The organism is Roseateles albus (assembly GCF_028595345.1).
Taxonomy (GTDB): domain Bacteria; phylum Pseudomonadota; class Gammaproteobacteria; order Burkholderiales; family Burkholderiaceae_C; genus Paucibacter_A; species Paucibacter_A albus.
Window position 1 is genome coordinate 115344 of record NZ_JAQQXT010000003.1, and the last position, 56568, is coordinate 171911.

49 protein-coding genes, 1 tRNA gene and 1 riboswitch (2 of these 51 running past the window's edge) are annotated in these 56568 nt (G+C 62.1%); of the genes, 38 read left to right on the forward strand and 12 right to left on the reverse strand.

From position 1 onward, the window contains the following. The 12 genes from ispH to PRZ03_RS05885 form a co-directional block, all read left to right on the forward strand. A protein-coding gene (ispH, locus tag PRZ03_RS05830) for a 4-hydroxy-3-methylbut-2-enyl diphosphate reductase (RefSeq protein ID WP_273599432.1) crosses the window boundary here: on the forward strand, nt 1-566 show its 3' portion. It extends 421 nt beyond the left edge of the window; only the last 566 of its 987 coding nucleotides appear in the window; the start codon falls outside the window, past its left edge; its stop codon occupies nt 564-566. Nucleotides 567-651: 85 nt separating this feature from the next. Beyond that, nucleotides 652-1947 carry a serine--tRNA ligase gene (serS, locus tag PRZ03_RS05835; RefSeq protein WP_273599433.1) on the forward strand — a complete coding sequence of 432 codons (1296 nt, stop codon included), beginning with the start codon at nt 652-654 and terminating at the stop codon, nt 1945-1947. Nucleotides 1948-2037: 90 nt separating this feature from the next. Then, nucleotides 2038-2127, forward strand: a tRNA-Ser gene (locus tag PRZ03_RS05840). A gap of 216 nt (nt 2128-2343) precedes the next feature. Beyond that, complete coding sequence (locus PRZ03_RS05845; RefSeq protein WP_273599434.1) at nt 2344-4659, forward strand: bifunctional salicylyl-CoA 5-hydroxylase/oxidoreductase; 2316 nt, start codon at nt 2344-2346, stop codon at nt 4657-4659. Further along, a complete protein-coding gene (locus PRZ03_RS05850; protein WP_273599435.1) occupies nt 4656-5438 on the forward strand; it encodes an SDR family NAD(P)-dependent oxidoreductase in 783 nt (260 codons plus the stop codon). The genes PRZ03_RS05845 and PRZ03_RS05850 overlap by 4 nt, the downstream gene beginning before the upstream one ends. Further along, nucleotides 5438-5947 (forward strand): MarR family winged helix-turn-helix transcriptional regulator, encoded by a 510-nt coding sequence (locus PRZ03_RS05855; RefSeq protein WP_273599436.1) that lies wholly within the window; start codon nt 5438-5440, stop codon nt 5945-5947. The genes PRZ03_RS05850 and PRZ03_RS05855 overlap by 1 nt, the downstream gene beginning before the upstream one ends. Then, nucleotides 5944-6798 carry an enoyl-CoA hydratase family protein gene (locus PRZ03_RS05860; RefSeq protein WP_273599437.1) on the forward strand — a complete coding sequence of 285 codons (855 nt, stop codon included), beginning with the start codon at nt 5944-5946 and terminating at the stop codon, nt 6796-6798. Before PRZ03_RS05855 ends, PRZ03_RS05860 begins: the two co-directional genes overlap by 4 nt. A 111-nt stretch (nt 6799-6909) precedes the next feature. Beyond that, the gene (locus tag PRZ03_RS05865; RefSeq protein WP_276595201.1) at nt 6910-8061 is read left to right on the forward strand and encodes an acyl-CoA dehydrogenase family protein; all 1152 of its coding nucleotides are present in this window, start codon (nt 6910-6912) and stop codon (nt 8059-8061) included. Then, the gene (locus PRZ03_RS05870) at nt 8058-9680 is read left to right on the forward strand and encodes an AMP-binding protein (protein ID WP_273599438.1); all 1623 of its coding nucleotides are present in this window, start codon (nt 8058-8060) and stop codon (nt 9678-9680) included. Before PRZ03_RS05865 ends, PRZ03_RS05870 begins: the two co-directional genes overlap by 4 nt. 16 nt (nt 9681-9696) lie before the next feature. After that, nucleotides 9697-10143 (forward strand): acyl-CoA thioesterase, encoded by a 447-nt coding sequence (locus PRZ03_RS05875; RefSeq protein WP_273599439.1) that lies wholly within the window; start codon nt 9697-9699, stop codon nt 10141-10143. Beyond that, nucleotides 10140-10559: a RidA family protein gene (locus PRZ03_RS05880; RefSeq protein WP_263533285.1), complete on the forward strand. Its 420-nt coding sequence runs from the start codon at nt 10140-10142 to the stop codon at nt 10557-10559. Before PRZ03_RS05875 ends, PRZ03_RS05880 begins: the two co-directional genes overlap by 4 nt. A gap of 16 nt (nt 10560-10575) precedes the next feature. Further along, nucleotides 10576-11751: an acyl-CoA dehydrogenase gene (locus PRZ03_RS05885; protein WP_273599440.1), complete on the forward strand. Its 1176-nt coding sequence runs from the start codon at nt 10576-10578 to the stop codon at nt 11749-11751. 47 nt (nt 11752-11798) lie between these two features. Here the strand turns inward: PRZ03_RS05885 and PRZ03_RS05890 are convergent, their stop codons facing one another. Then, nucleotides 11799-12131, reverse strand: coding sequence for a DUF6172 family protein (locus tag PRZ03_RS05890; protein WP_273599441.1), 333 nt, complete (start codon nt 12129-12131; stop codon nt 11799-11801). Nucleotides 12132-12447: 316 nt separating this feature from the next. Here PRZ03_RS05890 and PRZ03_RS05895 point away from each other — a divergent pair, with 316 nt between their 5' ends. Both PRZ03_RS05895 and PRZ03_RS05900 read left to right on the forward strand, forming a co-directional pair. Next, nucleotides 12448-14514: a GGDEF domain-containing protein gene (locus PRZ03_RS05895; RefSeq protein WP_273599442.1), complete on the forward strand. Its 2067-nt coding sequence runs from the start codon at nt 12448-12450 to the stop codon at nt 14512-14514. Beyond that, a complete protein-coding gene (locus tag PRZ03_RS05900; protein WP_273599443.1) occupies nt 14511-16568 on the forward strand; it encodes a GGDEF domain-containing protein in 2058 nt (685 codons plus the stop codon). Before PRZ03_RS05895 ends, PRZ03_RS05900 begins: the two co-directional genes overlap by 4 nt. A 6-nt stretch (nt 16569-16574) precedes the next feature. Here PRZ03_RS05900 and PRZ03_RS05905 read toward each other — a convergent pair whose 3' ends face one another. The 3 genes from PRZ03_RS05905 to hppD all read right to left on the reverse strand — a co-directional run bounded on the left by PRZ03_RS05905 (nt 16575) and on the right by hppD (nt 19196). Beyond that, complete coding sequence (locus PRZ03_RS05905; RefSeq protein ID WP_273599444.1) at nt 16575-16997, reverse strand: hypothetical protein; 423 nt, start codon at nt 16995-16997, stop codon at nt 16575-16577. A gap of 573 nt (nt 16998-17570) precedes the next feature. Beyond that, on the reverse strand, nt 17571-18116 hold the full coding sequence (locus PRZ03_RS05910) for a VOC family protein (protein WP_273599445.1): 546 nt from the start codon (nt 18114-18116) through the stop codon (nt 17571-17573). A gap of 42 nt (nt 18117-18158) precedes the next feature. Next, a complete protein-coding gene (gene hppD, locus PRZ03_RS05915) occupies nt 18159-19196 on the reverse strand; it encodes a 4-hydroxyphenylpyruvate dioxygenase (protein WP_273599446.1) in 1038 nt (345 codons plus the stop codon). Nucleotides 19197-19316: 120 nt separating this feature from the next. Here hppD and PRZ03_RS05920 point away from each other — a divergent pair, with 120 nt between their 5' ends. Then, nucleotides 19317-20207, forward strand: a complete 891-nt coding sequence (locus PRZ03_RS05920; protein ID WP_273599447.1) for a LysR family transcriptional regulator — start codon at nt 19317-19319, stop codon at nt 20205-20207. Nucleotides 20208-20248: 41 nt separating this feature from the next. Continuing rightward, nucleotides 20249-20641, forward strand: coding sequence for a VOC family protein (locus PRZ03_RS05925; RefSeq protein WP_273599448.1), 393 nt, complete (start codon nt 20249-20251; stop codon nt 20639-20641). 3 nt (nt 20642-20644) lie between these two features. Here PRZ03_RS05925 and PRZ03_RS05930 read toward each other — a convergent pair whose 3' ends face one another. Further along, nucleotides 20645-21085: a GyrI-like domain-containing protein gene (locus PRZ03_RS05930; RefSeq protein ID WP_273599449.1), complete on the reverse strand. Its 441-nt coding sequence runs from the start codon at nt 21083-21085 to the stop codon at nt 20645-20647. A gap of 340 nt (nt 21086-21425) precedes the next feature. On the opposite strand from PRZ03_RS05930, the gene PRZ03_RS05935 reads away from it, so the two are divergent. Then, nucleotides 21426-21698 (forward strand): hypothetical protein, encoded by a 273-nt coding sequence (locus PRZ03_RS05935; protein ID WP_273599450.1) that lies wholly within the window; start codon nt 21426-21428, stop codon nt 21696-21698. 12 nt (nt 21699-21710) lie between these two features. Here PRZ03_RS05935 and PRZ03_RS05940 read toward each other — a convergent pair whose 3' ends face one another. After that, a complete protein-coding gene (locus tag PRZ03_RS05940; protein ID WP_273599451.1) occupies nt 21711-23288 on the reverse strand; it encodes a methyl-accepting chemotaxis protein in 1578 nt (525 codons plus the stop codon). 269 nt (nt 23289-23557) lie between these two features. On the opposite strand from PRZ03_RS05940, the gene PRZ03_RS05945 reads away from it, so the two are divergent. The 3 genes from PRZ03_RS05945 (at nt 23558) to PRZ03_RS05955 (ending at nt 28258) form a co-directional block, all read left to right on the forward strand. After that, a complete protein-coding gene (locus PRZ03_RS05945; protein WP_273599452.1) occupies nt 23558-24613 on the forward strand; it encodes an alkene reductase in 1056 nt (351 codons plus the stop codon). A 122-nt stretch (nt 24614-24735) separates the two neighbouring features. Then, entirely contained in the window at nt 24736-26793 is a 2058-nt protein-coding gene (locus tag PRZ03_RS05950) for a M13 family metallopeptidase (RefSeq protein ID WP_273599453.1), read from the forward strand. A gap of 16 nt (nt 26794-26809) precedes the next feature. Further along, nucleotides 26810-28258 carry a PDZ domain-containing protein gene (locus PRZ03_RS05955; RefSeq protein ID WP_273599454.1) on the forward strand — a complete coding sequence of 483 codons (1449 nt, stop codon included), beginning with the start codon at nt 26810-26812 and terminating at the stop codon, nt 28256-28258. A gap of 18 nt (nt 28259-28276) precedes the next feature. Here PRZ03_RS05955 and PRZ03_RS05960 read toward each other — a convergent pair whose 3' ends face one another. Both PRZ03_RS05960 and PRZ03_RS05965 read right to left on the reverse strand, forming a co-directional pair. After that, nucleotides 28277-28936, reverse strand: coding sequence for a glutathione S-transferase family protein (locus PRZ03_RS05960; RefSeq protein ID WP_273599455.1), 660 nt, complete (start codon nt 28934-28936; stop codon nt 28277-28279). Between the two features lie 460 nt (nt 28937-29396). Beyond that, on the reverse strand, nt 29397-29696 hold the full coding sequence (locus PRZ03_RS05965) for an STAS domain-containing protein (protein ID WP_273599456.1): 300 nt from the start codon (nt 29694-29696) through the stop codon (nt 29397-29399). A gap of 705 nt (nt 29697-30401) precedes the next feature. Here PRZ03_RS05965 and PRZ03_RS05970 point away from each other — a divergent pair. Next, on the forward strand, nt 30402-31046 hold the full coding sequence (locus PRZ03_RS05970) for a PEP-CTERM sorting domain-containing protein (RefSeq protein ID WP_273599457.1): 645 nt from the start codon (nt 30402-30404) through the stop codon (nt 31044-31046). A 241-nt stretch (nt 31047-31287) separates the two neighbouring features. Here the strand turns inward: PRZ03_RS05970 and PRZ03_RS05975 are convergent, their stop codons facing one another. Beyond that, nucleotides 31288-32046: a substrate-binding periplasmic protein gene (locus PRZ03_RS05975; RefSeq protein ID WP_263533262.1), complete on the reverse strand. Its 759-nt coding sequence runs from the start codon at nt 32044-32046 to the stop codon at nt 31288-31290. A gap of 329 nt (nt 32047-32375) precedes the next feature. Continuing rightward, nucleotides 32376-32480, forward strand: a riboswitch (cyclic di-GMP riboswitch). A 252-nt stretch (nt 32481-32732) separates the two neighbouring features. Between PRZ03_RS05975 and PRZ03_RS05980 the strand changes: the two genes are divergently transcribed. Further along, entirely contained in the window at nt 32733-34712 is a 1980-nt protein-coding gene (locus PRZ03_RS05980; protein ID WP_273599458.1) for a methyl-accepting chemotaxis protein, read from the forward strand. Between the two features lie 106 nt (nt 34713-34818). On the opposite strand, the gene PRZ03_RS05985 is transcribed toward PRZ03_RS05980, so the two are convergent. Beyond that, the gene (locus tag PRZ03_RS05985; RefSeq protein WP_273599459.1) at nt 34819-36669 is read right to left on the reverse strand and encodes a M4 family metallopeptidase; all 1851 of its coding nucleotides are present in this window, start codon (nt 36667-36669) and stop codon (nt 34819-34821) included. Nucleotides 36670-37046: 377 nt separating this feature from the next. Here PRZ03_RS05985 and PRZ03_RS05990 point away from each other — a divergent pair, with 377 nt between their 5' ends. Both PRZ03_RS05990 and PRZ03_RS05995 read left to right on the forward strand, forming a co-directional pair. Beyond that, a complete protein-coding gene (locus PRZ03_RS05990) occupies nt 37047-38660 on the forward strand; it encodes a M20/M25/M40 family metallo-hydrolase (RefSeq protein ID WP_273599460.1) in 1614 nt (537 codons plus the stop codon). Between the two features lie 111 nt (nt 38661-38771). Further along, nucleotides 38772-40160, forward strand: coding sequence for an esterase-like activity of phytase family protein (locus PRZ03_RS05995; protein WP_273599461.1), 1389 nt, complete (start codon nt 38772-38774; stop codon nt 40158-40160). Nucleotides 40161-40244: 84 nt separating this feature from the next. On the opposite strand, the gene PRZ03_RS06000 is transcribed toward PRZ03_RS05995, so the two are convergent. Continuing rightward, nucleotides 40245-40811, reverse strand: coding sequence for a GGDEF domain-containing protein (locus tag PRZ03_RS06000; RefSeq protein WP_263533259.1), 567 nt, complete (start codon nt 40809-40811; stop codon nt 40245-40247). Nucleotides 40812-40913: 102 nt separating this feature from the next. Next, nucleotides 40914-41792, reverse strand: coding sequence for a LysR substrate-binding domain-containing protein (locus PRZ03_RS06005; RefSeq protein ID WP_273599462.1), 879 nt, complete (start codon nt 41790-41792; stop codon nt 40914-40916). Nucleotides 41793-42030: 238 nt separating this feature from the next. Between PRZ03_RS06005 and PRZ03_RS06010 the strand changes: the two genes are divergently transcribed. From PRZ03_RS06010 to PRZ03_RS06075, 14 genes are all read left to right on the forward strand, one after another. Next, entirely contained in the window at nt 42031-43014 is a 984-nt protein-coding gene (locus PRZ03_RS06010) for a putative 2-aminoethylphosphonate ABC transporter substrate-binding protein (RefSeq protein ID WP_273599704.1), read from the forward strand. 12 nt (nt 43015-43026) lie between these two features. Then, the gene (locus PRZ03_RS06015) at nt 43027-44124 is read left to right on the forward strand and encodes an ABC transporter ATP-binding protein (RefSeq protein WP_273599463.1); all 1098 of its coding nucleotides are present in this window, start codon (nt 43027-43029) and stop codon (nt 44122-44124) included. Further along, nucleotides 44121-45791, forward strand: coding sequence for a putative 2-aminoethylphosphonate ABC transporter permease subunit (locus PRZ03_RS06020; protein ID WP_273599464.1), 1671 nt, complete (start codon nt 44121-44123; stop codon nt 45789-45791). The genes PRZ03_RS06015 and PRZ03_RS06020 overlap by 4 nt, the downstream gene beginning before the upstream one ends. Before the next feature lie 31 nt (nt 45792-45822). Then, complete coding sequence (locus PRZ03_RS06025; RefSeq protein WP_273599465.1) at nt 45823-46935, forward strand: TIGR03364 family FAD-dependent oxidoreductase; 1113 nt, start codon at nt 45823-45825, stop codon at nt 46933-46935. A gap of 6 nt (nt 46936-46941) precedes the next feature. Further along, nucleotides 46942-47766 carry a phosphonoacetaldehyde hydrolase gene (phnX, locus tag PRZ03_RS06030; protein WP_273599466.1) on the forward strand — a complete coding sequence of 275 codons (825 nt, stop codon included), beginning with the start codon at nt 46942-46944 and terminating at the stop codon, nt 47764-47766. 36 nt (nt 47767-47802) lie between these two features. Further along, nucleotides 47803-48318, forward strand: coding sequence for a YbaK/EbsC family protein (locus tag PRZ03_RS06035; RefSeq protein ID WP_263533253.1), 516 nt, complete (start codon nt 47803-47805; stop codon nt 48316-48318). After that, nucleotides 48315-48551 carry a DUF1289 domain-containing protein gene (locus tag PRZ03_RS06040; RefSeq protein WP_273599467.1) on the forward strand — a complete coding sequence of 79 codons (237 nt, stop codon included), beginning with the start codon at nt 48315-48317 and terminating at the stop codon, nt 48549-48551. The genes PRZ03_RS06035 and PRZ03_RS06040 overlap by 4 nt, the downstream gene beginning before the upstream one ends. A 16-nt stretch (nt 48552-48567) precedes the next feature. Next, the gene (locus PRZ03_RS06045; RefSeq protein ID WP_273599468.1) at nt 48568-49224 is read left to right on the forward strand and encodes a 2-hydroxychromene-2-carboxylate isomerase; all 657 of its coding nucleotides are present in this window, start codon (nt 48568-48570) and stop codon (nt 49222-49224) included. Nucleotides 49225-49405: 181 nt separating this feature from the next. After that, nucleotides 49406-51094 carry an MFS transporter gene (locus PRZ03_RS06050; RefSeq protein WP_263533250.1) on the forward strand — a complete coding sequence of 563 codons (1689 nt, stop codon included), beginning with the start codon at nt 49406-49408 and terminating at the stop codon, nt 51092-51094. A gap of 160 nt (nt 51095-51254) precedes the next feature. Next, nucleotides 51255-51443, forward strand: coding sequence for a hypothetical protein (locus tag PRZ03_RS06055; RefSeq protein ID WP_273599469.1), 189 nt, complete (start codon nt 51255-51257; stop codon nt 51441-51443). An 80-nt stretch (nt 51444-51523) separates the two neighbouring features. Then, the gene (locus PRZ03_RS06060; RefSeq protein ID WP_273599470.1) at nt 51524-53464 is read left to right on the forward strand and encodes a type IV pili methyl-accepting chemotaxis transducer N-terminal domain-containing protein; all 1941 of its coding nucleotides are present in this window, start codon (nt 51524-51526) and stop codon (nt 53462-53464) included. An 18-nt stretch (nt 53465-53482) separates the two neighbouring features. Beyond that, complete coding sequence (locus PRZ03_RS06065) at nt 53483-54142, forward strand: response regulator (protein ID WP_273599471.1); 660 nt, start codon at nt 53483-53485, stop codon at nt 54140-54142. A 200-nt stretch (nt 54143-54342) separates the two neighbouring features. Further along, the gene (locus PRZ03_RS06070; RefSeq protein ID WP_273599472.1) at nt 54343-55656 is read left to right on the forward strand and encodes an MFS transporter; all 1314 of its coding nucleotides are present in this window, start codon (nt 54343-54345) and stop codon (nt 55654-55656) included. 29 nt (nt 55657-55685) lie between these two features. After that, nucleotides 55686-56568, forward strand: partial view of an MFS transporter gene (locus PRZ03_RS06075; protein ID WP_273599473.1) — the 5' portion only. The gene runs 770 nt beyond the window's last position; the window shows 883 of its 1653 coding nt (coding positions 1-883); the start codon lies at nt 55686-55688; its stop codon lies off the right edge, out of view.

A 56568-nucleotide genomic window follows, 5' to 3' on the forward strand; every position in this document is an offset into this window, starting at 1 on the left:
GCCAGCTCAGCGAAGGCATCTATTTGGTGGAAGAAGTGGGCGATGTGGCCCATGTGCGTGTCAAGGATCCGGCCAAACTGGCCGTGGTCACGCAAACCACGCTCAGCGTGGACGATGCGGCCGAGATATTGCTGGCGGTGAAAAAGCATTTCCCGCAAGTGCGCGAGCCCAAGAAGCAAGACATCTGCTACGCCACGCAAAACCGCCAAGACGCGGTCAAGGTCTTGGCGCCGCAGGTGGATGTGGTGATCGTGGTTGGCAGTCCGACCAGCTCCAACAGCAATCGCCTGGCCGAACTGGCTCAGCGCCTGGGCACACCCGGTCACATGGTGGATGCGGCCGATGACCTCAAGCCTGAATGGCTGGAAGGTCGCGCCCGCGTCGGCCTAACGGCCGGCGCCTCGGCGCCCGATGTGCTGGTGCAGGCGGTGATCCAACGCCTGCGCGAGCTGGGCGCCACCACGGTGCGCAGCCTGCCCGGTGTGGAGGAACATGTGCGCTTCCCGCTGCCCAAGGGCCTGGGTGACAAGTCCATGGCCGAGCTCGGCAGCGCTTCTCGATCCTGATCCCAGAGCCAAGAATGCTGCCACGGCGCCAGCGACAGGCGCCGCTCTGCCTTTTTACCGAATCCTGCAAGTACAAGGAAGCACCATGTTAGACATTACCCTGCTGCGCAAGGACCTCGACGCCGTCGTCGCGCGTCTGAGCACCCGCAAGACCCCACAAACATTCCTGGACATTGAGCGTTATGTGGCTCTGGAAAACGAGCGCAAGGGTGTGCAGATGCGCACCGAAGAGCTGCAGAGCCGGCGCAACACCTTGTCCAAGCAAATCGGCACGCTCAAGGGTAAGGGCGAAGATGCCTCGGCCGTGATGGCCGAAGTGGGCGGTATCGGCGATGACTTGAAGGCCGCGGCCGACCGACTCGACGTCATCCAGCAAGAGCTGGGCAGCATGCTGATGAGCGTGCCCAATCTGCCGCACGAGAGCGTGCCGGTGGGCTCCGACGAGAGCGGTAATGTGGAAGTTAGGCGTTGGGGCACTGCTCGGACCTTCGACTTCGAAGTGCGTGATCATGTTGATCTTGGCGCCGCGCTGGGCCTCGACTTCGACACCGGCGCCAAGCTCAGCGGCTCGCGCTTCAGCTTCATGCGCGGCAAAATAGCCCGCCTGCACCGCGCGCTGGCCCAGTTCATGCTGGACACCCAGACCGAAGAACATGGCTACACCGAGTGCTACACGCCCTATATCGTCAACCGCGAGGTGCTCGAAGGCACGGGCCAGCTGCCCAAGTTCAAGGAAGACATGTTCTGGGTTTTGCGCGGCGGCGACGACGAGGCCGCAGAGCAATACCTGATCTCCACCGCCGAGATTTCTCTGACCAATTCGGTACGCGAGCAAATCCTTGACGTGGCTAACTTGCCGATCAAGCTGACCGCGCACAGCCCCTGCTTCCGTTCCGAAGCGGGTAGTGCGGGGCGTGACACACGTGGCCTGATTCGCCAGCACCAATTCGACAAGGTCGAGATGGTGCAGATCGTGCACCCGGATAAGAGCTATGAAGCGCTGGAAGAAATGGTCGGCCATGCCGAGGCCATCCTGCAGAAGTTGGAGCTGCCGTACCGCGTGCTGACGCTGTGTACCGGCGACATGGGCTTTGGTTCTACCAAGACCTATGACCTGGAAGTCTGGGTGCCGGCGCAGGGCGTTTTCCGCGAAATCAGCTCATGCTCCAACTGCGAAGCCTTCCAGTCGCGCCGCATGCAAACTCGCTTCAAAAATGCGCAGGGCAAGAACGAGTTGGTGCACACCTTGAATGGCTCCGGCTTGGCGGTGGGTCGTACCTTGGTGGCTGTGCTGGAGAACTACCAAAACGCCGATGGCAGCATCACCGTACCGACGGCTTTGCGCCCCTATATGGGTGGCCTGGAAATCTTGCGTGCCTGATAAAAAAGCCGACAAGTATTGTGTGAGCTAAAAATTCAGCTATACTAGTCGGCTTACTCGCAAACTAACCACTGCGAGCACCAGAATACCGGAGAGGTGGCAGAGTGGTTGAATGTACCTGACTCGAAATCAGGCGGGCGGTCAAACGCCTCGGGGGTTCGAATCCCCCCCTCTCCTCCAAGTAGTACGTAAAAACGGGCCCTAGCGGCCCGTTTTGCGTTTCTACTCATCATCCCGCCCATCATCAGGAAAGGCGGTTGAGATCTCTGTCGTTAGCGGCGATTTCTTGGGGTCGAGGTATCACACCCCAGTTGCTTCAAGCTTTTGATTGTTTGACATCTAAACTATTAACACCTAAAGTTGCTCGCATTCCAGCAGATCTTCGAGGTCAGAGCAATGCGCATCAGCTGTATCGGTGGGGGCCCAGCCGGCCTGTATTTCGCGCTGCTGATGAAGCAGCAGAACCCGGCGCATGAGATTACGGTGTTCGAGCGCAACAAGCCCGGCGATACCTTTGGCTGGGGCGTGGTGTTCTCGGACCAGACGCTGACTGCGATGCGCGAGGCCGACGCCAAGACCGCCGGGCAGATCCTCGATGCTTTCAACCATTGGGACGATATCGAGGTCCATATCAATGGCCGCACCATGCGCTCGGGGGGGCACGGCTTTTGCGGCATTGGCCGCATGAAGCTCTTGAATATCTTGCAGGCCCGCTGCGTTGAGCTGGGTGTGGACCTGCGCTATGAGAGCGATGTGCAGGACGATGAGGGCTTGGACGCCGACCTGATCATCGCCGCCGATGGACTCAACAGCCGTGTGCGCCAGAAGTACGCGGCCACCTATCAACCCGATATCGATCTGCGCCAATGTCGCTTTGTCTGGCTTGGTACGGCCAAGCTGTTCGAGGCCTTTACCTTCGACTTTCAGCAGACCGAGTGGGGCTGGTTCCAGGCCCATGCCTATCGCTTCGATGACACGACCTCGACCTTTATCGTCGAGGCGCCGCAGGCGGTCTGGGAAGCGGCCGGCATCGAGGCCATGAGCAAGGAAGAGGGCATCGCTTTTTGTGAGCGCCTGTTCGCCAAGGTGCTGGAGGGTCACAAGCTGATCTCCAACGCCTCGCACTTGCGCGGCTCGGCGCAATGGATTCGTTTCCCCCGCGTGGTTTGCAAAAACTGGGTGCATCACAATGGACGAGCGCCAGTGGTTTTGATGGGCGACGCCGCCCACACCGCGCATTTCTCGATCGGCTCCGGCACCAAGCTCGCACTTGAGGATGCGATTGCGCTGGCCCGGGATATCGGCGACGCCCAGGATGATTTGGACGTCGCTTTGCCGCGTTATGTGGCCAGCCGCTCCATCGAGGTATTGCGGATCCAGAACGCGGCGCGCAACTCAACCGAATGGTTCGAGAACGTTGCCCGCCACGCCCAGCTCGCGCCCGAGCAGTTTGCCTACTCCTTGCTCACCCGTTCGCAGCGCATCTCGCATGAGAATCTGCGCCTGCGAGATGCCGCTTATGTGGCGCGCTTCGAGGCTTGGCTGGCGGGTGGCCAGGCTGTTCCGCCTATGTTCACACCCTTCAGCTTGCGCGGCCTGACCCTGAAAAACCGCGTGGTGGTGTCGCCGATGGCGCAGTATTCCTGTGTGGACGGCCTGCCCGGCGACTATCACCTGATGCATCTGGGCGCGCGCGCAGCCGGCGGCGCGGGCCTGGTGTTTGCCGAGATGACCTGTCCCTCGGCCGACGCTCGCATCACACCCGGCTGCCCGGGCCTGTACAGCGACGAGCAGGGCGCCGCCTGGACCCGCATCGTTGACTTTGTGCATAAAAACAGCAGCGCCAAGATTGCCATTCAGCTCGGCCATGCCGGCGCCAAGGGCTCGACGCGACGCGGCTGGGAGGGCATCGATCAGCCTTTGGGCGCGGGGCTGGATTGGCCCCTGATCTCCGCCTCGCCGCAGCAGTATCTGGCCGGCGTCAGCCAGACCTCGCGCGCCATGACGCGCGCCGATATGGACCGCGTGCGGGCCGACTTCTGCGCCGCTACTGAGCGCGCAGCGCAGGCCGGCTTTGACTGGCTGGAGTTGCATTGCGCGCATGGCTATTTGCTGTCCAGCTTTGTCTCGCCGCTGACGAATCAGCGCAGCGATGAATACGGCGGCACGCTTGAGAACCGCCTGCGCTATCCACTCGAGGTGTTCAAGGCGATGAGGGCGCTGTGGCCGGCCGACAAGCCCATGTCGGTGCGTATTTCTGCCCATGACTGGGTGATTGGCGGCACCACGCCTGAGGATGCGGTGCTGATCGCGGCCGCCTTCAAGGCCGCCGGTGCGGACTTGATCGATGTGTCTTCGGGTCAGGTCAGCAAGCTGGAGAAGCCGACCTACGGGCGCATGTGGCAGACCCCGTTTTCCGAAAATATTCGCAACCGGGTCGGTATTGCGACGATCGCGGTCGGCGCCATTTCCGAGGCCGATCATGTCAACAGCATCATCGCCGCCGGCCGCGCCGATCTTTGCGCCGTGGCCCGCCCGCATCTGGCCAACCCCGCCTGGACGCTGAGCGAGGCCGCACGTATTGGCTACCAAGGCCCGGCGGGCCTGGACTGGCCGCTGCAATACCTGTCAGCCAAGCCGCAGCTGGAAAAGGAGTTCGAGCGCCAGCGAGCGCTGGCCCAGCCGGCAAAAAAAGAGGAGGGGGTCGTATGAGCGCAGTTACGTCGGCACTGGCTTTGAGTGGCTTGCATGCGGCCATAACCGGCGGCGGCAGCGGCATAGGCGCTGCGGTTGCGCAGCGCCTCGTGGCGGCGGGGGCCAGGGTCAGCTTGTTGGGGCGCAGTCTCGACAAGCTGCAGGGCCAAGCTGCGGCGCTTGCCCCATTTGGCCAAGTCGATGTGTGCGTGCTGGATGTGGCGGACGAGGCCAGCGTCAAGGTGGCTTTCGAGCAAATCGGCGCCGTCGACATCTTGGTCAACAACGCAGGGCAGGTCGAAACCGCGCCCCTGGCCAAAACCTCGCTGGCGCTGTGGCAGGCGATGCTCAATGTCAACCTTACCGGCACTTTTTTGTGTTCGCGCGAGGTGGTGGCCGGCATGAGCGATCGCGGTTTCGGCCGCATCATCAATGTGGCCAGCACCGCGGCACTAACCGGTTACGCCTATGTGGCCGCCTATTGCGCGGCCAAACATGGCGTGCTGGGCCTGACCCGGACGATGGCCCTGGAGTTCGCCAAAAAAGGGGTGACCGTCAATGCGGTCTGCCCGGGCTATACCGAGACGGACATCGTTGCTCGCGCGCTGGACAATATCGCGAGTAAGACCGGTCGCAGCACAGATGAGGCACGCGCCGAACTGGTGGCCGCCAACCCGCAGGGCCGGCTGGTGCAGCCGCAAGAAGTGGCCGACACGGTCTTGTGGCTGGCGCAGCGCGGCAGCGGCGCGGTGACGGGCCAGGCCATTGCCGTTTGCGGCGGCGAGTTGATGTTGTGATGGAAGAACTCGATTTGGAGTCGCGTGCCAGCGCGGATGACCACCAGGCTCTGCGCCTGTGGCTGCGTCTGTTGACTTGCACCAACCGCATCGAGGGGGTGATCCGCAACCGCTTGCGCCAAGAATTTGCCACCACCTTGCCGCGCTTTGATTTGCTGGCGCAGTTGGAGCGCAACCCGGACGGCCTCGCCATGCGCGAGCTGTCCAAGCGCTTGATGGTGACCGGCGGCAATATCACCGGCATCACCGATCAGCTGGAGCTTGAGGGCCTGGTCGTGCGCGAGGCGCGCCCCAGCGACCGGCGCTCCTTCACGGTCAAGTTGACGCTCGCCGGCAAGCAGCAATTCAAGCGCATGGCCAGCACTCACGAGCAATGGGTGATTGAGCTGCTGGCCGGCTGGTCAGCAGAAGAAAAGAGTCAGGTCCATGGCCTGCTGGCGGGCTTGAAGTCTCATTTGACAAATTTGGCTGCGGTGGATGCGGCCGCGCCCAAGGAGAAATCGCAATGAATCAACGCAAGATGGACGGCCATTTGCTGGCCGGCAACCGGCAAAGCCTGGCGGACTTCGCACCCGAGCATTTCAGCTGGGCCCAGCATGGCGCGGTCGGCGTGATCACGCTGAACCGCCCCGAGCGCAAGAATCCCTTGACCTTTGACTCCTACGCCGAGCTTCGCGATCTGTTCCGCCGGCTTGTGCTTGTGGACGAGGTGCGTGCCATCGTCGTGCAAGGCGCGGGCGGCAACTTTTGCTCGGGCGGCGATGTGCATGAAATCATTGGGCCTCTGACGCAGATGAGCATGCCTGACTTGCTGACCTTCACGCGCATGACGGGGGACTTGGTCAAGGCGATGCGGGCCTGCCCGCAGCCGGTGCTGTCGGCCATCGACGGGGTCTGCGCGGGTGCTGGGGCGATCGTGGCCATGGCCTCGGATTTGCGCGTCGGCACGGCCCGCTCCAAGACCGCGTTCTTGTTCAGCCGGGTCGGCTTGGCCGGCTGTGATATGGGCGCTTGCGCGATTTTGCCGCGCATTATTGGCCAGGGCCGAGCCTCGGACCTGCTCTACAGCGGGCGCAGCCTGGGCGGCGAAGAGGGCCTCAATTGGGGTTTTCTGAACCGACTGGTGGAACCGGAGGCTTTGTTACAAGAGACCCTTGATTGGGCGCAGCAAATCGCCAGCGGCCCCAGCTTTGGCCATGCAATGACCAAGAAAATGTTGCATCAGGAATGGGCCATGGGCGTGGACGAGGCGATCGAATCCGAGGCGCAGGCGCAGGCGATTTGCATGATGACCCAGGACTTTCACCGCGCCTATGAGGCTTTTGTGGCCAAAGAGCGGCCCGAGTTCAAGGGGGACTGAGATGTTGACCCCCACGTTCACTTTCGTTCACTGCCCCAAAGGCTCGGCACGTGCCTTTTCATCGGCCCGGGGGCGCAGCTCCCCTTGGGACGGCCCGTCGGGAAGCTAATCATGCATCTCAAACATCTGGAATGGCCTTTCTTCGAACCCAGACATCGCCAGCTGGCAACAGAGCTGGATGCCTGGTGTGCGGAGCATCTGCAGGCGGCACATGGCCATGACCTTGATGCGGAGTGCATTGGTCTGGTCAAGGCTCTTGGGGCAGGCGGGTGGTTGAGCCATGCTGTCGCTGGAAAAGCGCTGGGCGGCTCGGCCGAGGTGATTGACACCCGCGCCATCTGCATCTTGCGCGAGACGCTGGCCCGCTACAACGGCCTGGCCGATTTTGCTTTTGCAATGCAGGGCCTGGGCTCGGGTGCGATTTCGTTGGCGGGCACGGACGCTCAACGTCAGCGCTACTTGCCGGCGGTTGCCGAGGGCAGGGCGCTGGCCGCTTTCGCGCTGTCCGAGCCTGACGCCGGCTCCGATGTGGCGGCCATGCAGTGCGCGGCGGTCGAGGATAGCGACAGCTATGTCTTGAACGGTGAAAAAACCTGGATCTCCAATGGCGGCATTGCCGACTTCTATGTGGTTTTTGCCAGAACGGGCGAAGCTCCCGGCTCGCGCGGCATTTCAGCCTTCATTGTTGATGCCGGCCTGCCCGGCTTCGAGATTGCCGAGCGCATCCAAGTGATCGCGCCACACCCTTTGGCCAGGTTGCGCTTCAACCATTGCCGTGTCGCCAAGAGCCAGATGATTGGCGCGCCCGGCGAGGGCTTCAAGGTGGCGATGCGCACGCTCGATGTGTTCCGCACCTCGGTGGCTGCTGCTGCTTTGGGCTTTGCGCGCCGTGCGCTGCAAGAAGGCCTGCAGCAGGCAAAAAGCCGCAAGATGTTCGGGGCGACCCTGGCCGAGCTGCCGCTGACGCAGGCGAAATTGGCCGAGATGGCCTGCACGGTGGACAGCTCGGCCTTGTTGGTCTACCGGGCCGCCTGGCAACGCGATCAGGGCCAGAACGTGACCCGCGAGGCGGCCATGGCCAAGCTGATGGCGACCGAGGGCGCCCAGCGCGTCATCGATGCGGCCGTGCAGCTTTTTGGCGGGCGCGGTGTGCAGAGCGGCGAAATGGTGGAGTCGCTCTACCGCGAAATCCGTGCCTTGCGCATCTATGAAGGTGCCAGCGAGGTGCAGCAACTGATCATTGGACGGGATCTCCTTAAATGATTACTTCAGCGCATCTTGATACTTTCACGCGTGACAACCTGCCGCCTACTGAGCTGTGGCCCGAGCTGATCTTTGAGCTGCCGGAGCTGCAGTTCCCAGACCGCCTCAATTGCGCAACCGAGCTCTTGGACAAGTGGATCGCCAGCGGGCAAGGCGATCGCCTGTGCCTGCAAGGCTCGGACGGCTCGCGCTGGACCTACGCCGATCTGCAAGCCCGCGCCAACCAGATCGCCCATGTGCTGCACTCCGAGATGGGCGTCGTGCCCGGTAACCGGGTCTTGCTACGAGGCGCCAACACGCCGGAGATGGTGGCTTGCTGGTTTGCGGTGCAAAAGGCCGGCGCGGTGGCGGTGGCGACCATGCCCTTGTTGCGCGCCAAAGAGTTGACTCAGGTGATACAGAAGGCCGAGGTCAGCCATGCGCTGTGTGATGTCCGTCTGGCACAAGAGTTAGCGGCGGCCTTGCCTGCCTGCCCGCAACTGCGCAGCGTGGTGCACTTTCATAGCGAGGCAAGCGATGGGCTGGAGGCCCGTGCTGCCGGTCACAGCAGCGAGTTCAGCAATGTCGACACCGCCGCCGATGACTGCTGCCTGATTGCCTTTACCTCCGGCACGACCGGTGCGCCCAAGGGCACCATGCATTTCCACCGTGATGTGCTGGCAATTTGCCGCTGCTGGCCCAGCCATGTGCTCAAGCCTCAAGCCGACGACATCTTCATCGGCAGCCCGCCGCTGGCGTTCACCTTTGGCCTGGGCGGCTTGGTGTTGTTCCCGATGAGCGTGGGCGCCTCGGCCGTGCTGCTTGAAAAAGCCTCGCCGGAGACCTTGCTGCCCGCGATCACCCAGTACCGTGCCACGATTTTGTTCACGGCGCCGACTTCCTACCGGGCGATGGCGCCGTCGGTGGCTCAGCACGACCTCAGCAGCCTGCGCAAATGCATCAGCGCCGGCGAGGCGCTGCCGGCGGCGACGCGCAAGCTCTGGAAAGATTGCAGCGGTATCGAGTTGATCGACGGCATCGGCGCCACCGAGTTGCTGCATATTTTTATCTCGCATGACGAGCAGCATGCCAAGCCCGGCGCGACGGGTCTGCCGGTGCCGGGCTACCGGGCCTGTATCTTGGGCGACGAGGGTCAGGTCTTGCCTGCGGGCCAGGTGGGCCGCTTAGGCGTAAAGGGGCCGACCGGCTGCCGTTATCTGGCCGATGCGCGCCAGGCCGGCTACGTTTTGAACGGCTGGAACCTGACCGGCGACGCCTATCTTCAAGACGCCGAGGGCTATTTCATCTACCAAGCGCGCACCGACGACATGATCATCTCGGGCGGCTACAACATCGCCGGCCCCGAGGTGGAATCGGCCTTGCTGGCTCATGCGGCGGTGGCGGAATGTGCGGTGATCGGCGTGGCCGACGAGGAGCGTGGCCAGATCGTCAAGGCGGCGGTGGTTTTGCGGCAGGGCATTGAGCCCAGCCCGGAGATGGCCAAAGAGCTGCAAGACTTCGTCAAAGCGAGCATTGCGCCCTACAAATACCCGCGGGCGATCGAATTCAGGGCCAGCCTGCCGCGCACCGAAACCGGCAAGCTGCAGCGCTTTCGCCTGCGCCTGCCCGACGATAAGTGAAAAAAAGGCCTGAGCCATGATGATCAGTAAGCCATGGATTTTTGAGCGCCAGGAGTTGGTGCGCTTCGGCCACTGCGACCCCGCCGGCATCGTGTTCTATCCGCGTTATTTCGAGATGCTCAATGCGCTGGTGGAGGACTGGTTCACCCAGGGCTTGGGCGTCGACTATGCGCAATTGCTGGGGCCGCGCCGCGTCGGCATGCCCTCGGTACGCTTGAGCGCAGATTTCAAGCGGGTCAGCCGCATGGGTGACTTGCTGACGCAGCGCATCGCCATCAACAAGCTTGGCCGCAGCTCACTGGGGCTGACGCTGCAGTTCGACGGCGCCAACAACGATGAAGATGGCTGCCGGGTCGCTTTCGAGCAGGTCTTGGTCTGTACCTCGCTGGACACACACAAGGCGCAGCCCTTTCCCCCCGATTTACGTGCCGCATTGGAGCGAGCCACAGGAGCAGCAGTATGAGTGCAACAAACAAACAAGTTTTGCAGCCCGTTGGCTGGGCGCAGCCGCGCGGCTACGCCAACGGTGTGGCGGCGAGCGGCCGCACGGTCTTCGTTGCCGGCCAGATCGGCTGGAACAGCGCCTGCCAGTTCGATAGCGATGATTTCATTGACCAGGTGCGCCAGACGCTGCTGAATATCAAGGCCATCCTGCAAGAGGCCGGTGCCACGCCCGCTCATATGACGCGCATGACCTGGTATTTGCTGGACAAGAAAGAGTACCAGGCGCGCGGCCGCGAGGTCGGTCAGGTCTACCGCGAGGTGATGGGGGCCGAGTACGGTGTCGCCATGGCGGCGGTGGTGGTGGCCGGTCTGATGGAAGATAGGGCCAAGGTCGAGATCGAAGTGACGGCCGTTTTACCGGTTTTACCGGCTTGAGAGACAGGAATAAATCATGAGCAAAGCCACATTTCATTGGGACGACCCGCTGCTATTGAACGAGCAACTCAGCGACGAGGAACGGATGATCCGCGACGCGGCCGCGTCTTATAGCCAGGACCGCCTGACACCGCGCGTGCTCGAGGCCTTTCGGCACGAGCGCACCGACCTTGAGATCTTCCGCGAGATGGGCGCCATCGGCCTGCTGGGCCCCACGATTGCGCCCGAGTACGGCGGGCCGGGTCTGAGCTATGTGGCCTACGGCTTGATTGCCCGTGAAGTGGAGCGGGTCGATTCCGGCTACCGCTCGATGATGAGTGTGCAAAGTTCCTTGGTGATGGTGCCCATCAACGACTTCGGCAACGAGGCGACCAAGCAGAAATACCTGCCCAAACTGGCCACGGGCGAGCGGATAGGCTGCTTCGGCTTGACCGAGCCCAACCATGGTTCCGACCCCGGTTCCATGATCACGCGGGCCAAGGCGGTCCCTGGTGGCTATTCGCTGACGGGCTCCAAGATGTGGATCACCAACAGCCCGGTGGCCGATGTGTTTGTGGTTTGGGCCAAGGATGATGGCGGTCAGATCCGCGGCTTTGTCTTGGAAAAGGGCTGGAAAGGCCTGACGGCGCCTGCCATCCACGGCAAGGTCGGCCTGCGTGCGTCCATCACCGGCGAGATCGTGATGGACGAGGTCTTCTGCCCGGAGGAAAACGCCTTCCCCGAGGTGCGCGGCCTCAAGGGCCCGTTCACCTGTCTGAACAGCGCCCGCTACGGCATCGCCTGGGGCGCCTTGGGTGCGGCCGAGGACTGCTGGCACAAGGCGCGCCAATATGTGCTGGACCGCAAACAGTTCGGCAAGCCTTTGGCCGCCAATCAGTTGGTGCAGAAGAAGCTGGCCGATATGCAGACCGAGATCACGCTGGGCCTGCAGGGCTGCTTGCGCCTGGGTCGCATGAAGGACGAAGGCACGGCGGCGGTGGAGATCACCTCGATCATGAAGCGCAATAGCTGCGGCAAATCACTGGAGATTGCCCGCACGGCCCGCGACATGCTGGGCGGCAACGGCATCTCGGACGAGTTCGGCATTGCCCGCCATCTGGTCAACCTGGAGGTGGTCAACACCTACGAGGGCACGCATGACATCCATGCGCTGATCCTGGGCCGGGCGATGACGGGGATCGCGGCTTTCTAAGCTCCGACCCCAACTGATTGAGCGGCTTTGGAGCCGGTTAAGCGGCTCTACGCGTCCGATGTGTCGTCGGTTTCAGCGATGGGCGCGGGAGCCGGCGGGCGGGGCTTCTTCACGCCCGGCTTGGCCAGCAGTTCCAGGTAGAAGGCATCTGCCTTGTCGGCCGCGTAGGCATTGATGCGCGCGGTGATGTCGGCGAATTCAATCACCGCGGCGGTGGCTTCGCTGCTGCCGAAGCGGCAATCAAAGTCCCAGAAGTCCACGCCCACGGGGCGGGCCTTGTTCTGCTCGCGCTTGATGTACTTGCGGATTTCATGCTTGATGGCTTCCAGCAGACGGTCCGGATGCTTGCCTTCAACTTGTAATTGGAATGTTTTTTTCATGTTTTGCCTTGGGTGAGCGCAAGCGCTGTGGCGTGGATTATCCGGCGTTTGTGAAACTGTGATGATCAAAGCTGCGCGGGGCTCAAATATCCGGCGATACTGAGCCGTCGTGATCACTATGTGCTGGGTGAAAATGCAATTCAGCTGCCAAGCTCGCAGGGAACTCGCGCATCAAGGAACCCGCCACTGTGTTTGACCCCGGTGTCGACTGCTTCAGCCATCAAGACAGCACATGATCGCGCCTTTGCCTCAAGCAACGAGAAAGTCGCATCAGCCACCGAAGCTGCGGCCCAAGCTCAAGGCGGCTGGGCTTGTCATGCTGCTTTGCCTCATCGCTTTTTCAAGCGCACAGGCGAATGACAGTCCGAGCGGCGCCAGCGCCAAGCCGGGCCTGCATACGAGTGCTTCTGCACCCGATTCGCTGGTCGCCAAGACGGCGTTACTAGCGGCGCTGGAGCGCATCGAGCGCAGTGGCAGCAGCCGCGCGCCGGAAAATGATTTGGCCTTGCTGGCATTGTTGGCGCAGGTGGCGCCGGGCAGTGCCGAGCATGTCGAAGTGCTCGCGCTGCGAGGCAGCTTGAATGCAGATCAAGCCGATAAAAAGCCCTTGCTGGAGCGCTTGATCAAGGAGCTGGAGGCCTGGCCCAACCCTGCCCAGCGTGGGGCCGCACGATTGGCAGCGGCCCATTTGCGGGCCAAATTGCTCTTGCGCCAAGGTCAGCCGGCGCTGGCCATTAAGAGCTTGGAGATGGTGGACAGCGTTGCAGACAACGAAGCAAGCTTGACGCTGCGGCTGCGCAGCCTGGGTTTGCTGGCCTCTTTGCTGTCCGATGCGGGGGAGGTCGATGCGGGCATCAATACCAGCGTGATGGCTTTGCGGCTGGCCGAGCAGAGTGGGGCGGTGTGGCGCCGCGCGAATGCACTGGTGAGCCTGTCCTTCAGCTATATGCGCGCGCAGCAACTAGAGCGTGCCAAGCAGCTGATCGCTGAGGCGCAGCAACTGGCCTTGCTCGACCCCGACCCGATGTCGCTGTCCCGGGTCTACAACGTGCGCGGCATGGTGTATTCGGAGCTTGGCGACGCGGGTACCGCAGGCCAGGCGATGCAGTTGGCGCTGGACTATGCGCGCCAGACCGGCAATCCCGTCACCTTGGCGCTGGCGCTGGGCAATGCGGCCGACTCGCAGCTGCGCAAGAGCGATTTTCTACGGGCGCGGCAGTTGTCGGAGGAGGCCTTGGTACTGGCCTTGGCGACGCACGATCTCAATAGCGAGACCCTGGCCCGACAGAACATCGGCATGGCCAAGATCGGCCTGCGGCAGATTGCGGAGGGCAAGCGCGAGGTCATCGCGGCCATAGGCGTGGACGAAGCTCAGGGTCAATTCGCCCAGGCGTCCGATGGTTGGCTGGAGTTGGCCAAACAGCTTGAGCGTTTTGGCGACCAGCTCGGCGCCGTTCAGGCCTATCACCATTACCGCAAGCTCAATGATCAAGTCTTGCGTGAAGACAGCCGCCGGGCGGTGCTGGAGGCGCAGGCTCGCTTTGACAATGAGCGCCAGGCCAAAGAGATCGAAGCGCTCAACCAAGGTAACCAACTCAAGGCCGAGCAGGTGCGTGCAGGGGACTTGCGGCTGCGACTGTGGGCGGCCCTGGGTGGCTGCGTGCTCTTGTCCGGGCTGCTGATGTGGCTGGCCTATCAACGCATAGGCAAGACCAACCAAGCGCTGGCGCTTAGCAATGAGTCCTTGAAACGCCAGGGCGAGCGTGACCCGCTGACGGGGCTGGCCAACCGCCGGCATTTTCAGGCGGCCATCAAGCGCTTGGCCGATAAGGGGCGCTTCAGCGGCACGGTGTTCTTGATTGACATCGACCATTTCAAACGTGTCAATGACAGCCGCGGCCATGCTGCTGGCGACGCCGTCTTGGTGGAAGTGGCCCGGCGGCTGCGCCTGATCTTGCGCGACGAAGACATGGTGGTGCGCTGGGGCGGCGAGGAGTTTTTGATCGTCGTCGATGGCCGTGATGCAGACGCGGCGCGGGTGTTGGCGCAGCGCTTGCTGGACAATATTGCCCAGCCGCCGGTGCCCTGCGCGGGCGGTGACATTGCGGTGACGGCTTCGCTGGGTTTTGCCAGCTTCCCGCTCGCGCCGCATGATGTTGCACTGAGCTGGGAGAGGGCCATCGATTTGGTCGACACCGTGATGTATATGGCCAAAGCACATGGCCGCAACCGCGCTTACGGCATCAAGGCGATGCAGGCCAGCGACGCAGCGGGCGTGGCCGAGCTGTCGGCCCGGATCGAGGCTGCCTGGCATGAAGGTACTGTTGAACTGTTGGCCCTGCTTGGCGCCAGCGCGCTTGTGCGTGAGGAGGAAGAGGCATGACGCTGCGACTGTCTTGGGTGTTGAGCAGCATCTTGCTGGTGCTGAGTTCGACCGGCATTGCGGTGCGCGCACAAGGCAGCAAGCCGCCTGGCTTGGCGCAGCCGCAGGATGCAGCACTGGCCCAGCAGCTGAGTCAGCTCCTGCGCAGAGGTTTCGATCATCCGCAGCAAGCCCTGCAAGAGCTGCAAAAGCTCTCGGCCGCACCCACCAGCGCGGATGCTGAGGCCCAGCGGGCCTTGCGTTTGACCGAAGGGCGGCTGCAGGTGTTTGCCAGCGATATCGACGCCGCGCAGCGGATTGCCGACGCCCTGGCCGTCGAGCCCGAAGCGGCTCAAATAGTGTTGGTGCTGCGCGCCGAGATTGCCGACCGCCAGGGTCAGTCTGAGCTGGCCGCTAGCTTTGCGAGCCAAACGCTGGAAGCGGCAGCGCAAGACTGCCCGCGTGAAGATCTGCTCAAAGCGATGCCGGCCCCAAACTGCGATTACCGAAATGCCTGGAGTGCTTTGCGTGTGCTGGCCCGCACGCAGTACAAAGAGGGCGCCCTGCCGCAGGCTCTTTCTTCGGCCCGGTACGCCTTGGCCTTGGCCGAGTTCGGCCGTGACCCGGCACTGGTAGTGCAAAGCTTGGGTCAGCTCGCACTGCTGGTGCAGGCGCAGGGGCAGTCCGAGCAGGCCGACAGTTACCTCGCACAGGCGCTCAAGGCGGCCCGAACCGACGAACTCAGCCAAGCCAATTTGAAAAACTATGTCGGCTCGGTGACCGGGATGCGCGGCGAAGCAGCCACGCAACTCAAGGCGTTGGAGGAGGGGCTGCGGCTTGCAAAGCTTGCCGATGCGCCGCGCCTGGCTGCTCATTTACAGGCCAATATGGCCGACGCTTATTTGCGCATGAAGCAGCCGGCGCTGGCGCTGGCGGCAGCCAATCAAGCCTTGCCCGTGGTGCTGAGTTTCAAGGACTTGCGCCTAGAGCGCACCTTGAGGCAGAACATTGCTGTGGCCTTGATTCAACTCGGGCAATTCGACCAAGCCCGGCAGGAGTTACAGCGCGGCCAGGACTTGCGCGGGGCATCGGCCGACCAGGGGCAGCGCGCCGAGGAGTTGCGCGAGTTGGGCGAAGCTTGGGCCCAAGCCGGCCAAGCCAAGGAGGCAATTGCGTTGTTTCATGCCGAGCGCAAACTCAGCGCCGAGCTGACTGCGAGCAACCGGGAAGCCTCGCTGCGCGAGCTGAAGATCAGATACGACAGTGATCGCAAACAAGCTGATTTGGCCTTGCTGCAGCGCGAGAGCAGCTTGGTCGAGCAGCAACTGGCCAACCGGGGCTTGGCGCAGCAGGCCAGCGCGGCGGTGGCGGTGTTGCTGGTGCTGACCTTGGTGTTCGTGGTGATGATGGTGCGCAAGGTGCGTGCCGCCCGTCAACGCTTGCAGGCCAATGAATTGCTGTTGCGTGCGCAAAGTGAGCGTGATCCGCTGACCGATTTGGCCAATCGGCGTCATCTGCTGGCGGTGATGGCGATGCAGCCCAAGGCCCAGTTCACCGGCGCGCTGCTGATGATCGATATCGACCACTTCAAGCATGTCAATGATCACCATGGCCATGGTGTTGGGGATCAGGTGATCTGCGAGGTAGCGCGGCGCATCAGTCACGCGGTGCGGGCCGAGGACCTGGTGGTGCGCTGGGGTGGCGAGGAGTTTTTGGTGTTTGCGCCCGATGTCGATCAGGAGACGCTGCGCCGCTTGGCCAAACGCATCTTGATGGAGGTGGGCGCCTTGCCCGTGCAGGCCCAGGATGGGCCGCTGCGCATCACCGTGTCGATTGGTTTTGCGCATTTTCCGCTGCCCCCGGCCATGCTGGATCTGCATTGGGAGCAGGCGGTCAATTGGGCCGATATGGCGCTCTACACCGCCAAATCGCGGGGCCGCAACCAGGCCATGGGCATTGCCACCGTGGCCGCCGGCGATGCTGAGGCCTTGATGCAGATCGAGGCTGATTTCGACGCTGCCTGCTCTTCCGAGCGGGTCAGCCTGCACCAAGTCTTAGGGCCGGCGGCGATTTAGCTTTTATCAGTCGCTCTTTTTAGGGCGGCCAGTCTTGATCGGTGTCAGCGCCGTCAAAATCGCAGCCAACTGCTTGTCGGTCAAGGCCATCAAGGCTTGCAGACCGGCACGCAGCAGCTCGCTCTTCTTGGTCGAGCGCTTGAAGCCGATGGCGCGGTCCTTCAGGCGTGTGATCAGTTCGAAATCGGCGCGCGGCATGGTGAAGCTGTCGCGCACAAGCTTGAGCTTGGGCTTGGCTTCGATTTGCACCGCAGGCTTGGCCGTGGCGGCTTTGAGTTCAGTTTTGGCCGCTGCTTTGGTAGCAGTCTTGGGTGCTGCTGCTGCTTTGCTGGCGACTGGCTTCGCAGCGACAGGCTTAGCGGCAGCCGTGGCCTTGGCCGCTGGCTTGGCGGCGACCTTTGATGCAAGCTTTGGTGCTGCTGCAGCCACGACGGCTTTCGCGGGTGCTTTAGGGGCAGCCTTCGCTGGGGCTTTGACGGGTGCCTTCACCGCTGACTTTGCGGCTGTAGTGGCGGCTGTAGTGGCAGCTGCAGTTGCAGCTGTTTTTGCAGGCTTTGGCGCTGCTGTTTTGACTGCGGCTGCCTTCACGAAGGGCGTGGCGGCTGGCTTGGCGACGGCTTTTGCTGCGGGCTTAACAGCAGGCTTGGCTGCATCGGCAAGGCGTGGAACTGGCCATGCGGCGGGCTTAGCAGTCGCCTTGGTGGCGCGCTTGACTGCCGGCAGGGCAGGGCTTGCTTCGGCGGGCTTGGCCACGGCGGCGACAGCGGCTGGGGCGGCCGGGGCCGCTGCAGCCACGACGGGCGCTGCTGGAACTGCGCTAGTGGCCTGATCAACAGCTTCGTGAGCAGTTTCAGTGACGTCTGCGGACAGCTTGTTTTGCATGGTACTCCTCTTGGTAAATCGTATAAACAATTTACATCTTAATCGCAGTGGGCAGCTTGGGCAAGCCGCGCCGCTGCGGTGAGTTGGCTTGAGGAGTTTGGGCGCGCCGCGCCGCCGCGTCTATTCGCTGGTCTGAGCGAACTCTTTCTCATGCAGCCAAGCCGCATGTTTGACCGCCCGGTGGGTGCGGCCCCATTCCTCGATCATGGCGGGAGCCAGCTCGCGCAGACGTTCCAGCTGACCGGGCTTGACGGTGTTGGCTGCCAGCTCGATGCGGTGGCCGTTCGGGTCATGCAGATAGATGGACTGGAAGATCTCGTGATTGGTCGGGCCCAATACATCAACCCCCATGGCCAGCAGTTTGGCTTTGCAACGCTCCAAGGTCGCTACATCTTCGACCTGGAAGGCGAGATGTTGGACCCAGGCGGGGGTGTTCTCATCGCGGCCTTGTGCCGGTGAGTCCGGCAGCTCGAAGAAGGCCAGCACATTGCCCCGGCCCGCATCCAGAAAGATGTGCATATAGGGGTTGGGCTCTTTGGTCGAGGGCACATGGTCCTCGGAGATGGCCAGCATCAGGTCCATATCGAGCGCGTCTTTGTAAAAGCGAATAGTTTCTTGCACGTCGCGGCAGCGGTAGGCGACGTGGTGAATGCCTTGAACCAACATGGTGTTGCTCTCCTGCTAGCTAGATGTGTATTTGAGCGGCAATCAGATCACGCCGCGGCGTTCCTGGTCCTTCTCCAGTGAGCGGAACAGCGCACCGAAATTGCCCTCGCCAAAGCCCAGGTTGTTGCAGCGCTGGATGATCTCGATGAAGATCGGGCCGATGATGTTTTTGGTGAAGATCTGCAGCAGATAACCCTGTTCATCGCCGTCGATCAGCACTTGGTGCGCTTGCAGGCGCTTGTGATCTTCGCGCACGCCGGCCACCCGCTCGAACACCTCGGCGTAGTAGTCATCATCAATTTCCAGGGTTTCAATACCGCTGCCTTCCAACTGGTCCAGCGAGCTCAGGATGTCATGGGTGCTGAAGGCCAGATGCTGCACGCCCGGGCCCTTGTACTCGCGCAGGTACTCGGCGATCTGGTCCTTATCGTCCTTGGGCTGGTTGATCGGGATGCAGAACGAGCCGTCGGGCGAGCGCAGCGCGAAGCTGGTCAGGCCGGTCTTGGCGCCTTGGATGTCGAAGTAGCGTACTTCCGTGAAGCCGAAGATGCTTTTGTAAAAATTCGCCCATTTGTCCTGTTCACCGGGCGGCACATTGTTGGTCAGGTGATCGACGGCCAAAAAGCCCTTGTCTGGCTGAATCAAGGGCGCGTCCAGTGCCACAAAGTCGCGCTCGTAAATCGACTGCCCGTTGGCGGCGGGCTCGACAAAATAGATGATGCTTTCGCCAATACCCCAGACAGCGGGGTAGGCGTGATCTTTCATCGCCTCGGGTACGGCGACGGCGCCGCGCGCCACGGCGGCCTGCAGCGCAGCCTGCGCGTTCTTCACGCGCCAACCCATAGCGCTGATGGCCGGCCCATGCTGGCGGGCGAACTGGGCGGAGTGGCCATCGCGTTCGCCGTTGAGCAAAAAGTGAATATCGTTCTGGCGGTAGTAGGTGATGGCCTTGGCCGGATGGCGGCGCAGTTTGGAGAAACCGAAAGCCCAAAACAGGCCATCCAGATGTTCCAGCGACGGGCCACAAAACTCGGTGAATTCAATGCCGGTCAGGCCGACTGGGTTGCTCTCGTTGCTCATGTTGTCTCCGTCTGGGTTGCTTGTATGCCCCGCATGCCGCAGGATTGAGTGCAATTTTTATGGGCTTTGGACAACAAGAAAAGCGAAAATATTTGCGAGACTTGATCAATAATTTCGAACATGAAATTGGATCTTGAAGCGCTCGCTGCACTCGACGCGGTCGTCAGCCACGGCAGCTTTGCGCGTGCCGCTGAAAGCTTGCACAAGGTCACTTCGGCCGTCAGCTATCAGGTGAAAAAGTTGGAAGAGCAACTGAGCTTGACCCTGCTTGACCGCAGCGCCTATCGGGTCAAGCTGACCCCGGCCGGTGAGGCGGTGCTGGCCGAGGGCCGGCGCTTGCTGCGCCAGGCCTATCAGCTTGAGGCCTTGGCGCAGCAGTTGGCCAGCGGCTGGGAGGCGCGGCTCCTGGTGGTGGTGGACGGCATTCTGCCGCTGGCTGACACCTTGCAGGCGCTCAAAACGCTGGCCGACGAAGGCGTGCCGACGCGGGTGCAACTGAAGATCGAGTTCTTGCGCGGTGTTCAGTACCGCTTCGAGAAAGAGCAGGCCGATTTGATGTTGGTCAAGGCCTACGAGCCTTCCAATCAAATGCAGGCCGAGCCTTTGAAGGAAATCGAGTGTGTCTTGTGCGTGGCGCCGACCCATGCTTTGGCGCTGCTCAGTGGCCCGGTCAGCCTGGATGATTTGCAGGCCCATGTCGAGCTGAGCGTACAAGACAGCAGCGAGCGGGGCGGCCATGATGGCGCGGGCGATAGCCGCCGCTTTGGCGGCGAGCGGGTGTTTTATTTGTCCGGCTTTGTCGCCAAACGCCAGGCCTTGCTGATGGGCATGGGTTTTGGCTGGATGCCGCGCTACCTGGTGGGTGAAGCCTTGGCTGCCGGGCAGTTGCTGGAGTTGGCCTACGCTGGCGGCTCACGCTTTCGCTTCACGCCCTGGCTGGTGCAAAGTCTGGATCGACCCGCCGGGCGGGCAAGGCAGCGCTTGATGCAGTTGTTGGCGGGCTCAAGCTGAGATTCTTCTACTTCTTTCTACAAGTGCAGGACGGGACGCAAGTGATTTCACATATCTATCTGGGCGTGGCTGACTTTGAACGCAGCCTGGCTTTTTACATGCCGCTGATGGCCGAACTGGGGCTGCTGCAAAAGTTCAGCGACCCGGTTAAAGCTTGGGCCGCTTGGGTGGCGCCGGACGCTCCCAGGCCCCTGTTCCTGATCGGCAAGCCCTATGACGGCGGGCCGGCAGCGCCGGGCAATGGTCAGATGGTGGCGCTGCTGGCCGCCTCGCGGGCGAGCGTGGACCGCGCCTACGCCATGGCCATGGCGCAGGGTGGGCAATGCGAGGGGGCTCCTGGCTTGCGCCCGCATTACCACCCCGACTATTACGGGGCCTACTTCCGCGATCTAGACCGCAACAAGATTTGCATCTGCTGCCACCAGCCGGCTTAGGCTTCAGGCCTTCAAGCCAATGCAGATTTGCGCGTGGTCCAGGCCCAGATAACGCTCGAAATCATGGCCATAAGCGCGCGCCGGTGCGTCGGGCTGGGCAAAATGGGCCCAGACCTGCCCCCAGCCCGCGATCAAGGCGCCCGGCATCGGGCCTTTGCAATCGAACACCAGGTATTCACCGGCAGGAATGTTGACGCTTCGCTCAGCTGCGCTTGGCGCTTCGGCCCGTTTGACGCCGGCCATCACCGAGTATTCGCCCAAATGGCGGTCTGCGTAGTCGAAATAGACGCCAAAGACCTGGCTCAAGTCGGTGCCCAAGCCACTGGCCGCAAATTCTTGCCAAAGCGGGCCAATGCGGCCGGTCAGCGGATTGAATTCGGCGGCGTTGCTGGTACGGCAACTCGGGCCTTGGACCTGGAAGCTGGCTATCTTTTCGCGTTGCATGAGGTGCGTCCTTGTTCAGTGAAAGAGGTCAAAGCTCTCGCCTTGATGTGGCAGCAGTGAGTGTAGATGGGCCGTCAGCAGTGGCGAGCTTGCAGGGTGAGCAGGGTGCGCAGGGTGTGCCGCTGCCTCAATTCATGAAGTTTTCACGCGCTGCCCGGTTAACTTAGGCGCGCCAGGGTTGACCCCCTTGCCTGCCGGCCGATGAATCCTCTACAAGCCTGATGTTGCCCAAACAAGGCAGCCCACAACAATAAGGCATCAGAAGATTTACAGGGAGTCAAAGAAGAAGCACCAGGCGGCTCTAGTCTGGCTGCGACAGCTTGATCGAGGAGAGACCCAATTGCGATTGGATCTTGATGAGGAAACAGGCCGCGAAGCGGTGGCGCGCGCGGCCTTGCGTACGCTCTTCTTCGCCCCAAAACTGGAACGCGCCGTGGTGCTGGCCGAGCCTGATGGTACGGTTCTTGTGCGGGGCGAGAGCCGGCAGCTGGAGTTCTCGATTGGCGTGCAACTGCATCCCCGGCAGATGCCCGCCCTGTGCGAGCGCCTGCGCCAACTCGGAGTCGCCGTGTTTGCGCCCGAATCGGACTACGCCAAATCCTTGGCGGCCTAGCTTTTTTGCAAGCTAATTGCCCAACTGACCGAGCTTGAAGATGCCGACCACGGCGGCAAGGTGGGCGGCCTGATGCTTCAGGCTTTCGGCGGCGGCCGCACTTTGTTCGACCAGCGCGGCGTTTTGCTGCGTTGAGAGGTCGAGCTGCGTCACGGCCGCGCTGACTTGGCCGATGCCGCTGGTCTGCTCCAGCGTCGACGCGCTGATCTCGCCTATCAGCACCGACACGCGCTGCACCTGCGACACGATGTCTTCCATGGATGCGCCGGCTTCTCCGACCAGTCTGGAGCCTACTTCCACCTTGTCCACGCTGCTGCCAATCAAGGCCTTGATCTCTTTGGCTGCTTCGGCGCTGCGCTGTGCCAAGCTGCGCACCTCGCTCGCCACGACCGCGAAGCCCCGGCCTTGCTCGCCGGCGCGCGCGGCCTCTACCGCCGCGTTCAGCGCCAAGATATTGGTCTGAAAGGCAATCCCGTCGATGACGCCGATGATGTCGCCGATCTTTTTAGAGCTGGTGGTGATGTCGTCCATGGTCGCGACCACACGGCCAACCACCAGCCCGCCTCGCTCGGCTGCGGCGCTGGCCGAGCTGGCGAGCAGCGTGGCCTGGCGAGCGGTTTCGGCATTCGCCTTCACGGCCGCATTCATCTCCTCCATCGAGGCTGCCGTCTGCTGCACATTGTTGGCCTGTTCTTCGGTGCGCTGCGACAGATCCAGATTGCCGCTGGCGATCTGGACAGAGCCGGTGGCGATCGAGTCCGAGGCGCTGCGGACCTGCCCCACCACGCGCGCCAAGCTGGCCTGCATGGCCGCCAAAGAAGCCAGCACACTGCCCGCCGGCGCTACCGCTGCGCCTTCCACCATGCTCAGATCCCCTTCGGAGACGCGCTTTGCGGCGTCGCCCAAGGTGGTGGGTTCCGCGCCGAGCTGCCTGACGATGCTGCGTGAGATCAGCAGGGCCAAGCCGATGCCGCCCGCCAGCGCCAAGGCCAGCGCGGTCAACATCACCGCACGGAAGCTGTTGGCCTGCGCAGAGGCCAGCTTGCTCTTTTCCTGAATACGGGTTTCTTCGAAATCAATCAGCTTGTTGATGGCGGCCAACCACTGGACATATTGCGGCTTGGCTTGCGACCATGCCAGCGTTTGCGCGCCGGCAGCGTCGCCCTTGTCCAGCGAAAGGATGACGGCCTGTGTGGTGGCCACCGATTGGCGCTCGATGTCCTTGATGGCACCGTATAGCCGGCCCAATTGATCGGCATCGCCGGCGCTGCCGATCAGCTTTTCCAGCGGGCCAGCGGAGTCGGCGTAGAACTTGGCGAGCGAGTCAATCGTCGCCACTTCTTTTTGGCGGTCGGCCGGGGTTTCGGCCAGCACGAGGTCGCGCGTGGCGATGGCACGGTCATGGGCGGAGCCGCGGAAGTTGATCGCGTAACGCTGTATCGCGCCATGTTCTTCGCTATTGGCGTGCAAGGCCGTTTGTATGGCCTGCACCTTGAACATCGCCAGCACCGTGACAATCGCCATCACGATCAGAATCAGGCCAAAACCCGCATTCAAGCGTTTGCCAACGGTCATGCGGGAAAAATCCATGGAATTCCTTGTTTGCTGCTTAAATTGCTCGGCACTCATTGAACCTCGGCCTGATGTTTCGGTCTGTGTGCTGGCGCACATAGGGCGGACTTGGCCTGTCCACCAGTGCGGCTGGCGCCCATTTGAGACCTTACGTCCTTCATGTCGCATCCCGTGAAGCAGCGCGGCATGGCGGGGGAGGGCAGGGCCTTGCCGCGCAAAGCCCTCCGCCATGCGCCCGCGCCGGCTTGGTGTTATCTTGGTTGCACATAACTTCTTCGTCCAACACCATGCTGTTCTCCCCCTTGCAAGCCGGCGCGCTGAGCCTTCCCAATCGCATCCTGATGGCACCGCTGACCCGCGCGCGTGCCAGTCAGGGGCACCTGCCGAACGATTTGATGGCCGAGTATTACGCGCAGCGCGCCAGTGCCGGACTGATCGTGACCGAATGCACCATGATTGCCGCCGGCACCTCGGCCTTCGCCAGCGAGCCGGGCATCTACAACACCGAGCAGATCGAGGCCTGGAAGAAAGTCACCGCCGCCGTTCATGCCAAGGGTGGCCGCATCGTGCTGCAAATCTGGCATGCCGGCCGGGCCGCTCACCCGGCTCACAACCATGGGGCCCCTACGGTCTCTTCGAGCAGCGTGGCCCTCATTGGCGAGGTGCATACGGCCGAAGGCAAGGTCGCCCAAGTCGCCCCGCGCGAGTTGCGAAGCGATGAAATTCCGGCTTTGGTGCAAGCCTTCGCCGATGCTGCCAGGAATGCGCTTGCGGCCGGCTTCGACGGCGTTGAGGTGCATGGCGCCAACGGTTATCTGATCGACCAATTTTTGCGTGACAGTGCCAATCAGCGCAGTGACGCGTATGGCGGCAGCATGGAAAACCGCGCACGCTTTCTGTTTGAAGTGCTGACTGCCGTCTGCGCGGCCATTGGCTCGGAGCGTGTGGGTCTGCGCCTGTCGCCGCTCAACAGCTACAACGATATGAAGGACAGCGACCCGCTGGCCCTGATCGCCTTTTTGGCCGAACGCCTGAGCGCCTTCAACTTGGCCTATCTGCACCTGATGCGGGCCGACTTCTTCCAAGCGCAAACAGGTGATGTGATGACGCCGGCGCGGGCGCATTACAAGGGCGTGCTGATCGGCAATATGGGATACAGCGGCGCCGAAGCCGAGCAGGCGATCAGCGCCGGCAAGCTCGACGCCGTGGCTTTCGGCACCGCCTTCCTGGCCAACCCTGATTTGCCTGCCCGGCTCAAGACGGGTGCGAGCCTGAATGCGCCCGACTCCAGCACGTTTTACACCCCCGGCCCCAAGGGCTATACCGACTATCCGGGCCTGTAGGCACGGCGCCGGCAAGGCGCAGCTTCGCCTTGCCGTGCGAGTTCGGGAATGTCCCATGATGAAAACTTTCGGCTCAAGCGCAGCTGGGCGTTAGCCTTGAGCTTTCTTTATTCATGCGCCCTATGAAATCCTTAGCCAAACTTCGACTCTTGCCTTGTTTGCTGATGCAGGCTGCTTTGTTGACGTCGACGGCCTACGCGGGCACGTCGGCGCCTATGAGCGCCGGACTGGATACCAGTGCCTTTGATGCCAGCGTGCGCCCGCAAGATGATTTGTTTCGCGCCGTCAATGGTCACTGGCTGGCGACCTACGAGCTGCCCGCTGATAAGGCGCGCGTCGGCAGCTTTATCCAGTTGCGGGATTTGTCGGACGAGCGTGTGCGCGTGATCGTCGAGGAACTGGTGGCCAAGCCTCTGGCGCGCAAGCCGGTGATAGGCAGCCTGGAGCAAAAGATTGCCGACACGTACGCGAGCTATCTCGACACGGACGCGATCGACCGCGTCGGCCTCAAGGCGATCGCGCCGCAGCTGGCGCGCCTGGACGGCATCAAGGACCTGAACGAGCTGGCCCAGTGGCAGGGCGCGGTGCAAGGTCAGCTGTCTTTGCCGATCAACTTGAACGTGTCGGCCGATTACAAAGAGCCCACCATCAACCGGGTGTCGGCGTTCCAAGGCGGGCTGGGGCTGCCCGATCGCGACTACTACCTCAATGAAAAGAACGATGCCCGTCTAAGCAAGGCGTTTGCGGCCTATGCGCAATACCTGACGACGCTGGCCCGGCTCGCTGGCGAGGCCGAGCCCCAGGCTGCGGCACAGCGCGTCTTGGGCCTCGAGCAGGCCTTGGCGCAAGCGCACTGGGACCGCGTACAAAACCGCAACCCAGCCAAGCGCTACAACCCGATGAGCGTGGCCGAGCTGCAGGCCTTGGCGCCCGGCTTTGATTGGCTAGGCTTCATGCAGGCGGCCGGTTTGGGCGGTCAGACGCGCCTGTCGGTCGCCCAGCCCAGCACGGCCACGGCAACAGCCAAGCTCTATACCGAGCTGCCCTTGGCCGATTGGAAGCTCTACTTCAAGCTGCGCAGCCTGGACGCCGCCGCCGCCGTGCTGCCCAAGGAATTCCGTGAGGCTCGTTTTGCCTTCAGGGACCAGGCCTTGAGCGGCACTTCGGCCGAGATGCCGCGCTGGCAGCGCAGCATTGCCGAGCTGAACGGGGCTTTGGGCGAGGGTGTGGGCCAGCTCTATGTGGCGCGGCATTTTTCGCCCGAGCACAAGGCGCGCATGCAGGCCTTGGTGGCCAATCTCATGCAGGCTTACCGCGAGTCCATCGACGGCCTGGCCTGGATGAGCCCGGCCACCAAGGCCAGCGCTCAACAAAAGCTCGCCAAGTTCATCAACAAGATCGGCTACCCCGAACAGTGGCGTGATTACAGCGGTTTGAAGGTGATTGCCGGCGATGCGCTTGGCAATGCCGAGCGCGCGGCGGCGTTCCGCTGGCAGCGCCAAGTCGCCAAGGCTGGTAAGCCGGTGGACCGCAATGAGTGGGGTATGACGCCGCAGACGGTCAATGCGTCCTACAGCCCGAGCTTCAATGCGATAACCTTTCCGGCGGCGATTCTGCAGCCGCCATTCTTCGACATCAATGCCGATGATGCGGTCAATTACGGCGCCATCGGCGCGGTGATCGGGCACGAGATCAGTCACGGCTTTGATGACAGCGGCAGCCAGTTTGACGGCGACGGCGCGCTGCGCAACTGGTGGGGCGAGGCCGACCGCAAGGCTTTTGAGGCGATCGCCGCCAAGCTAGCGGCTCAGTTCGACGGCTACTCACCGATCCCGGGCAAGCAGGTCAACGGCAAGCTCACCTTGGGTGAAAACATCGCCGATTTGTCCGGCTTGCAGATTGCTTACAAGGCCTACAAACATTCGCTGCAGGGCCAGCCGGCTGCAGTGATAGAAGGGCGCAGTGGCGAACAACGTTTCTTCTATGGCTTCGCCCAGGTCTGGCGCGGCAAGACGCGGGATGAGCAAACGCTGCAGCAGTTGCTGTCCGACCCGCATTCCCCGGCTGAGTTCCGCGCCAATGGCACGCCGGTCAACCACGACGGCTTCCACGAAGCCTTTGTCACCAAGCCGGGCGACAAGATGTTCAAGCCCGAGGCCGAGCGGATTCGGATTTGGTAGAAGGTTCTTGCGAGCGATGATGAAAAGAAAAACCGCAATCGCGAGTTTGACCGCCGTGCTGGTGGCGACTTGCTTGGCCACAGCCATGCCGGCGCGCAGCGCCGAGTTTGAGCAAACCGGCGCTGCAGGCGAGCTGTCCCGCAAGGGCGTGCTGGGCGTCGGCGCCAAGGCCTTGGATAATCTAACGGCCAAAACACTGGGTGTGAACGTCGGTGATGGCTTGATGATTACCTTGGTGCTTGCCGGCTCCAGCGCCGATCAAATGGGGCTCAAGGCGGGGGACTTGCTGCTATCGCTGAACGGGCACAAGTTTGCTCGTTTCGAGGATCTGGCCGCCTTCACCCGCAACTTGAGAGAAGGCATGCCGCTGGAGGCGCTAACGCTGTCTGCCAGCGGCGAGCGCCAGATGCGGCAAGGGCTGGCCCAGGGCCGGCCGCTGGAAACCTCGGAATATGCGCGGGTCCGCTACGGCGCGGCGCCGGTGTCGCTCGGAACGCTGCGCACCATCAGCCACATCCCCAAGTCCGGCGCCAACAAGTCGGGCAAGCTGCCGACCATCTTTTGGCTGCAGGGCTATAGCTGCGACTCGCAGGAGTACCCGCCCAATTCGACGCATGCCGGCAAGCGCTTGATCGATGACTGGACGCGGGCTGGCTATGCGGTGTTTCGCGTCGAGCGCCCGAATATCGGCGACAGCCGCGCCAGCAAGGACTGCCGCGACATCGACTACGAGGAGGAGTTGGCGCTGCATCAGCAGGTCTATCGCCAGCTATTGAAGCAAGACTTTGTCGACCCCGCGCAGATATTCTTCTTCGGCCATTCGATGGGCAGCGTGACGGCGCCGCTGTTGGCGCAAGTGCATCAGCCCAAGGGCATCATGGTCTACGGCGTGGTGATGCGCTCTTGGTTGGAGTACTTCATCGACCATGCCCGCATTCAGTCAACCTATACAGGCAGCAGCCATGTCGAAGCCGAGGCCAAGCTGCGGGCAATGCTGCCGGTTTACTACGGTTGGTTGGAGCAGGGGCAGAGCCCGCAACAGTTGAAGGCGCAGAACCCGGGCTGGCGACAACTGCTTGAAGCAGGTGGCAAGGACATCAGCGATGGCGACCATATGTATGGCCGTAACTACAAGTTCTGGCAGCAGATGAATCAGCGGTCAATGGCGGCGGCCTGGAGCCAGGTCAGCGGCAAGGTCTTGGCGATGTATGGCGAGTTCGATCTGCAAGCCCTTCATGACCGCGACGCCAAAAGCATCGCCGCCGTGGTCAACGAGAGTCATCCGGGGCAGGGCAGTTACCTCCTGGTTCCTGGCACCGAGCATGCGTTCATCAGGGTTGGCTCTTACCAAGAGGCGGCAGCCTTGGCCGAGCCGGGCAAGGTGCTGCCAGCGCTGCAAGAACGCTACAACCCGGAGTTGGGTCGTTTGACGGTGGAGTGGTTGGCGGCGGCCGGCAAACCCTGAAAAACTTCCACACCAACTTCAATAGGCCAGACGGCTGAACAGCGCATCAAAGGGCAGGGCGACGTTCTTTCTGAACGCCTCGCGCTGTTGCAGGCGCGCCCACCACGCCAGCACATGGGCCGGCCGCTCGACTTCCAACCCCATATTGAAATAGCGATGCAGGCAGGTGCCGGCGGCAATATCGGCCAGCGTGAAGCTTTCGCCGGCCAGGTAGGGCTGTTGCTCGAGCTGGGCGTCCAGCGCCCTGAAATGCTTGCTGCACTCCTTGCGATGGGTGTCGAGCAAGGCCTCCACGCGTTGTTCGGCAGGGGTGCGGTAGTAGCCCCAGAACAGGCGCAAAAAGCTCGGCTGCAAGCCACTGGCCGACCAGTCGATCCAGCGGTCTGCCAAGGAGCGACGGGCAGGGTTTTCGTCCCATAAAGTGCCGACGCCATAACGGGCGGCCAAATAGCGCAGGATGGTGTTGGACTCCCAAACAATGTGCTCGCCGTCTTTGAGCACTGGCACCAAGCCATGCGGATTCATGGCGCGAAACGCCGGTTCGTCCAGACCGCCAAACGCCCCACCGGCATCAATGTGCCGGTAGCTCAGGCCCAGTTCGTCCAAGGTCCAAAGCACTTTTTGAACATTGAAGGAGCAGCGTCGGCCCCAGATGGTGATGTCGTTCTTGTTTGTCAATTGGATTCCCAGCGAGGATTGATCAATCTCAGTGCGCCTCTGCATCGACCCAGCCACCTGTAGCGGCCCGAATCAGCCCGGCGCAGCTATCCTAACGGGCCGCCCGTGCCGATGTGACCAGGCCGTCGGACATCGCTGATGGCGAGCTGAATCGAACGGTCTAAGCGGGCAGCAATGTGCCCAGAGCTGCCGCTGGGGATTGCTAGCTGGTAACCCAATTGCATGGACGCCCGCACAGGCTGTAAGGTCTCTCCTGATTCCCACTTCCGGGGTCGTACAAGGCTGGCAATTTCACCAAAGGGTGCGATCCTCCCAGCATACTTGAGATCCCGATATGTGACTCGACAGATGCATGCGCCGCTGTCTTTGCGCACAGCCTTGAACGTCATGACGATGCCAGTTCAATGTCGTAATGCAAGACTTGACCGCAGCCTTGCCGCCATAACAAGGTTGTTGTCGCTCAAACCGGGAACATACGGTCGAGCCGCAGGAGCCGGAAGATCGCGCGCGGCCCGTCGCGGAGCCCGATGACGCGCACCTGACCGCCGTCCGCCCTCACCTGCTTGACCAGCGAGACGATGACACCGACGCCCTCGCTTTCGATCTGACGCATAGAGGACGTATCGAGGATGATGTCCCGGCGATGCTCCGCGACGAGCTGATCCACGAGAGTCTTGAACTCTGGGACGGTGAGGTCGTCCAGGGTGCCCTCCAGTTTAACCACCGTCTCAAGTCCATTGTCGATCCGTTTGCAGCTCATGATGATCCGTCTCCTTCGTCGGTTTTTTGGATAAGCGGGGCAAGCCGGAGCATTCGCTCTCACCCCAAGGGCTCACGAATACTTCAGCGCCGGGAGTGTAGCACTCCACTCATTTGATGAGTTATGTATGTGAATTCTCCCAAACATGCCCGAGGTCCAGGGCCGAATCTCCGATTCCCTTTTTTTCCGCTCACTTGCGTGCGCTTGTATGTTCTGCCTCTATCGGGCGCGATGGCGAATGCCCGGTATGGTCACCGAGTTGCTACGCGGGCAGTGACCTCGAAATGTCGGGGCCTGCTCCAAGCCGACAGTTCGAACAGGCGCCGCGAAGCTGACGTTCGGTTCGCCGACCGTTTTGGTCAACGTCGGCTTACGGGCGATGCTGCGGCCCCACGCTCCAGGTCAGCTGTTGTCATTCGGATGCGCAGTGGGTGGCGCCAGCACGGCGCCCAATGCGGGCATTCGCCATCGCGCCCGATAGAGGCAGAACATACAAGCACACGCAAGTGAGCGCACAAAAAAAAGATTCGGAAAGTCGGCCCTGGGCCTCGGGTATGTTTGGGAGGAAATCGCATTCCTAACCCCTCAAATAGGTGGGGGGGCTTGCCGCCGCAGTCATTGCTACACTCCGGCCGCCGGTGAATTGGTGAGCCTTTTGGGTGAGCTGATTGACTTGGCCTTATACACCATTTATCCAGGGAAAAAATGATGCATCAACTACTCAAGAAGACCTTCAAGACGGGCGCCCTGCTTGGCGCAATGACCTTGATGGGTGCGGCACAAGCGACTTCGGCTTTCGAAGGTCGCCTGGCCAATGGCACGGCCAGCTCCACTTGCACGGTATCCGGCGCGAACAAGTGCGCAATGTTCTACAACGCCACGCTTGACTTGACGATCCTGAACGACTGGAACATCGGCACCGGCACGGCTGCCGCAGGTTCGGCCCAGGCCCTGGCTGAAACGGCGGGTGCTAAGCAGACCAGCTTCACGGGTTGGTTCTTGCCGACAGGCGATGGCAACCTGCCAGCCGGTAGCGGTAACCAATTCAAGGCCATTTGGGACGCTGCAGGTGGGAATTTTAGTTCCTTGTCGGCGCAATTTGATGGCGTGCAGTCCAACTACTACTGGTCCGGTACGGAGTACGCGCCGGGTTCGCTCTACGTGTGGTACTTCGGTACCTACAATGGCTTCCAGGGCTACGACGTCAAGTTCAGTGGTTTGTACGCGCTGGCTGTGCGCCCCGGAGATGTGACCGCCGCGGTGCCGGAGCCACAAACCTATGCGATGCTCCTTGCTGGTCTTGGGCTCATGGGCTTAGTTGCTCGCCGCCGTAGCAGCAAGCAGCAGTAATCGATTGGCATAGGCCTACCGAAAGAACCGGCTCAAGTGGCCGGTTTTTTTATGCGCGGCTGCGGAGTTCAATCCCAGCGATTCATCCCTGCCAAATTCCGATGTCGTGCGGCTGCTCAGGGCACTTTGCAGCCTTGTAGCAAGACCCCCCGCTTCGGCAAGTAAAGTCGCGTCGGAACAGCTGGCGATTGCGCCCCGGAATTCGCGCTGATCAAACCATGCTGGGCGGCGTGCGTTGACCTCACTGATAGCTGCGCAAAATCCGCTCGATCTGGCCGGACTTTTGCAGCGACTCCATCGCGCGCTGCAGCCGCCTCACCGTCTCGGCGCCAAGCTCCCGGCGGGCGTACAAGACGTAACTCTTCTCGTTGACGGTGAATGGGCTGTTGAACTGGTTCAGGTCAACGCCGCTTTGCTTCAAGGCATAACTGAGCAGGTAGTCGGACGAGATCACCGCGTCGAGCCGGTCCAGAGCCAGCATGCGCACGCCTTGAAAAGGATCGGCGACGCCGAACTTGCGGATGGCGTCGTCCTTGTTGATGGCGTCGTCATAGAAGGCACCGCGGGCCACACCCAAGAGCTTGCCCTTGAGCTGGGCGACGCTACGGATGTCGGACGCCTTCTTCGTCAGCACGACGAACTTGAAGACGTGAAAGGGTGTGACCCGTTGCGCCAGTTCTTCCAGCTCGGGTCCTTCAACGCCGACCACCAGATCGGCACTGCCATCCTTCAAGCCCATGGCCAGGCGCACATAGACGGCCGAGCCGAGTGCCACCGGCAGCGCCGCTTCGCGTGCCAGGGCCAGCATGATTTCATGATGCATGCCGGGCCGGCTCACCTCGCCATGCAGGGTGTAGGGCGCCACATCATTGAGCAAGATGCGCAGTGGTGGTCCAACAGCGGGCGCCGCCAATTGAGCGGCGGCGGCTGGGGTTTGCGGCTGCGCTTGGGCGGCCGCCGGCAGCGGCTGGGCAAGCAGGCTCAGGCAAAGTAGCGCCAAACAGTGCTGAACCCTTGCGCACGGGCCGAGGCGCCGCGATGTCGGCTGAGTTGCATTGGGCATGCGTGCAGTTTAGCGAGTCGCCAGTCGGGTATGCGGCTTGCGCCATGCTGCTGGCTTGCCCTCCGCGCCTCCCGCGCCGCCAGCGACGCTGAGGACTTTGGGTCGGCGGCGTCAGGCCAGTGCAATGCCACTCTTGTGGATATTTCGCCCGAGGCCCTGTGCCTAATGTCACGTTTGGTCTGAAATTAAAGGGTTTACCCTTGGCTATTTGATCGGAATCAAAGATACTTCAATACCAGTTGCGAACCAGTGTTGATCTGCTCGCAGCGCCAAATCGGCACACCCGCTTGAAAGACGGGGTCGCAAAGCTTCCGGTCTACCGTTCAGGCGAGCATCACACTCGGCTGGGCCAAGATAGCGGGGTTGCCAGTCAAGCTCAGTTCAAGCCCCCGTTGATGGTGCGGTTTGGCCGGACTTGCCTGTCAGACAGTTCACCCAGCGCGATCCCGCATCGCCGCCGTGAAGCCTCTGCGACTCTCTTCTCGCTTGCTCCCTTGCAGGGCGTGCCAATGGTTTTGTTTGCCCATTGACCCCTGCGCGTTTGGCACTGGCTGCCCGCGCGGCCGTGCCGGTTCCTGTGAGTCGGCATGCCAACCCAAAGAATTGCATTGAAGATGAACAACTTGTCCAACTCATCAGCCGCTGGCACCCATCCCAAGTCATATGCCAGCCTGGCCCGGCGCGTTGCTGTCGCCGGCGGCTTGAGTGTCGCTGTCTTGATCGGCTTGACCAGCCTGGGCCTGAGCTACAAGGCAACCGGTGCTGAGCGTGAGCGTGCCGCGCTGCTGGCTGCCAGCGAAGCCGGCGCTGTGGCTCGCATGGCCGACGCCTTTGACAACAGCGCGCGGCTGATGGTCGAACGCTTCTACAACACCTTTGCGGGCGACTTCAAGGGCAGTTTCAGTCTGCAGACGGACGCGTCCGACCTGCTGTTCGAGGGGCAAAAATTGGCCGGAGACTTCGAGGCCGTCGACCGCTTCAGCCGCAACACCGGTGGTGCCGCCACCATCTTCATGCGCAAGGGCGATGATTTCTTGCGCATCACGACCTCGTTGAAAAAAGAGAACGGCGAGCGCGCGGTCGGCACCACCTTGGGCAAGGCGCATCCGGCTTTTGCCAAGATGATGGAAGGCCAGCCCTATGTGGGCAAGGCGGTGCTGTTTGGCAAGCCGTTTATGAACCATTACCAGCCGATCAAAGACAGCCAAGGGGCGGTCATCGGCATCTTGTTCGTCGGCTTTGATACGTCGGAATTTCAGCGCTCGTTGGAGCAGCTGAGCCAGGGCGTTAGCTTGTTCGAAACCGGCGGTGTCTATTTGATTGACCCGACCGGCGCCAAGGGCAAACCGATGTTCCGCGCTCACCCGACTCAGACGGGCAAAGCGGTCGCCGAGTTTGACCCGGCGGCGGAAGCTTTTTTGACCGAGCTGTTCCGCAAGCCCGCAGCTGATATCGCAAACATGCACGTCAAGGCACCGGCCCTGCTCAACAAGGCCAATGATGATGCCTGGGTGGTCGCCAAGCACAGCGAGGCGACCGGTTTGTGGGTGGTGGCCGAGGTGTCGGATCGCCAGGCGCTGCGCGAGCATTGGGTGGCACAGCGCAATCTGTGGCTGACCTTGGGTCTGGCCAGTCTGAGCTTGGCCATGGGCCTGTGGTGGCTGCTGCGGCGCTGGGTCGGCGCGCCGCTGACCGCGCTGAATACGGCAGTTGCCCGCTTTGCAAACGGAGATTTGTCAGTGCCGGTGCGGGCGCAGCGTGATGATGACTTGGGCGCGCTGGCCGGCCATGTCGAGCTGATGCGCCAGCAACTGGCCCAGACCATTGGCTCGGTGCGCATGGCCACCGACGGCATCTCCACCGCCAGCTCGCAAGTGGCGGCCGGCAGCCAGGACTTGTCTGGCCGCACCGAGAGTGGTGCGAGCAGCTTGCAGCAAATTGCCAGCTCGGTTGAGCAGTTGACCGGCGCGGTGGCGCAGACCGCCGAAGCCGCGCGCTCGGCCACGGCCTTGGCGCTCAGCGCCAATCAGGCCGCCAACCAGGGCGGCGAGGAAATGCAGCAGGTCTTGATGACCATGGACGACATCAGCACGGCCAGCCGCAAGATAGTTGAGGTCATAGGCACGATTGACGCAATCGCCTTCCAGACCAATATCCTGGCGCTGAACGCCGCGGTTGAGGCAGCGCGGGCCGGCGATCAGGGGCGCGGCTTTGCGGTGGTGGCCAAGGAGGTGCGCAGCTTGGCCCAGCATTGCGCCGAGTCGGCGCGTGAAATCAAGGGCTTGATCGGTGGCAGCGTGGTCTGTGTGGACGCCGGGCTCAAGCAGGTGCAGGCGGCCGGCCGCTCGATGGGCGAGATCATGAGCAGCATTGGCCGCGTCAATGCGGTGGTGTCGGAGATCAGCGCCGCAGCCAGTGAACAGCGCGCGGGTATCAGCCAGGTCAACGTCGCCATCACGCACCTCGACGCCAGCACGCAGCAAAACGCAGCGTTGGTGGAGGAAAGCACGGCTGCCGCCGAAAGCCTGCAGTCGCAGGCCCAGCATCTGGCCGAGATGGTGAGCGGCTTTCGCCTCGCTTGTGGGCGGGCCGTCCAGGCCTGAGCTAGAGGGCTGGCAGGGGCAAGAAAAAAGCGCCGGGGCTGAGCCGGCGCTTCTTTTGCGGCTGCGACAGATATCGGTCGCAGCTGCATGGGGGTCAAGGGCTCGGTCAGTTGTGATTGGCCACCAAGCTGGCCCCGCTGACGTTGGCATAGGCGCTCAGCAGCAGGTAGTAGACGCCGGCCTTGGGCGCGGCCACGGTGATGGTTTCGGCATTCGTGCTGCCGTCTGACTTCAGCTCGAAGGAGGTCGTGCTTGGGGCGGCGCCAAACTTCAGATAGATGTCGCCGTCACCGGTGCCACCGCTGAGCTTGAACGTCAGGTTGCTTGCTGCGGTGGGCACGGTGAGCTTGTACAGCTTGCTGGCGCCCTTGGTGAGCGCGATGCCAGTTATCGCCACGCCCTTGGTCAGCGCCGTGGCCGCCGGCGCGGTCGTGCCGCAGCTGACGCCTACGGCGGCGAAGGCAGCGGTCACATCGGCCGTGGTGTAGCCGCGGTTGGTGGCGGCTTTCTCGACGCCGCATGCGCCTTGGTTGAAGGTGCTGTTGGCCGTCCAGTACAGGCGGTTGGCATCCACCATCACTTCAAACGCCTTGCGGGTGTTCCAGCCGGGGCTGCTGGCCAGCAGGTAATAGGCCTTGTTGTAAACACCGCTGGTGTTGTGAACATCCATGCTGCTGGTGTAGTCCTTGGCATTGCCGATCGAGCGGCCATCTTGCGGCGGATTTTTCATATAGCGCAGCGCGCCGCTGGCCTTGAAAATCTCGGCGCCGACCAGCCAGTCGTTCGTGCCCTTCATGAAGTACTCGGCGGCCTCGCCGGCCATGTCCGAGAAGGCTTCGTTCATGCCGCCGGACATGCCCGAATAGACCAGACCCGAATTCTGCTCGGTGAAGCCGTGGCTGACCTCATGCGCAGACACATCCAGCGAGACCAGCGGATAGAAAGTGCTGGCGCCGTCACCGAAGTGCATGGCCGTGCCGTCCCAAAAAGCGTTTTCGTAGTTGCTGCCGTAATGCACGCGCATGTAGAGCGTCTGGCTGATCGGGCGCAGGCTGAACCAGCCTTGATACATATTGAAGACCACATTGCCGAAGTAATGCGCGTCGTTCAGGGGCGAGTAGGCCCCATTGGTCAGCTTGTACTCATTGCGCGAGCAGGTGAACTTGAACGGTGTGCTGCCGGTCGTGCCGCCTTTGAGGTCGACGGTGATCACATTGCCGCTGTTCATCTGGCAGTCGTTGGTGACAACCAAGGGTCCGTAGGTCGTGCCGTACTCGTATTTGCCGGTCTTGGCATTGCCGCCGGGGCCTGTCGCATTGGCGTGGGTCAGGCCTTCCCATTGCTGCAGCACCGCGCCGCTGTTGGCGTCGATGATGAAGTGAGGCCGGCTTGGATGATCGCCTTGGCCGTTCAGGAATGAGACCAGGTAGACCAGCTGAGCGACATTGTTTTCGTTAAGGCGCACATAGAGCTGGACCTGATCATTGGACGTTCTTGCGCCGCGCACACCACCTGCCACCAAGCCCTTGGCCTGGGCCAGCACAGCGGCGCTGGACAGGCTGGGTTGGGTGTGCGCCAGGTCTTGCTCCAGTTGGCGGATCAGGCTGCCGGTGAAGGTGGAGCCGGCGCGCAGGCCGGCGACCGAGCTGTCGACATGCTCCACCACGGCTTCGTTCCAGATTGGCACGCCTTGGTAGTACTGCTGATGCCTTGTGACGCGCAAATTCTTGCCATAGCTTTGGCTGCGCAGCGGCCTGAGCTCTTCGTTGAGCAGACCCAAGGTGGCCGCAACGCCGCTGGAGGCGACGCCGCTGGCACTGCGCTGAACCGACAAGTTAGCGCCGGCCAAATCCAGGCCCTCCAGTGGAACCCGCTCGGCCGCGATGGCTTGGCAGGCTGCGGCGGTGGCGCTGAGCAGCAAAAGGCCACGGCCTAGTTTTTTGACGCTGATATGCATGGCGAATCTCCAAATATGGGCCTGTAGCCCGGTTTGTTTGTGCCGACGCGCAGGGTTGATTTGCAGCGGCGGTTTATGCAGTTGGCGGCCCGGATCTCAGGCCGACCCGCTGCCTCATGACCTCTGAAACTGTTGGGATGTCGCGCACGAGCGGCTTAACTTCATTTCGCCGCAGGCTTGGCGTCAACAGCCACACCCGGTCACTGGGGCCCCATCCTAGGCAGGGGCGAAAAGCGCGCAAGCTGTCAGAGTTGACATCCATGCTTGCCCTGATTCGCGGGACAAATTGCGAGCCTAGGATCGCGCCGTTTCAGTCGCCTCGGTCACCTCATTTGGCACATTCGCCCAACCGCCCTAATTGCAACGGAGTCTTCCCCATGCGCTCAGCACCTGCTCCTTTTTTCTCGCCGCTTTGTATGGCACCTCTGGCTTCGCTGCTGGTCGGGCTGGTATTGCTCAACACGACTGCGCCCGCCGCAGCGGCCGGTGACAAGGTCTGGATCAGCTTGGGCGATGCCGCCTGGGCCCAGTTGCAACAGCTTCAGCCCGCAGCAAAAGCGAGTGCCAGCGTCGAGATCAAACAAGTCTCAGCAGAGGCGACTCAAGGAGCGCGAGCTGCGATCAAGGCCGAGAAAGTGCATCTGGTCGAAGTTGATGAGGCCGCGCTGCTGGGCTTGTCAAACGCTGTGCATGAGAAGTTGCGGCGCTGTGGCGGCTATATGTTTCACGCCAGCAAGGCCGAGGGCATGAAGACGCTGCAGTCCGGGCAGGCCGGGTTTACCGCGCTGCTGGCCCCCACACGTCCGAGTTATGTGATTGATCAGCAGACGACGGTGAACCCGATGCTCGCGCAAATGCAAGCGAGCAATATCGGCCAAACCATTCTTGATCTATCCGCCAATACCAACCGTTACTACACGACCAGTGGCGGCGTGGCCGCGTCCAATTGGCTCAAAAACCGCTGGAGCAATCTGGCGGCGGGGCGCAGCGACATCACGGTCGAGCAGTTCAGCCATGCGAACTGGGCTCAAAAGTCGGTGATTGCGACCATCAAGGGCAGCGACAACGCCGCGCAAATCGTGGTGCTCGGCGCCCATCTGGATTCGATCAATTCGCAAGGCACGACCGAAACCACCCGTGCACCCGGCGCCGATGACGATGCCTCGGGCGTCGCCAGCCTGACCGAGATCTTCCGTACCTTGGTCAATAGCGGCTTCAAGCCACGCCGCACTCTCAAGTTCATGGCTTACGCGGCCGAGGAGGTGGGCCTGCGAGGTTCGCAAGAAATTGCCAATAGCTTCGCCGCAGCCAATGCCAATGTGGTCGGGGTGATGCAGTTGGATATGACCAATTACAAGGGCGCCGCCAACGACATCTATATCTTCACCGACTACACCGACAGCGCGCAGAACACTTTTGTGAGCAATTTGATCAAGACCTATTTGCCCACACTGAAGGTTGGCACTGACCGTTGCGGCTACGCTTGTTCCGATCATGCCTCTTGGAGCGCCAAGGGCTTTTACGCATCGATGCCGTTTGAATCGTCGTTTGCGGCCGACAACCCCTATATCCACAGCGCCAATGACACCTATGCCAATAGCGGCAACCAGGCCGATCATTCCTTGAAATTCGCGCGCATGGCTTTGGCCTATGCGGTGGAGTTGGGGGCCGACGGCGCCGCCACGCCGCCGGTGGACAAGACCGAAAACTTCAGCGGCAGCCTGGCTTTGAATCAAACCCAATCCTTCGGGCCCTTCAAGCTCGCCAGTGGCGGCAGCTTGAAGGCCAGCACCACCGGCAGCGGAGACATCGACTTGTTCGTCAAGCGGGGCGGCCCCGCCAGCACCAGCAGCTACGACTGCAAGAGCGACGGCAGCACGGCGACCGAAAGCTGCAGCCTTGGTGCCACCGTCAACAGCGACGTCTACGTCTTGCTCAAAGGCTATAGCGCGGGGACATTCAAGTTGACGGTGAGCTACACGCCCCAATAGCGGATGAGCCGTTTGGCTCTTTAGGCAAAATTTGACGTCATCAGGGTATCACCTAGGGTCGCAAGAATGCCCCTTGTCGCGCAGGCTGTCTGCGCTCAGGGAGCAGTAGAGATGAAGACAAAGTTATATGAAGTGAGCGAGAAGGCCCACACCAAGTCCTTGCGTTTGATTGCAGTGGCTTGCGGTCTGGCCTTTGCGGCGCCGGCCTTTGCCGGCGGCGCCTCGCTGGAAGGCTGGGCCATCATGCCCGCCAACACCTTTGCGGACGGCCCCACCACGGGTCAATTTGCCAGCGGCGCTGGCGGCAACCCTTTGCCTTTGCTGAACAAGCAGTCGGTGCAAGGCTTCTCGGCCGTGTTGAATGCTCCGGTGGCGGGCAGCTATTTGTTCATGCCCGATAACGGCTTTGGCACCAAGGGCAACTCGGCCGATGCCTTGCTGCGCATGTATGCCATAACGCCTGATTTCAAGACATCCCTCGGTGGTAGCGGCACGGTCAAGGCCGCCAACTACAACAGCGGCGCAGTGATGGGCGGCTTCAGCAGCGGCAGCTACATCAATTTGGCCGACCCCGACAAGAAGATCGGTTTCAAGATTCAAGCCGACTACAACAACTACTACAACGACGCCAGCAAGCCCTTGGTCGATGCCAGCATCCGTTCGGGCCGCTTGCTGACCGGTGCTGATTTCGACATCGAGTCGGTGCGCAAAGACAAGAACGGCAATCTGTGGTTTGGTGATGAGTTCGGGCCCTTCCTGGTCAAGGCCGATGCCAGCGGCAAGGTGCTGCGTGGCGAGTTCGGCCTGCCGGGCGTGATGTCGCCGCAAAACCCTTATCTGAACGGCGGCACGCCCAACTTGAACGGCTCCAACGGCTTCGAAGGCATGGCCATCAATCGTTCCGGCGACAAGCTGTTCACACTGCTGGAAGGCACAGTTGCTGGCGACGACGCCAGCCGCAAGACACTGCGCATCAACGAGTTCAGCATCGATGCCGAGGCCTATACCGGCCAGCAGTGGAAGTACAAGCTCGACGCGGCCGGCACCAATATCGGCGATATGACCGCCATCAATGACCATGAATTCCTGGTCATTGAGCGCAACGGTGTGACGGCCACCTCGGCTTCGGGAACACCGTTCAAGAAGATCTTCCGCATCGACATCAACAAGGTCGATGCGGCCGGCTATGTCGCCAAGTCCGAAGCGGTCGATCTGATGAATATCGCCGACCCGGATGACCTCAACGGCGACGGTAAAACAACCTTCACCTTCCCCTTCGTGACGATCGAAAGCGTGTTGGTGTTGGACGCTAACACCTTGCTGGTGGCGAACGACAACAACTACCCCGGCATCGGTGGCCGCGATCTGGGATCGGACAACACCGAGTTCCTGAAGATCCACCTGACCAGCCCTATCCCTGAGCCAAGCACCTATGCCTTGCTCTTGGCGGGTCTGGGCGGGATCGGCTTCTTTGTGGTGGGTCGCCGCAAGCGGGACTGATCAAAGGGCTGAACTGCCTGCAATTGCAAAGAAGGCCCGAACCAGCAGGTTCGGGCCTTCTTTGCAATGGAAGAGGTGAAAAGCTTACAAGCTGGGCCAGACCTCGGCCTGAACGTCAAAGCGCGGGTACCAATCCGAGGGCAGGGTGCCCGACCAGACCCGGTTGTGGTGAGGCAGCAGGCGCTTTTTGCCAAAGGTCATGCGGGCATCGGCCAAGGCCAGCAAGCTGCGCGCTGTCCAGTCCGAGCCGCTAGGGCTGGCGGCGGCTCCCAAGGTCACGGTCAAGGGCGTGGGGCCGCCCAGGGAGGCAAATTCGGCTTCGACCGCCGCGCGCAAGGTTTCGGCGGTGGCCACCGCAGCGGCCAGATCGGTGGCCGGCAGCAGCATCACGAATTCATCGCCGCCCAGATGGGCCAAGCTGGCGCCGGCGGGCATGCGGTCGGCAAATAGTTTGGCCGCACTCTGCAACACGGTTTGGGCTTGGCTCTGGCCTTGGTCTTCGAGATAGGCCTTGAAATGGTCGAGATCCAGCGTTAGCACCGCCAGCGACTGGCCACTCGAGCGGGCCGCAGTGGCCGCCTGCTCCATCAGGGCCTGCAGAGCCTGTCTATCCATCAGGCCGTTCAATTGGTCAGCAATCAGATTGGGCATTGAGCACTCCATTCAGGAACATGAGTCCATAGTATGCAGGCCGGCCGGCTTTGACACCCTCCAAATCCCGATGTTTTTGCCCCCAGTTCCAAAAAAATAGGCTCAGTCCTTGTGCCGGCATGCCAGCAAAAAGCTGTCAATCAAACGTGAATCCCGCCGGTCCTTCAGGCAATACAGGTATTCGCGCACCAGCGGCGCCGCCTCGTCATTGGCCATGCCGGTCAGGGGGATGACGCGCAGATCCGGGTGTTCACAGACTTCGTTGGCGGCAAAGATGCTGACACCCATTTGCCGGATCACCGCCTCGCGCAAGGCCTCACGGCTAGCAATCTCCATGCAGCTGAGCGGCTGTACTTTGGCTCGCGCGAGCATTTGCTCGGTCAGCTGGCGCGTCATCGAGCCGCGCTCGCGCATCAAGAGATGGCAGCCAGCCAAGGCGCTCAGCCGTACCTGGGCGAGTCGCGCCAGCGGATGGTCGCGGTGCGCGACCAGGGCCAGCGGGTCGGCGCCGAGTTCGAGGCGGTGCAGGCGCGGGTCTTCTTCCAGATGAGACGAAGTAGCGATGTCGACCCGGTACTCTTGCAGCGCATCGATCATCTGGCGCGAATTGCCGGCCGCCATGGTGATCTCGACCTGCGGGAAGCGCTGGCGGTAGCGCTGCACGATGCTCAGCACGTAATAGGGCGCGGTGGCGCCGATGCGCAGGCTGCCGCGTTGCAACTCGCCGGCATTGCGCAGCGCGAACTCCAGGTCGATTTCTTGCTGCAAGAGCTGATCGACGCGCGGCATCAAGAGCACGCCGGCGTCGCTGATCAAGAGTCGGCCGCCCTCGCGGCGGAACAGCTCGACGCCGTAATGCTCCTCCAGCGCGCGAATTTGCGTGGTGACCGTGGGCTGGCTCAAGCCAAGGTGCTTGGCCGCGAGTGTCACGCTGCCCAGGCGCGCGACGGTGAAAAACGCCTTCAGCTGGCTCACCAACATGGTCGACCCCCGCAGTCGCTCTGGGGCAGTGGTGCAAAACCCGCCAATAGCTGCTTTGTCAAATTTGCGTCATTTGACGCGCTGTGTTCATCCGTCATCCCTACAGTTTCGCCGATGCGCCGTCTGGCTCATCGGAGCTTTGCGCACCGAGAGCTGAAAACAATTTTTCGTCGAACCTGCTGGAGTTGAAATGCGTCAAACCTTTGTGAAATTGGCCTTGTTGAGCTTGACTACCCTGATGGGTGCCCAAGCATTTGCTCAAGGCAAGACCGAGTTGCTGGTCTATTCGGCGCTGGAAGCCGACCAGATCAAGGCCTACAAGGCCGCTTTCGAGGCCGACAACCCCGGCATCGAGCTGAAGTTCGTGCGCGAGTCCACCGGCATCATCACCGCCCGCTTGCTGGCCGAAAAAGCCAATCCGCAGGCCGATATGGTGTGGGGGCTGGCCGCCACGTCCTTGATGCTGCTGGACAAAGACGGCCTCTTGCAGCCTTACGCGCCCAAGGGCCTGGAGCAGGTGCGCGCCAGCATGCGCGACCCGCGCGCCCAGCCAACCTGGGTCGGCATGGACCTGTGGTCCTCGGCGGTTTGCTTCAACACGGTCGAGGCCGAAAAGCGCCATCTGCCCAAGCCCACCAGTTGGGCCGACCTGACGCAGCCGGTCTACAAGGGCACGGTCACGATGCCGCACCCGGCCTCCAGCGGCACCGGTTTCTTGATGGTGTCGGCCTGGTTGCAAAGCATGGGCGAGGCCAAGGGCTGGGCCTTCATGGACGCGCTGCACCAGAACGTCGGCGTCTACACCCACAGCGGCTCCAAGCCTTGCCGCCAGGCCGGTGCTGGCGAGTTCCCGGTCGGCCTGTCCTTTGACTACCGCGCCAACAAGACCAAGAAGGACGGCGCGCCTATCGACATCATCTTCCCCAAGGAAGGCCTGGGCTGGGATGTTGAGGCGACCGCCATCTTCAAGAGCAGCAAGAAGCAAGAAGCCGCACGCGCGCTGGCCGACTGGGCAGTGACCAAGAAGGCCAATGAGCTCTATGCCGGCAACTTCGCCGTGCTGGCGCTGCCGCAGGTGCAAGAGCGCTTGGAATATGTGCCGTCAGACATCGAAAAGTTCTTGGTCAAGAACGACTTCGCCTGGGCCGCCGCCAACCGCGAGCGCATTCTGACCGAGTGGGCGAAGCGTTATGAAGGCAAGGCAGAACCGAAAAAGCCGTAAAGAGAAGTCTCAATGCTTTCGGTCAAACACATCACCAAGCGCTACGGCACGCAGTCGGTGCTACGCGGCATTGCGCTGGACGTGGCGCAGGGCGAGTTCATCAGCTTGCTGGGGCCATCGGGCTGCGGCAAGACGACGCTGCTGCGCATACTCTGCGGCATCGAGACGCCCGACAGCGGCAGCATCCATTTGCGCGGCCAAGACATCACCGCGCTGGAAGCCTCGCAGCGGCGCTTTGGCGTCGTCTTCCAGTCCTACGCCTTGTTCCCCAACTTGAGCGTGGCGGCGAACGTGGCCTACGGTCTGCAAGGTATGAAGCGGGCGCAGCAGCACAGCCGTGCGCTGGAGATGCTTGACCTGGTCGGCCTGGCCGATCAGGCGCACAAGTACCCGTCTCAGTTGTCCGGCGGCCAGCAGCAGCGCGTGGCCTTGGCGCGTGCGCTGGCGCCGCAGCCGCCGCTGCTCTTGCTGGATGAACCGCTCTCCGCGCTGGATGCACAGGTGCGTGTCAGCTTGCGCGGCGAAATCCGCCGCCTGCAAAAGCAGTTAGGCATCACCACGCTGATGGTCACCCATGACCAGGATGAGGCGCTGTCGATGTCGGACCGCGTCGTCGTCATGCACAAGGGGCAGATCGAACAGACCGGCACACCGCAGCAGCTTTACTCGCGGCCGGCGAGCGAGTTTGTGGCCGGTTTTGTCGGCAAGATGAACCTGATGCCGGCGTTGGTGGTCGGGCGCAACCGGGCCCGTGTCGGTACACAGGACTTGCACTGCGATATCGAGGCCTTCAAGACCGGCAGCCCCTTGCTCTTGGGTCTGCGGCCCGAGGCCATCGGTTTGCGGCCTTTCGTTGTCGACGCGGAGCCAGGGCCAAGTGCGAGCCTGAACAGCTTGCGCGCCGAGGTGCTGGAGACGGTGTTCCTGGGCCCTTGCACCTTGCTGCGTTTGCATTGTGAGGCCTTGGGCGGCCTCATCATCGAGGCCGAATTGCCGAGCTCGGATGACGCGACTCTGCCGGTTTGGCTGCAGGGTCAGGTCTTGATGGAACTGCCTGCTATGAGCATTCGCGGCCTGGCGCAGCCGCTCTCAACACTGCGCGCCGCATGAAGATGAAGAGCAATATCAGCGAGCGCGGCCCTCTGGCGCTGCTGTTGAGCGTGGGCCTGCTGGTCTTGGGCATAGGCATTGCCTTGCCGGTCGGCAGCTTGTTGACGATGAGTTTTTACGGCGCCGATGGCAGTTTCGCCGGGCTGGCCAATTTCAGCGCCTATCTGAGCGGGCCGAACGTGGGCCGATCCTTGTTCAACAGTATGTGGCTGTCGGCCTTGAGCGCCGTGATCAGCGTGAGCTTGGCCTATGGCTATGCCTACGCGCTGACCCAAACTTGCATGCCGGGGCGGCGCTTCTTTCGCGCGGTGGCCTTGCTGCCCATCCTGGCACCTTCGTTGTTGATGGCGATCAGCCTGATCTATCTGTTCGGCAACCAAGGCTTGTTGAAGAACGCCTTGGGCTTTGAATCCATCTACGGCCCGCCCGGCATCGTCATTGGCTCGGTGCTGTGGACGCTGCCGCATGCCTTGCTGATTATGTTGACGGCACTGGCCACCAGCGACGGCCGCTTGCACGAGGCGGCCGCCAGTTTAGGCGCCGGCCGCTGGCGGATCTTCCTCACGGTCACGCTGCCGGCCAGCCGTTACGGGCTGCTGATCTCGCTGGTGGTCGTGTTCGTGATGGTCTTGACCGACTTTGGTGTTCCCAAGGTGATTGGCGGCAACACCCAAGTGCTGGCGACCGACATCTACAAGCAGGTGATCGGCCAGCAGCGCCTGCAGATGGGCGCGGTCGTGGCCCTCTTGCTCTTGCTGCCTGCGGTGCTGGCCTTCTGGGTCGAGCAGCGCCTGCGCCGCGCGCAAGGCGCGGCGCTGACCGTGCGCGCCGTGCCCTATCAACCCACGGCCAGCGCTGGCTTGGACGGCGTGATGCTGCTTTATTGCAGCCTGATCGCCTTGCTCTTGATCGCGGTGATGGGCGTGGCCGTGTTTGCCGCGTTCGCGACTTACTGGCCCTATAACTTGGCGCCGTCCTTCAACAACTTTCGCTTCGACATGATGGATGGCGGCGGCTGGGCCAGCTACGGCAATTCGATCAAGCTGGCCTTGGGCTGCGCGGTGCTGGGCGCGGGCCTGACCTTTTTGAGCGCCTATCTGGTCGAAAAGCCGCGCCGCTTTGCCGCCGGGCGCGGTCTCTTGAACGCGATGGCCAGCTTGCCGATGGCGGTGCCGGGTCTAGCCCTGGGCCTTGGCTATATCTTGTTTTTCAACGCTGGCTGGAATCCGCTGCACGGCCTTTACGGCAGCTTGAGCCTGCTGATCATCTGCACGGTCGCGCATTTCTACTCGGTCGCCCACATCACGCAGCTGGCGGCGCTGCGGCAGCTGGACCCCGAATACGAGCTGGTTGCCGCGTCCTTGGGCGTGCCGTTTTGGACCACGCTGTGGCGCGTGCATTTGCCGGTCAGCCTGCCGGCCATGATGCAGGTGGCCGCCTATTTCTTCATCAATGCGATGACGACGGTGTCGGCGGTGGTGTTCTTGTATTCGCCCGAAACCACGCTGGCCTCGGTGGCGGTGCTGGCCATGGACGACGCCGGTGACATCGGCCCGGCTGCGGCGATGGCGGTGCTGATCTTTTTGACCGCTGCCTTTGGGCGCTTTTTGATCGCGCTGCTGGAGCGCGTGTTGATCAATCGCACGCAAGCCTGGCGTGCTCGTTGAGTTCTCTTTCTTCTAAATTTCTATCGCAACTATGAAATACGACCTCCTGGTGGTCGGCGCCGGCATCGTCGGCCTGGCCCATGCCTATACCGCCGCCCGGCGCGGCTTGAAGGTGCTGGTGTTGGAGCGCGACGCGGCCTGCGTCGGCGCCTCGATCCGCAATTTCGGCTTTGTCACCGTGACCGGCCAAAAAGCCGGTGCCAGCCATGCCAGAGCGCGTCGCTCCCGCCAGGTCTGGGCCGAGGTGGCGCCACTCGCCGGCATCGATGTCGTGCACACCGGGCTGTTCCTGGCTGCCGAGCGGCCCGAGGCGCATGCGGTGCTCCAGGCCTTTATGGCGACCGAGATGGCCGAGGCTTGCGAGCTCTTGAGCCCGGCCGAGGCGGCCGATCGCAACGCAGCCCTGCGCACCGAACATTTGCAAAGCGTGCTCTACAGCCCGCATGAGTTGCGGGTCGAGTCGCGGACCGCGATCCCGCGCTTGACCACTTGGCTGGCCACCGCGCATGGCGTCGAGTTTCGTTTCGGCGAGGCGGTGCTGGCGGTTGACACGCCCCATGTGCAGACGGCGCGCGCCAGCTACCAGGCCGAGCGGGTGGTGGTCTGCGGCGGCGCCGAGTTGAACGGTTTGTTCGCCAACAGCTGGCTGCCGCATCGCCTGCGCATGTGCCAATTGCAGATGTTGCGGGTGCGCCCCGAGCCCGGCTTCAAGCTGCCCGCCTCGGTGATGGGGGATCTGAGTCTGGTGCGTTACGAGGGCTACTCGGAGCTGAAGGAGGCGAGTGCCTTGCGCGCACGGCTGGAGCAGGAAGAAGCCGCCAGCCTGGCCCACGGCATCCATCTGATCGTGGTGCAAAGCGCCGATGGCTCGCTGGTCGTCGGTGACTCGCACCATTACGGCCCGGTTTTGCCGCCGTTCGCGTCCGAAGAGGTCGATGCGCTGATCCTGCGTCATCTGCGCATGAGCCTGCACATCAAGAACGTCGAAGTGACCGAGCGTTGGGTCGGCACCTATCCCTCCTCGGCCACCGAGCCCTGTCTGGTTGAGGCGCCCGCCGCCAACACCCGCTTGGTCACGGTCACCAGCGGCACCGGCGCCAGCACCGCTTTTGGGCTGGCGGAAGAAGTTCTCAACAATTGGTAAGCAGCGATGAGCAACAACAAGAATATGCAGCACTTGCAAGCGGTCGTGTTCGACTGGGCCGGCACCATCATCGACTTCGGCAGCTTGGCGCCCATGGGCGCGTTTGTCCAACTATTTGCCCGTTATGACGTGAGCATCAGCATTGCCGAGGCGCGTGTGCCCATGGGTCTGGCCAAGTGGGACCATATCCATGCGCTGGGTAATCAGCCTGATATTGCGCAGCGCTGGCGCCAGGCGCATGGGCGCGACTTTTCTGATGCCGATTGCGATGAGCTGTACGAGGTCTTCACGCCGATGAACCAGGCCAGCGTCACCCAGCACGCCAGCCTCATTCCAGGCGCTTTGGAGACGGTGGTGGCCTTGCGCGCGCGGGGGTTGAAGATTGGCTCAACGACCGGCTACAACCGCCCCATCATGGACGTTGTCGCGCCGCTGGCCGAGGCGCAAGGCTACAAGCCCGACAACCTGGTCTGCGCCGGCGATATGGCCAGCGCGAGACCGGGGCCCCTGATGATGGTGCGCACGCTGTCGGATCTGGGCGTTTGGCCACCGGCGGCGGTGGTCAAGGTGGATGATACCGTGCCGGGCTTGCAAGAGGGCAGGGCGGTCGGCGCCTGGGTGGTCGGCTTGGCCGTCACCGGCAACTGCCTGGGGCTGAGCGAGGCCGAATGGCTGGCCACGCCGCCCGAGCGGCAAGCGCTGCTGCGGGCGCAGGCGCATCAACTGCTGCTGGACGGCGGCGCGCATTTTGTGATTGACGGGGTGGCCGACTTGCTGCCGCTGATAGCCGAGATCGAGCGCCGCATGGCTGCGGGCGAATTGCCCGCCTGAACAGTAGTTTTTGGCCGGCCTGAGACAATGCCGGCCATGAATGAATCAGCAACTGTCAGTACAGATCGCCCAGACGGCTTTGTGCGCGTCCAGGCCGCGCTGGCGCAGGCCCGCCATCCCTATGCACCGCAGTGGTTGGAGGTGGCCGCACGCACCTCGCAAGAAGCGGCCGATGCCTTGGGCGTGAGCTTGGGGCAGATTGCCAAATCGGTGGTGTTCAAGCGTAAATCGGATGAGGCCGCCGTGCTGGTGATCACCTCGGGTGACAAGCGCGTGGACGAGAAGAAGCTTGCCCCCCACACCGGGGCGCTGGGCCGCGCCGATGCCGACTACGTTAAGGCGCGCACGGGCTTTTCCATCGGCGGCGTGTCGCCGCTGGGTTTTGCGCCGGCCGCTGATGCGTCGCTGCCCTTGCTGTTTGTCGATCAAGAGCTGTTTCGCTTCGATGTCATCTGGGCTGCAGCAGGGCACCCCAATGGCGTTTTTCAGATGTCGCCGGCCGAGCTGGCCGCCTTGACCGGCGCGCCGGTGATCGATGTGGTGCAAGCATGAGCAGCGTGTCCGCGATCGCCGGGGCGGTTAAATCGCCTTGCACCAATGTCTGCAAGATCCACCAGCCCACCGGCTGGTGTGAGGGCTGCGCCCGCACGATTCCTGAAATCACGGTCTGGTCCAAGGCGGCCGACGCCACCCGCCTGGAAATTCTCGACCGCTTGCCGCCGCGCCGCGAACATTTGCTCAATTTGGGCATCTTCACCGCCGCCGAACAAACCCACGAGCCCTGAAAGGCCAAGCCGCACCATGAAACATCTGCGTTTTTATTTCGACCCGATCTCGCCTTACGCGGCACTGGCCTTCGAGCGCCTGCCCGAAGCCTTGAGCGGCATCAGCTACAGCGTCGAGTACCGGCCGATTCTGTTTGCGGCGCTGCTTCACGCCCTGGGCCAAAAAGGTCCGGCCGAAATCGAGCCCAAACGCCAGTGGACCTTCCGCCAGGTGGCTTGGGCGGCCCATCAGCTGAATATCCCTTTGCAGGTGCCGGCACAGCACCCGTTTAATCCTTTGCCGCTGCTGCGCCTGGCTTGGGCCTGTGCGCCGGCCGGCGGTACGCCGAACCGGCTGCAGGTCGAGAAGATCTTGCACCATGTCTGGCGCGGCGAGGGCGCCGATGCGAATCAGGCCGAACGCTTGGCGCTGCTGACGCAAGACCTGACCCCGCAGCGCGATGTGGCCAGCGAAGAGATCAAGGAAGCCTTGCGCAACGCCACCGAACAAGCGCTGGAGCTGGGCGTGTTCGGCGTGCCCACCATCGAGGTGGACGGCCGCTTGTTCTGGGGCTTGGACTCGCTCGACATGCTAGCGGCCTATCTGCGCGGTGACCCTTGGTTTGAACAGGGGGCCTGGGATGCCGCAGCCAAAGCCCGTCCGGGCGTGCGCCGGGCCAGCAGCGCCAAGTGACCCAGGACTTACCCTTGATCTGGATTAAATTTTGCATTGCGAAATCCTAAGCAAGGGTTTCAGCGGGTTTTGTAAGCAAGCGTTCAGCGCGGTGTCAGAGTGGGGTCAGAGGGCGCTTCCATAGTTGCGGCCAAGAGCTGCCGGTCGGTGGTTCTCAGGCAAATATTTGGAGACATCCACCATGGCAACTGCAACAGCAGTCTCCACGAGCAACACGCCAATGACGGGTGAAGAGAAGAAGGTTATCTTCGCCTCCTCGCTGGGCACCGTGTTCGAGTGGTACGACTTTTACCTCTACGGTTCTTTGGCGCCAATTATCGCCAAGCAATTCTTCTCGGGCCTGGACCCGCAAGCGGCGTTCATTGCGTCCTTGCTGGCCTTTGCCGCCGGCTTCATCGTGCGCCCCTTCGGCGCGCTGGTGTTTGGCCGTTTGGGCGACATGATCGGTCGCAAGTACACCTTCTTGGTGACCATTTTGATCATGGGTCTGTCGACCTTCATCGTCGGTGTGCTGCCGAATTACGCCACCATCGGCGCAGCCGCCCCGGTCATCTTGATCGGCCTGCGCATGCTGCAAGGCTTGGCGCTGGGTGGTGAGTACGGCGGTGCCGCAACCTATGTGGCTGAACATGCGCCACAGGGCAAGCGCGGTGCTTACACCTCCTGGATTCAAACCACCGCAACGCTGGGCTTGTTCCTGTCGCTGATGGTGATTCTGGGTACCCGCACGCTGATCGGCGAAGCCGCCTTCGGTGAGTGGGGCTGGCGCGTGCCTTTCATCGTGTCGATCTTGCTGCTGGCCATCAGCGTCTGGATTCGCTTGTCGATGAACGAAAGCCCAGCCTTCCAGAAGATGAAGTCCGAAGGCAAGACTTCCAAGGCGCCGCTGTCCGAGTCCTTCGGTCAGTGGAAGAACCTGAAGATCGTCATGCTGGCGCTGTTCGGCCTGGTCGCCGGTCAGGGCGTGGTCTGGTACACAGGTCAGTTCTATGCGCTGTTCTTCCTGACCAGCGTATTGAAGGTGGAGATGTCGGCCGCCAACATCATGGTCGCGATCTCGCTGCTCTTGGGCACGCCTTTCTTCGTGATCTTCGGAACGCTCTCGGACAAGATCGGCCGCAAGCCCATCATCATGGCCGGCCTGCTGCTCGCCATCGTCACCTACTTCCCGCTGTTCAAGGCGCTGACCAACGCTGCCAACCCTGATCTGGCCAAGGCACAAGCCACAGCGCAAATCACGCTGACTGTGGACACATCGACTTGCTCCTTCCAGGGCAGCCCGATCGCTCGTGAAGTTGACTTCACCAGCAGCTGCGACATCGCCAAGCGCGCTTTGGCTCAGTCTTCCGCCAGCTACGAAACCCTGCCCGGCCCAGCCGGCTCGGTGGCCGTGATCAAGGTCGGCGACAAGGCCATCACCGGCCTGAACGCTACCGTGATGGCCGGCGGACACAAGTTCGACGAAGCCAGCGCTAAGGGCATCGCCGCCTTCAAGAAGGAACTGAGCGAAGCAATGAAGGCTGCCGGCTACCCCGCCAAGGCCGATCCTGCCAAGATCAACCAGCCCATGGTGGTCGCGATCCTGTTCATCTTGGTCCTGTATGTGACCATGGTCTACGGCCCGATCGCTGCGATGCTGGTGGAGTTGTTCCCAACCCGTATCCGTTACACCTCGATGAGCTTGCCTTATCACATCGGTAACGGCTGGTTCGGTGGACTGCTGCCTTCCATCACCTTCGCGATGGTTGCGCAAAACGGCAACATCTACCACGGCCTGTGGTACCCAATCGGCGTCGCTGCCATGACGCTGGTGATCGGCCTGCTGTTTGTGCGTGAAACCAAGGATGTGGATATTTACGCCAACGACTAAGCCAAAGCTCCTCAGCGAGCCAAACGCTTGAGTTACACGGGGCGGCCTTAGGGTCGCCCTTTTTCAATTGGGCTTTGCCAAAGCGCTCTCAGGCTGGAGTCAGCAAGTTCGGTAACAATAAAATTTGCTGCTAACCTTTTCTTTGTACTGGAATCGAATCATGTGGAAATTACTCGTCGGCTTTGCTGCTTTTGCTGCCCTGGCCATCTTTATCTTGATGAAGAGCGGTGGAAACGTTGATATGAGCGGAGAAAAGCACGACGTGGCCGCACCGCATGTCGAAGAGTCAGCTTCGGCTGCTTCGACCCCTGCTTCGGTGCCAGCCCCCGCTTCCGCCGCATCCAACTAAAGATTGCAGCAAGATCCTCGAAGCGCGGCGCTCTTGACCTAGGTCAATGACCGCTGCATGCCGCAGGCCTACCCTGCGGCATGCGCAAGCTCTATCGAACATTGGCGGGCAAGCTCGCCCTGATTCAAACCACATTCTTGGTCGTGGCGCTAGCCTCGATCGCCTTCACGCTTTGGGTGTCATGGCAGTTGGAGGGCGGGGCGGGTGCCATCAACGAGGCCGGCCGCATGCGCATGCTGACCTACAAGCTGACGCTGATGCATCAGGCCGGTGAACATATTGAGGTCGCGCAAGGTGTCGCAAGCTTTGATGCGATGGTCTTGAGCCTGCGGCGAGGGGACCCCTCACGACCGCTCTTCATTCCCGACAATCAAACCAGCCTGGACCGGTTCAAAGAGGTCGAGCGGGCCTGGTTGCCGCTGCGCGGCAAGTTGCTGGAGCCCACCGAAGGCCCGGCGCTGCGCAGCCAGGCCGATCAATTTGTCAACACGGTCGATGCCTTTGTTTCGGCCATCGAGAATGCCATCGCCACCCGTACCGCCTTGCTCGGCGGCCTGTGTTTCGGCTTGGTGGTGCTGGTGGCTGCCGCCTCGGTGGTGTTTGTGTCGGGCACTTTTGTCTGGATCATTCAGCCCTTGCAGCGCTTGCGTGATGGCCTGAAGCAGATGGCGGCGCGCGACTTTTCGCTTCGCATCGATGAAAGCAACACCGTCGAAGAGTTCAGTTCACTGGCCTTGGGTTTCAACGCCATGGCCGACGCGCTGGAGGGTTCTTACCGGGGCCTGGAACACAAAGTGGCCGAGAAGACGGCGGATCTGGCACGCCAGAACGAGCGTTTGGCCGCACTGTATGACGTCGCCCTGATGGCGGTGCAAAGCCAGCCCAGCACCCAGGACTTGGCGCAAGAGTTCGCCGCGAAGATCTGCCGCATTTCAGGCGCCGATGCGGCCGCCGTGCGTTTGGCGGCCGAGGACGGCGAACGCCTGTTGATGTTGGGTCATCACCGGCTGCCGGCCAGCATGGTCGAGGCCGAAGCCTGCGTGCGCAGGGGCGACTGTGCCTGCGGCGAGCATCTGGAGACCGTGGCCGGCGCGCGCATCATTCCGATTCGGGCCTTGGGCCAGCGCAAGCTCAAGCATTGCGAGGCGGCCGGCTATCAGACCGTGGTCGCGATTCCGATGCGTACGCCCAACCGCACGGTCGGCGAGGTTGAGCTGTTTTTTTACGGCGAGCGAACCATCTCGGAGGAAGAACGTCATTTGCTGGACGCCTTGGCGGGCCAGGTAGCGACGCAGCTGGACAATCTGCGTCTGGCCTCACGCATGCGCGAGATGGCGGTCAGCGAGGAGCGCAATTTGATGGCGCAGGAGCTGCACGACTCGATCGCGCAGTCGCTTGCCTTCTTGAAAATCCAGGTGCAACTGTTGCGCCGCGGGATCAAGGAGGGGCACTCGCAGGAAGTGGAGGCGAGCTTGGCCGAAATTGATGCCGGTGTGAAGGAAAGTTATGCCGATGTGCGCGAGTTGCTCTTGCACTTCCGCACCCGGCCCGACCAAGAGGATATCGCGCACGCGCTGCGCAGCACCTTGTCTAAATTCGAGCTGCAAAGCGGGCTCAGCACGCAGCTGACAATGGCCGGGCAGGGCGTGCCCTTGCCGCCTGACCAGCAGGTGCAGGTCTTGCATGTGTTGCAAGAAGCGCTCTCCAATGTGCGCAAACATGCCGGTGCAAGCTCGGTGGAGTTGCGCGTCACGCAGTCGCCGCAGTGGCGTTTTGAGGTGCGCGATGATGGCGCCGGCTTCGACGCGCTTGCCGGGCGTTTCGATGAGACCCATGTCGGCCTGCACATCATGCGCGAGCGTGCCCAGCGCATCGGCGCCACCTTGCAGGTGAGCAGTCAGGCGGGGCAGGGCACGCAGATCAGCCTGACGCTGCCGCCGCAGGGCCGCAGTTCAGCGCCCGACATCAGCCTTGTGGCCGATGTTGCCCCGGATCCCGGACTTGCCGCTAGGTCCGTTTAAGTTAACCGTTTGCATGCCATGACTATTCGCGTAATGGTGGTCGATGACCACAGCCTGTTTCGCCGCGGCCTGACCGCTCTGTTGACCCATGAGCCAGGGCTGGAGGTGGTGGGGGAGGCGGCAGACGGCGTCGAGGCCTTGCGTCGGGTCAAGGAGCTGCAACCTGCCGTCGTGTTGCTGGACAACCATATGCCCGGTGTGCGCGGTGTTGATTTGCTGCCCGGCTTGTTGGAGGTGGCGCCCGAAACCCAGTTCATCATGTTGACGGTCAGCGAGGACGAAGAAGATCTGGCCGCCGCCTTGCGCGCCGGTGCGGCCGGCTATTTGCTCAAGACCATTGACGGGCAAGACCTGGCGGCAGCGATCCGCCGTGCCGTCGGCGGAGAGTCGGTGGTCAGCGCCGAGATGACGCACAAACTGGTGCGTGCCTTCAAGGCGTCCACAGCGGCTGCGCCACCCCCTTCTGCAGCCAGCGCGGCCGAGGAGTCTTTGCTGTCGCCGCGCGAGCAAGAGCTGTTGCGCGAAATCGCACGCGGCGCCAGCAACAAGGAAATTGCCCGCACGCTGGGCATTGCCGAGACGACGGTGAAGATCCACGTCCAGCATATTCTGCGCAAGTTGAACCTGAGTTCGCGCGTGCAGGTGGCGGTCTGGGCGAGCGAGCGGGGCCTGGGTTAGCTCAGGCTGGCCTATTGCGGGCCGGGCTTCATGAGGCCGGCACCTTGATCAAACGCAAACTTAAGCGCCGGCTAGTTCGATGGAACTATGGCCGGCGTGGTGTCATCGTCCTTATGGCGGCCTGGCGCCAACCCTTGGAAGGATGTTCGCCGAGACGATGATCCTGGACAGTCACAGACATAGAAAAGAGGAGAACCTCCATGTCTGTGAACCCCGCAAGTCCTGTTGGCGCCAGCGTCGATGCATCAAGCCAAGGCCGCAAGGCGCTCAGCGTCTTGATCGTCAGCACGCTGGCTTTTACCGTTTGCTTTATGGTCTGGATGATGTTTGGCGTGATCGGCATCCCGATCAAGAAGGCGCTGAACCTCAATTCGACCGAGTTCGGCCTGCTGACCGCGATGCCGGTCTTGAGTGGCTCGCTGATCCGCGTGCCGCTGGGCATTTGGACCGACAAATTCGGCGGCCGTATCGTCTTCTTCTGCCTGATGATGGCTTGCGTCTTGCCCATCTGGCTGATGAGTTATGCCACGGCCTACTGGCATTTTCTGGTGATTGGCCTGTTTGTCGGCCTGGCTGGCGGCTCGTTCTCGGTCGGCACGCCTTATGTGGCGCGCTGGTTCCCGAAGAATCGGCAGGGTTTTGCGATGGGCGTGTTCGGTGCCGGCAACTCCGGCGCGGCGGTCAACAAATTCGTCGCCCCTGGCCTGGTCGTGGCCTTCGGCTGGACCATGGTGCCGCATGTCTATGCCGCCGTGCTGCTCGGCACCGCCATCCTGTTCTGGTTCTTCAGCCATTCGGACGACAAACATCTGGTCGCCAGCAATGCCAGCTTCGTATCGCAGCTGAAGGCCTTGAAGGACCCACGGGTCTTGAAGTACTGCCAGTACTACTCCATCGTGTTCGGCGGTTATGTGGCCTTGAGCCTGTGGATGGTGCAGTACTACGTCGGCGAATACGGCCTCGATATCCGCGTCGCCGCCTTGCTGGCCGCCTGCTTCTCGCTGCCCGGCGGCGTCTTGCGTGCGGTGGGCGGCTGGATGTCGGACAAGCATGGCGCGCACAACGTCACCTGGTGGGTGCTGTGGGTGAGCTGGATTTGCCTCTTTATCTTGTCCTACCCGCAGACCGACTTCACCGTGATGACGGTCAATGGCCCCAAGACCTTCCACATCGGCCTCAATGTCTATGCCTTCACCGGCTTGATGTTCACGCTGGGCATTGCCTGGGCCTTCGGCAAGGCCAGCGTCTTCAAGTACATCAGCGATGACTACGGCGCCAATATCGGCACCATCTCCGGCATCGTCGGTCTGGCCGGCGGCCTCGGCGGCTTCGTGCTGCCCATCATGTTCGGCGCCTTGATGGACCTGACCGGCATCCGCTCCAGCGCTTTCATGCTGATGTATGCGGTGGTCTGGGTCTCGCTGATCTGGATGTATTGGACCGAAGTACGCAAGACCGAAATGATGGGCAAGAACGCCCCCGCTTCGCCAATTTCGCAGTCCTTCGCTCGCTGAGTCGAGCGTCAATAAAGGAACACATAGCTATGAACACGATGAGCAAGGCCGGCGCACCCGTCGCCGATGGCGGCTCGGCAGATATTGCCGACTGGCGCCCTGAGGACGAAAAATTCTGGGAATCCACCGGCAAGAAAATCGCCTACCGCAATCTCTGGATATCGATCCCTGCGCTGCTCTGCGGCTTCGCGGTCTGGGGCATGTGGGGCATCATCACAGTGCAGATGCTCAACCTGGGCTTCCCCTTCAGCAAGGACGAGCTGTTCACGCTGACGGCGATTGCCGGCATCTCGGGCGCCACCATGCGCATCCCGGCCTCCTTTTTGATCCGCATGGCGGGTGGGCGCAACACGATCTTCTTGACCACCGCGATGCTCTTGGCTCCTGCCATCGGCACTGGCGTCGCGCTGCAGCATCCCGAGTGGCCGCTGTGGGTGTTCCAGCTGATGGCGCTGTGGTCGGGCGTGGGCGGCGGCAACTTCGCCTCCTCGATGTCGAATATCAGCCCCTTCTTCCCCAAGCGCTTGCAGGGCACGGCGCTAGGCTTGAATGCCGGTCTGGGCAATTTCGGCGTCACGACCATGCAGATCGTGATCCCGCTGGTCATGACGGTCGGCCTGTTCGGCACCTTGGGTGGCGAGTCGCGGCCGCTGATCAAGGACAGCGGTTGGATTCTCGGCAAGATCGTGGCCGGCACCCCCACCTGGATTCAAAACGCCGGCTTTGCCTGGGTCTTGTCGCTGGTGCCGCTGTCGATTCTGTGCTGGTTTGGCATGAGCAATCTGAAGACGGTATCGCCCGAAACAGGCTCGCCCTTGACCGCTTTCGGCAAGATTATCTATCTGTATTCGCTCGCCTTCGTACCTTCGATCGCGATGCTCTATCTCTACCTGCCAGCACCGACCGGCTTGG

Excerpts from the sequence above, each read along its gene's own strand:
- serS (WP_273599433.1), top strand. The coding sequence starts at position 652 with ATGTTAGACATTACCCTGCTGCGCAAGGACCTCGACGCCGTCGTCGCG.
- PRZ03_RS05845 (WP_273599434.1), top strand. The coding sequence starts at position 2,344 with ATGCGCATCAGCTGTATCGGTGGGGGCCCAGCCGGCCTGTATTTCGCG.
- PRZ03_RS05850 (WP_273599435.1), top strand. The coding sequence starts at position 4,656 with ATGAGCGCAGTTACGTCGGCACTGGCTTTGAGTGGCTTGCATGCGGCC.
- PRZ03_RS05855 (WP_273599436.1), top strand. The coding sequence starts at position 5,438 with ATGGAAGAACTCGATTTGGAGTCGCGTGCCAGCGCGGATGACCACCAG.
- PRZ03_RS05860 (WP_273599437.1), top strand. The coding sequence starts at position 5,944 with ATGAATCAACGCAAGATGGACGGCCATTTGCTGGCCGGCAACCGGCAA.
- PRZ03_RS05865 (WP_276595201.1), top strand. The coding sequence starts at position 6,910 with ATGCATCTCAAACATCTGGAATGGCCTTTCTTCGAACCCAGACATCGC.
- PRZ03_RS05870 (WP_273599438.1), top strand. The coding sequence starts at position 8,058 with ATGATTACTTCAGCGCATCTTGATACTTTCACGCGTGACAACCTGCCG.
- PRZ03_RS05875 (WP_273599439.1), top strand. The coding sequence starts at position 9,697 with ATGATGATCAGTAAGCCATGGATTTTTGAGCGCCAGGAGTTGGTGCGC.
- PRZ03_RS05880 (WP_263533285.1), top strand. The coding sequence starts at position 10,140 with ATGAGTGCAACAAACAAACAAGTTTTGCAGCCCGTTGGCTGGGCGCAG.
- PRZ03_RS05885 (WP_273599440.1), top strand. The coding sequence starts at position 10,576 with ATGAGCAAAGCCACATTTCATTGGGACGACCCGCTGCTATTGAACGAG.
- PRZ03_RS05890 (WP_273599441.1), bottom strand. The coding sequence starts at position 12,131 with ATGAAAAAAACATTCCAATTACAAGTTGAAGGCAAGCATCCGGACCGT.
- PRZ03_RS05895 (WP_273599442.1), top strand. The coding sequence starts at position 12,448 with ATGCTGCTTTGCCTCATCGCTTTTTCAAGCGCACAGGCGAATGACAGT.
- PRZ03_RS05900 (WP_273599443.1), top strand. The coding sequence starts at position 14,511 with ATGACGCTGCGACTGTCTTGGGTGTTGAGCAGCATCTTGCTGGTGCTG.
- PRZ03_RS05910 (WP_273599445.1), bottom strand. The coding sequence starts at position 18,116 with ATGTTGGTTCAAGGCATTCACCACGTCGCCTACCGCTGCCGCGACGTG.
- hppD (WP_273599446.1), bottom strand. The coding sequence starts at position 19,196 with ATGAGCAACGAGAGCAACCCAGTCGGCCTGACCGGCATTGAATTCACC.
- PRZ03_RS05920 (WP_273599447.1), top strand. The coding sequence starts at position 19,317 with ATGAAATTGGATCTTGAAGCGCTCGCTGCACTCGACGCGGTCGTCAGC.
- PRZ03_RS05930 (WP_273599449.1), bottom strand. The coding sequence starts at position 21,085 with ATGCAACGCGAAAAGATAGCCAGCTTCCAGGTCCAAGGCCCGAGTTGC.
- PRZ03_RS05940 (WP_273599451.1), bottom strand. The coding sequence starts at position 23,288 with ATGGATTTTTCCCGCATGACCGTTGGCAAACGCTTGAATGCGGGTTTT.
- PRZ03_RS05945 (WP_273599452.1), top strand. The coding sequence starts at position 23,558 with ATGCTGTTCTCCCCCTTGCAAGCCGGCGCGCTGAGCCTTCCCAATCGC.
- PRZ03_RS05950 (WP_273599453.1), top strand. The coding sequence starts at position 24,736 with ATGAAATCCTTAGCCAAACTTCGACTCTTGCCTTGTTTGCTGATGCAG.
- PRZ03_RS05955 (WP_273599454.1), top strand. The coding sequence starts at position 26,810 with ATGATGAAAAGAAAAACCGCAATCGCGAGTTTGACCGCCGTGCTGGTG.
- PRZ03_RS05965 (WP_273599456.1), bottom strand. The coding sequence starts at position 29,696 with ATGAGCTGCAAACGGATCGACAATGGACTTGAGACGGTGGTTAAACTG.
- PRZ03_RS05970 (WP_273599457.1), top strand. The coding sequence starts at position 30,402 with ATGATGCATCAACTACTCAAGAAGACCTTCAAGACGGGCGCCCTGCTT.
- PRZ03_RS05985 (WP_273599459.1), bottom strand. The coding sequence starts at position 36,669 with ATGCATATCAGCGTCAAAAAACTAGGCCGTGGCCTTTTGCTGCTCAGC.
- PRZ03_RS05990 (WP_273599460.1), top strand. The coding sequence starts at position 37,047 with ATGCGCTCAGCACCTGCTCCTTTTTTCTCGCCGCTTTGTATGGCACCT.
- PRZ03_RS05995 (WP_273599461.1), top strand. The coding sequence starts at position 38,772 with ATGAAGACAAAGTTATATGAAGTGAGCGAGAAGGCCCACACCAAGTCC.
- PRZ03_RS06000 (WP_263533259.1), bottom strand. The coding sequence starts at position 40,811 with ATGCCCAATCTGATTGCTGACCAATTGAACGGCCTGATGGATAGACAG.
- PRZ03_RS06005 (WP_273599462.1), bottom strand. The coding sequence starts at position 41,792 with ATGTTGGTGAGCCAGCTGAAGGCGTTTTTCACCGTCGCGCGCCTGGGC.
- PRZ03_RS06010 (WP_273599704.1), top strand. The coding sequence starts at position 42,031 with ATGGGTGCCCAAGCATTTGCTCAAGGCAAGACCGAGTTGCTGGTCTAT.
- PRZ03_RS06015 (WP_273599463.1), top strand. The coding sequence starts at position 43,027 with ATGCTTTCGGTCAAACACATCACCAAGCGCTACGGCACGCAGTCGGTG.
- PRZ03_RS06020 (WP_273599464.1), top strand. The coding sequence starts at position 44,121 with ATGAAGATGAAGAGCAATATCAGCGAGCGCGGCCCTCTGGCGCTGCTG.
- PRZ03_RS06025 (WP_273599465.1), top strand. The coding sequence starts at position 45,823 with ATGAAATACGACCTCCTGGTGGTCGGCGCCGGCATCGTCGGCCTGGCC.
- phnX (WP_273599466.1), top strand. The coding sequence starts at position 46,942 with ATGAGCAACAACAAGAATATGCAGCACTTGCAAGCGGTCGTGTTCGAC.
- PRZ03_RS06035 (WP_263533253.1), top strand. The coding sequence starts at position 47,803 with ATGAATGAATCAGCAACTGTCAGTACAGATCGCCCAGACGGCTTTGTG.
- PRZ03_RS06040 (WP_273599467.1), top strand. The coding sequence starts at position 48,315 with ATGAGCAGCGTGTCCGCGATCGCCGGGGCGGTTAAATCGCCTTGCACC.
- PRZ03_RS06045 (WP_273599468.1), top strand. The coding sequence starts at position 48,568 with ATGAAACATCTGCGTTTTTATTTCGACCCGATCTCGCCTTACGCGGCA.
- PRZ03_RS06050 (WP_263533250.1), top strand. The coding sequence starts at position 49,406 with ATGGCAACTGCAACAGCAGTCTCCACGAGCAACACGCCAATGACGGGT.
- PRZ03_RS06055 (WP_273599469.1), top strand. The coding sequence starts at position 51,255 with ATGTGGAAATTACTCGTCGGCTTTGCTGCTTTTGCTGCCCTGGCCATC.
- PRZ03_RS06060 (WP_273599470.1), top strand. The coding sequence starts at position 51,524 with ATGCGCAAGCTCTATCGAACATTGGCGGGCAAGCTCGCCCTGATTCAA.
- PRZ03_RS06065 (WP_273599471.1), top strand. The coding sequence starts at position 53,483 with ATGACTATTCGCGTAATGGTGGTCGATGACCACAGCCTGTTTCGCCGC.
- PRZ03_RS06070 (WP_273599472.1), top strand. The coding sequence starts at position 54,343 with ATGTCTGTGAACCCCGCAAGTCCTGTTGGCGCCAGCGTCGATGCATCA.